General features: G+C 68.4%; 46 protein-coding genes (2 of these 46 cut by a window edge). 15 read left to right on the top strand and 31 right to left on the bottom strand.

Annotated elements, in window-relative coordinates; translation table 11 throughout:
• Nucleotides 1-1,960 carry the 5' portion of a DEAD/DEAH box helicase gene (locus tag OH802_RS03565; protein ID WP_406025170.1) on the bottom strand. It extends 740 nt beyond the left edge of the window, so the window shows 1,960 of its 2,700 coding nt (coding positions 1-1,960); it begins with the start codon at nucleotides 1,958-1,960; the stop codon falls past the left edge of the window.
• Between the two features lie 108 nt (nucleotides 1,961-2,068).
• On the opposite strand from OH802_RS03565, the gene OH802_RS03570 reads away from it, so the two are divergent.
• The 4 genes from OH802_RS03570 (at nucleotide 2,069) to OH802_RS03585 (ending at nucleotide 6,071) form a co-directional block, all read left to right on the top strand.
• Nucleotides 2,069-2,779 (top strand): molybdopterin-dependent oxidoreductase, encoded by a 711-nt coding sequence (locus tag OH802_RS03570; protein WP_406025172.1) that lies wholly within the window; start codon nucleotides 2,069-2,071, stop codon nucleotides 2,777-2,779.
• A gap of 55 nt (nucleotides 2,780-2,834) precedes the next feature.
• The gene (locus OH802_RS03575) at nucleotides 2,835-4,436 is read left to right on the top strand and encodes a DHA2 family efflux MFS transporter permease subunit (RefSeq protein ID WP_378679376.1); all 1,602 of its coding nucleotides are present in this window, start codon (nucleotides 2,835-2,837) and stop codon (nucleotides 4,434-4,436) included.
• Nucleotides 4,437-4,510: 74 nt separating this feature from the next.
• A complete protein-coding gene (locus tag OH802_RS03580; protein ID WP_406025174.1) occupies nucleotides 4,511-5,290 on the top strand; it encodes an endo alpha-1,4 polygalactosaminidase in 780 nt (259 codons plus the stop codon).
• A gap of 220 nt (nucleotides 5,291-5,510) precedes the next feature.
• Nucleotides 5,511-6,071: a hypothetical protein gene (locus OH802_RS03585; RefSeq protein ID WP_406025176.1), complete on the top strand. Its 561-nt coding sequence runs from the start codon at nucleotides 5,511-5,513 to the stop codon at nucleotides 6,069-6,071.
• 62 nt (nucleotides 6,072-6,133) lie between these two features.
• Here OH802_RS03585 and OH802_RS03590 read toward each other — a convergent pair whose 3' ends face one another.
• The 4 genes from OH802_RS03590 to OH802_RS03605 form a co-directional block, all read right to left on the bottom strand.
• Nucleotides 6,134-6,502: a hypothetical protein gene (locus OH802_RS03590; protein ID WP_406025178.1), complete on the bottom strand. Its 369-nt coding sequence runs from the start codon at nucleotides 6,500-6,502 to the stop codon at nucleotides 6,134-6,136.
• 533 nt (nucleotides 6,503-7,035) lie between these two features.
• Nucleotides 7,036-8,589 (bottom strand): hypothetical protein, encoded by a 1,554-nt coding sequence (locus OH802_RS03595; RefSeq protein WP_406025180.1) that lies wholly within the window; start codon nucleotides 8,587-8,589, stop codon nucleotides 7,036-7,038.
• Entirely contained in the window at nucleotides 8,589-9,038 is a 450-nt protein-coding gene (locus OH802_RS03600) for a hypothetical protein (protein ID WP_406025182.1), read from the bottom strand. Before OH802_RS03600 ends, OH802_RS03595 begins: the two co-directional genes overlap by 1 nt.
• Nucleotides 9,039-9,331: 293 nt before the next feature.
• A complete protein-coding gene (locus OH802_RS03605) occupies nucleotides 9,332-10,492 on the bottom strand; it encodes a hypothetical protein (RefSeq protein WP_406025184.1) in 1,161 nt (386 codons plus the stop codon).
• A gap of 317 nt (nucleotides 10,493-10,809) precedes the next feature.
• Between OH802_RS03605 and OH802_RS03610 the strand changes: the two genes are divergently transcribed.
• Nucleotides 10,810-11,421 (top strand): hypothetical protein, encoded by a 612-nt coding sequence (locus tag OH802_RS03610; protein WP_406025186.1) that lies wholly within the window; start codon nucleotides 10,810-10,812, stop codon nucleotides 11,419-11,421.
• 16 nt (nucleotides 11,422-11,437) lie between these two features.
• On the opposite strand, the gene OH802_RS03615 is transcribed toward OH802_RS03610, so the two are convergent.
• The 3 genes from OH802_RS03615 to OH802_RS03625 all read right to left on the bottom strand — a co-directional run bounded on the left by OH802_RS03615 (nucleotide 11,438) and on the right by OH802_RS03625 (nucleotide 13,471).
• Nucleotides 11,438-11,821 carry a hypothetical protein gene (locus OH802_RS03615; protein WP_406025188.1) on the bottom strand — a complete coding sequence of 128 codons (384 nt, stop codon included), beginning with the start codon at nucleotides 11,819-11,821 and terminating at the stop codon, nucleotides 11,438-11,440.
• A 68-nt stretch (nucleotides 11,822-11,889) separates the two neighbouring features.
• Entirely contained in the window at nucleotides 11,890-13,179 is a 1,290-nt protein-coding gene (locus OH802_RS03620; RefSeq protein ID WP_406025190.1) for a cytochrome P450, read from the bottom strand.
• A complete protein-coding gene (locus tag OH802_RS03625) occupies nucleotides 13,166-13,471 on the bottom strand; it encodes a hypothetical protein (protein WP_406025192.1) in 306 nt (101 codons plus the stop codon). The genes OH802_RS03620 and OH802_RS03625 overlap by 14 nt, the downstream gene beginning before the upstream one ends.
• A gap of 164 nt (nucleotides 13,472-13,635) precedes the next feature.
• Here OH802_RS03625 and OH802_RS03630 point away from each other — a divergent pair, with 164 nt between their 5' ends.
• Nucleotides 13,636-14,838, top strand: coding sequence for a sensor histidine kinase (locus OH802_RS03630; protein WP_406025194.1), 1,203 nt, complete (start codon nucleotides 13,636-13,638; stop codon nucleotides 14,836-14,838).
• Complete coding sequence (locus OH802_RS03635) at nucleotides 14,835-15,527, top strand: response regulator (protein WP_406025196.1); 693 nt, start codon at nucleotides 14,835-14,837, stop codon at nucleotides 15,525-15,527. Before OH802_RS03630 ends, OH802_RS03635 begins: the two co-directional genes overlap by 4 nt.
• Before the next feature lie 6 nt (nucleotides 15,528-15,533).
• On the opposite strand, the gene OH802_RS03640 is transcribed toward OH802_RS03635, so the two are convergent.
• From OH802_RS03640 to OH802_RS03665, 6 genes are all read right to left on the bottom strand, one after another.
• Nucleotides 15,534-17,618 carry a DEAD/DEAH box helicase gene (locus OH802_RS03640; protein WP_406025198.1) on the bottom strand — a complete coding sequence of 695 codons (2,085 nt, stop codon included), beginning with the start codon at nucleotides 17,616-17,618 and terminating at the stop codon, nucleotides 15,534-15,536.
• 13 nt (nucleotides 17,619-17,631) lie between these two features.
• Nucleotides 17,632-19,275 (bottom strand): ABC-F family ATP-binding cassette domain-containing protein, encoded by a 1,644-nt coding sequence (locus tag OH802_RS03645; protein WP_406025200.1) that lies wholly within the window; start codon nucleotides 19,273-19,275, stop codon nucleotides 17,632-17,634.
• A 517-nt stretch (nucleotides 19,276-19,792) separates the two neighbouring features.
• Entirely contained in the window at nucleotides 19,793-21,460 is a 1,668-nt protein-coding gene (locus OH802_RS03650) for a M4 family metallopeptidase (RefSeq protein WP_406025202.1), read from the bottom strand.
• Between the two features lie 164 nt (nucleotides 21,461-21,624).
• A complete protein-coding gene (locus tag OH802_RS03655; protein ID WP_406025204.1) occupies nucleotides 21,625-23,577 on the bottom strand; it encodes a M13 family metallopeptidase in 1,953 nt (650 codons plus the stop codon).
• A 50-nt stretch (nucleotides 23,578-23,627) separates the two neighbouring features.
• Nucleotides 23,628-24,848, bottom strand: coding sequence for a M15 family metallopeptidase (locus OH802_RS03660; RefSeq protein WP_406025205.1), 1,221 nt, complete (start codon nucleotides 24,846-24,848; stop codon nucleotides 23,628-23,630).
• A 61-nt stretch (nucleotides 24,849-24,909) separates the two neighbouring features.
• Nucleotides 24,910-25,503 carry a TetR family transcriptional regulator gene (locus tag OH802_RS03665; RefSeq protein WP_406025207.1) on the bottom strand — a complete coding sequence of 198 codons (594 nt, stop codon included), beginning with the start codon at nucleotides 25,501-25,503 and terminating at the stop codon, nucleotides 24,910-24,912.
• Nucleotides 25,504-25,607: 104 nt separating this feature from the next.
• Between OH802_RS03665 and OH802_RS03670 the strand changes: the two genes are divergently transcribed.
• Nucleotides 25,608-26,168 carry a TetR/AcrR family transcriptional regulator gene (locus OH802_RS03670; RefSeq protein ID WP_406025209.1) on the top strand — a complete coding sequence of 187 codons (561 nt, stop codon included), beginning with the start codon at nucleotides 25,608-25,610 and terminating at the stop codon, nucleotides 26,166-26,168.
• A gap of 25 nt (nucleotides 26,169-26,193) precedes the next feature.
• The gene (locus OH802_RS03675) at nucleotides 26,194-28,536 is read left to right on the top strand and encodes an MMPL family transporter (RefSeq protein ID WP_406025211.1); all 2,343 of its coding nucleotides are present in this window, start codon (nucleotides 26,194-26,196) and stop codon (nucleotides 28,534-28,536) included.
• Nucleotides 28,537-28,602: 66 nt separating this feature from the next.
• Here the strand turns inward: OH802_RS03675 and OH802_RS03680 are convergent, their stop codons facing one another.
• Nucleotides 28,603-30,021 (bottom strand): fatty acid desaturase, encoded by a 1,419-nt coding sequence (locus OH802_RS03680; RefSeq protein WP_406025213.1) that lies wholly within the window; start codon nucleotides 30,019-30,021, stop codon nucleotides 28,603-28,605.
• A gap of 77 nt (nucleotides 30,022-30,098) precedes the next feature.
• Here OH802_RS03680 and ppgK point away from each other — a divergent pair, with 77 nt between their 5' ends.
• On the top strand, nucleotides 30,099-30,854 hold the full coding sequence (ppgK, locus tag OH802_RS03685; protein ID WP_160025998.1) for a polyphosphate--glucose phosphotransferase: 756 nt from the start codon (nucleotides 30,099-30,101) through the stop codon (nucleotides 30,852-30,854).
• A gap of 2,169 nt (nucleotides 30,855-33,023) precedes the next feature.
• Here the strand turns inward: ppgK and OH802_RS03690 are convergent.
• From OH802_RS03690 to OH802_RS03710, 5 genes are all read right to left on the bottom strand, one after another.
• Nucleotides 33,024-33,638 carry a nitroreductase family protein gene (locus OH802_RS03690; RefSeq protein ID WP_406025216.1) on the bottom strand — a complete coding sequence of 205 codons (615 nt, stop codon included), beginning with the start codon at nucleotides 33,636-33,638 and terminating at the stop codon, nucleotides 33,024-33,026.
• A 53-nt stretch (nucleotides 33,639-33,691) separates the two neighbouring features.
• Nucleotides 33,692-34,327, bottom strand: coding sequence for a YitT family protein (locus OH802_RS03695; RefSeq protein ID WP_406025218.1), 636 nt, complete (start codon nucleotides 34,325-34,327; stop codon nucleotides 33,692-33,694).
• 85 nt (nucleotides 34,328-34,412) lie between these two features.
• Nucleotides 34,413-35,813, bottom strand: a complete 1,401-nt coding sequence (gene pntB / locus OH802_RS03700) for a Re/Si-specific NAD(P)(+) transhydrogenase subunit beta (protein WP_406025220.1) — start codon at nucleotides 35,811-35,813, stop codon at nucleotides 34,413-34,415.
• Between the two features lie 2 nt (nucleotides 35,814-35,815).
• Nucleotides 35,816-37,345 carry a Re/Si-specific NAD(P)(+) transhydrogenase subunit alpha gene (locus tag OH802_RS03705; RefSeq protein WP_406025222.1) on the bottom strand — a complete coding sequence of 510 codons (1,530 nt, stop codon included), beginning with the start codon at nucleotides 37,343-37,345 and terminating at the stop codon, nucleotides 35,816-35,818.
• Nucleotides 37,346-37,557: 212 nt separating this feature from the next.
• Nucleotides 37,558-38,547, bottom strand: a complete 990-nt coding sequence (locus OH802_RS03710) for an aldo/keto reductase (protein ID WP_406025224.1) — start codon at nucleotides 38,545-38,547, stop codon at nucleotides 37,558-37,560.
• A 102-nt stretch (nucleotides 38,548-38,649) separates the two neighbouring features.
• On the opposite strand from OH802_RS03710, the gene OH802_RS03715 reads away from it, so the two are divergent.
• Complete coding sequence (locus OH802_RS03715; RefSeq protein WP_406025226.1) at nucleotides 38,650-39,504, top strand: helix-turn-helix transcriptional regulator; 855 nt, start codon at nucleotides 38,650-38,652, stop codon at nucleotides 39,502-39,504.
• Here the strand turns inward: OH802_RS03715 and OH802_RS03720 are convergent.
• Together OH802_RS03720 and OH802_RS03725 are read right to left on the bottom strand one after the other, a co-directional pair.
• Nucleotides 39,476-40,675, bottom strand: coding sequence for a glycosyltransferase (locus OH802_RS03720; protein WP_406025228.1), 1,200 nt, complete (start codon nucleotides 40,673-40,675; stop codon nucleotides 39,476-39,478). The two genes, OH802_RS03715 and OH802_RS03720, sit on opposite strands and share 29 nt — an antisense overlap.
• Nucleotides 40,672-42,558 (bottom strand): ArnT family glycosyltransferase, encoded by a 1,887-nt coding sequence (locus tag OH802_RS03725; protein WP_406025230.1) that lies wholly within the window; start codon nucleotides 42,556-42,558, stop codon nucleotides 40,672-40,674. Before OH802_RS03725 ends, OH802_RS03720 begins: the two co-directional genes overlap by 4 nt.
• 529 nt (nucleotides 42,559-43,087) lie before the next feature.
• Here OH802_RS03725 and OH802_RS03730 point away from each other — a divergent pair.
• The 4 genes from OH802_RS03730 to OH802_RS03745 all read left to right on the top strand — a co-directional run bounded on the left by OH802_RS03730 (nucleotide 43,088) and on the right by OH802_RS03745 (nucleotide 48,513).
• Entirely contained in the window at nucleotides 43,088-44,362 is a 1,275-nt protein-coding gene (locus OH802_RS03730; RefSeq protein ID WP_406025232.1) for a DUF222 domain-containing protein, read from the top strand.
• Nucleotides 44,363-45,204: 842 nt separating this feature from the next.
• Nucleotides 45,205-46,554, top strand: a complete 1,350-nt coding sequence (locus tag OH802_RS03735) for an FAD-dependent oxidoreductase (protein ID WP_406025234.1) — start codon at nucleotides 45,205-45,207, stop codon at nucleotides 46,552-46,554.
• A 123-nt stretch (nucleotides 46,555-46,677) separates the two neighbouring features.
• Nucleotides 46,678-47,439 (top strand): Clp protease N-terminal domain-containing protein, encoded by a 762-nt coding sequence (locus OH802_RS03740; protein WP_406025236.1) that lies wholly within the window; start codon nucleotides 46,678-46,680, stop codon nucleotides 47,437-47,439.
• Between the two features lie 84 nt (nucleotides 47,440-47,523).
• The gene (locus OH802_RS03745; RefSeq protein ID WP_406025238.1) at nucleotides 47,524-48,513 is read left to right on the top strand and encodes a hypothetical protein; all 990 of its coding nucleotides are present in this window, start codon (nucleotides 47,524-47,526) and stop codon (nucleotides 48,511-48,513) included.
• Nucleotides 48,514-48,568: 55 nt separating this feature from the next.
• Here OH802_RS03745 and OH802_RS03750 read toward each other — a convergent pair whose 3' ends face one another.
• From OH802_RS03750 to OH802_RS03790, 9 genes are all read right to left on the bottom strand, one after another.
• The gene (locus OH802_RS03750; protein ID WP_406025240.1) at nucleotides 48,569-49,462 is read right to left on the bottom strand and encodes a dioxygenase; all 894 of its coding nucleotides are present in this window, start codon (nucleotides 49,460-49,462) and stop codon (nucleotides 48,569-48,571) included.
• Nucleotides 49,462-50,514, bottom strand: a complete 1,053-nt coding sequence (locus OH802_RS03755; RefSeq protein WP_406025242.1) for a maleylacetate reductase — start codon at nucleotides 50,512-50,514, stop codon at nucleotides 49,462-49,464. The genes OH802_RS03750 and OH802_RS03755 overlap by 1 nt, the downstream gene beginning before the upstream one ends.
• 29 nt (nucleotides 50,515-50,543) lie before the next feature.
• Nucleotides 50,544-52,334: an FAD-dependent oxidoreductase gene (locus OH802_RS03760; protein WP_406025244.1), complete on the bottom strand. Its 1,791-nt coding sequence runs from the start codon at nucleotides 52,332-52,334 to the stop codon at nucleotides 50,544-50,546.
• Between the two features lie 118 nt (nucleotides 52,335-52,452).
• Nucleotides 52,453-53,304, bottom strand: coding sequence for an alpha/beta fold hydrolase (locus tag OH802_RS03765; protein ID WP_406025246.1), 852 nt, complete (start codon nucleotides 53,302-53,304; stop codon nucleotides 52,453-52,455).
• Between the two features lie 43 nt (nucleotides 53,305-53,347).
• Entirely contained in the window at nucleotides 53,348-54,250 is a 903-nt protein-coding gene (locus OH802_RS03770) for a hypothetical protein (protein WP_406025248.1), read from the bottom strand.
• Between the two features lie 311 nt (nucleotides 54,251-54,561).
• A complete protein-coding gene (locus OH802_RS03775) occupies nucleotides 54,562-55,590 on the bottom strand; it encodes a branched-chain amino acid ABC transporter permease (RefSeq protein WP_406025250.1) in 1,029 nt (342 codons plus the stop codon).
• Complete coding sequence (locus OH802_RS03780; RefSeq protein ID WP_406025252.1) at nucleotides 55,587-56,453, bottom strand: branched-chain amino acid ABC transporter permease; 867 nt, start codon at nucleotides 56,451-56,453, stop codon at nucleotides 55,587-55,589. The genes OH802_RS03775 and OH802_RS03780 overlap by 4 nt, the downstream gene beginning before the upstream one ends.
• A complete protein-coding gene (locus tag OH802_RS03785) occupies nucleotides 56,453-57,172 on the bottom strand; it encodes an ABC transporter ATP-binding protein (protein ID WP_406025254.1) in 720 nt (239 codons plus the stop codon). The genes OH802_RS03780 and OH802_RS03785 overlap by 1 nt, the downstream gene beginning before the upstream one ends.
• A protein-coding gene (locus OH802_RS03790; protein WP_406025256.1) for an ABC transporter ATP-binding protein crosses the window boundary here: on the bottom strand, nucleotides 57,169-57,671 show its 3' portion. Its footprint extends 235 nt past the window's final position; 503 of the gene's 738 nt are visible here — the last part of the coding sequence; its start codon lies beyond the right edge, outside the window; the stop codon is at nucleotides 57,169-57,171. The genes OH802_RS03785 and OH802_RS03790 overlap by 4 nt, the downstream gene beginning before the upstream one ends.

Below are 57,671 nucleotides of genomic sequence, written 5' to 3' on the forward strand. Positions count from 1 at the left end.
ACAGCAGGTGGTCGGTCTCGGTCTTGGGTGGGAGCTCGGGAGCCACCCCTGGGTCCGACTTGCGGCGGCGCAGCATGAACGGGCCGACCAGCGAGGCGAACTCCTTCGCCTTCCCGACGTCGGCACCGGCCTCGATCTGGCTCGCCCAGGCGCGGCGGAAGGCCAGCCGGCTCCCCAGCAGACCCGGCACGCACCAGTCGAGCAGCGCCCACAGCTCGGTCAGGTTGTTCTCCACCGGGGTTCCGGTCAGCGCCACCCGGGCGTGGGAAGGGATCTCGCGGAGCGCCTTCGCGGTCGCGGAGGCAGCGTTCTTCACGTGCTGCGCCTCATCGGCGACGACGAGCCCCCACGGCACCGCCGAGAGCAGCTCGGTGTCGCGCCGCATCGTCCCGTACGTCGTCAGCACCACCCCGCTCGCGCCCTCGACGTCGCGCTCGGCGCCATGGTGGCGGCGCACCTCCACCTCGGGAGCGAACCGGGCGAGCTCGGCCTCCCAGTTGCCCAGCAGGCTCGCCGGGCAGACCACCAGGGTCGGCCCCGAATGCTCCTTCTGGCGATGGAGGTGGAGGGCGATCGTCATCAGGGTCTTCCCGAGCCCCATGTCGTCGGCCAGACAGCCTCCGAGCCCGAGCGAGGTGATCCCGGCCAACCAGGTGAGCCCCTCGACCTGGTAGCCACGCATGGTGGCCTGCAGCCCGGTGGGCACCTCGACAGCGGGCCCCGAGGTCGCCGCGATCACCTCGTCACGGAGGCGCGCGATCGAGGCCCCGATGATCACCTGCTCGCCCGGTGCCGCCTCGGCGACCTCCTTCGGCACCTGACCGGTCAGGGCGACGGCCAGCGCCTCCCCGCCGCTGATCCGCTTGAGCAGCCGCTTGCGCGCACGTCGGAGAACCGAAGGATGGACGACCGCCCATGCCCCTCTCAGGCGCAGCACCGGACCCGCGGCCGCGGCCAGGGAGTCCATCTCGGCGGCATCGAGCGGCTCGCCGCCGAGCGCCAGCTGCCACTGGAAGGCGAAGAGGCCCTTCTCCCCGAGCGGCGACTTGCGCATCAGATCCTCGCGCGCGTCGGTCGACGAGGACGCCACCCGGTCCACCGCCACCGACGTCGTCAGGTCCCGCGACAGCGAACGCGGCCAGAGCACGTCGACACCGCGCTCCTTGAGCCACTCGACCCCGTCCTCGAGCAGGTCGACGACCTCATCGCTGGCCAGGGTCAGGGACGAGGGCACCGGCAGGTCGAGCAGCCGGTCGAGCACGGGCCACGCCTCCGCGGCACCGCGGAGAGCGACCTGCGCATGCGTACGCGCCCGGGGACCGAACCCGTGGTCGTCGGCCTCGTCCCACAGCCGAGCGGCGTCGGCCACGTGCAGCGGGTCGGCCTCGTCGTGCACCTGCGGCACCAACGTCAGCGACCCGATGAGCAGGTCCTCCTCCGGCGCCTCGACCCGGAACGAGAGCCGCACCAACGAAGGCAACGAGGCCGTCACCGGCCCCTCATCGGTCCGATAGCGCGACAACCGGGTCTGCAGCGACTCCCGGAACGCACTCGACCCGGAGGCCTTCGGCGCCGAGGTCGGCACCGCGTCCGCGACCGCGGCCACGATCTCTCGCACCAGCAGCTCGGCCGCCTCGTCGTCCAGATCCTCATAGGCGCGCGAGGAGGCCAGCAGCCGCACCCGCTCCTCGTCCTCCGGGGTGTAGCGCACAGCCCAGGAGCCACCGTCGGGCTCCAGCTGTCCTGCGGCCACGAACCGGAGCCCGAGATGGGCTGCCGACGCGACCAGAGCGACCGAAGGATGCAGATCGGTGGCTGCGTACGCCTTCTTCAGGACCGGCAGCGCGGCCCGCATCGGCAACGACACCGACCGCCGGGAGTCCACGAACTCGATGGCCGAATCCCGCGGCGGTTGCGCCGGGCGGAAGACCGCGCGACCGGTGACGGGTACGAAGGACATGGACACGACCGTAGCCGCCACCGCCGACGGTTTCTCATCCTCGAGGATGAGGTGGTCGCCCCCCAAGGTTGAGGCGCGACATGCCGGGGCCCTGCCACGGTGGCTGACATGACCGAGACCACTCACCCACGGGCCGCCCTCCCACCTGGACAGCGGCGCATCGACTTCTTCCCGCGCTTCGGCCGACGTGTCGACCAAGCCCCACCGACGGCGCCCGAACATCCGACGGTGGTGTTCGGCGGAGCGCTCACGACGCCGATCGAGATTGCCGTGGAAGAGCTCGTCGGCAAGGATCGTCGCGACCTCCACGCCGACTTCCACTGCGTCGCCGGATGGTCGGTGACCGGCCTTCAGTGGGAGGGCGTCGCCTTCGCCGAGGTCTATCGGCGCTACGTCGCACCCGCCCTCGCACCAGGCACGATCGCCACCCACGTACGCGTGCGCGGCCTCGACGGCGAACACTTCGTGGCCGAGCTGGACGATCTCCTGGCCGACGACGTACTCCTCGCCGATCGACTCGGCGGCCGGCCGCTCGACGGCGATCACGGCGCCCCGCTGCGACTGGTCAACCCAGCGCAGTACGGGTACGCCAACATCAAGCACGTGTGCCGCATCGACGTGCTCACCGGCGCGCCGCAGGCGGGTTCACCGGCGCTGGTCGACCGGTTGCTGCAGTCCCACCCGCGGGCGCGGGTCTGGGAGGAGGAGCGCCACGGCACGGTGCCCGGTTGGCTGATCCGCCCGATCTACCGAGCGATCAAGACCGTCATGCTCGCCACGGCTCGCCGCAGAAGGACAGCGGGTGAGCCAGGTCACTAGTCAAAAGTAAATAATGGCTAGGGGACCTATCAACCCACACGTAGGCTGTCAACCCGTGACAGACATTTCTGCCAAGAAGGCACCGGACGATCACCTCGACAAGAGCGTGCTCATCGTCGCGGGCGTCGTCGTACTCGGATCGATCATGTCGATCCTCGACATCACCGTTGTCTCCGTCGCGCTGGAGACCTTCCAGCGCGAGTTCGACGCCACCTCTGCCGAGGTCGCCTGGACGATGACCGGCTACACCCTCGCCCTGGCGACGGTGATCCCGCTGACCGGTTGGGCCGCCGACCGGTTCGGCACCAAACGCCTCTACATGACCGCGATCGTGCTCTTCGCGCTCGGCTCGGCGCTGTGCGCGCTGGCCACCACGCTGCCGATGCTGGTCGGCTTCCGCGTCCTGCAGGGCCTCGGCGGCGGCATGCTGATGCCGCTCGGCATGACGATCCTGACCCGCGCCGCTGGCCCCGAGCGGGTCGGTCGCGTGATGGCGATCCTGGGCGTACCCATGCTCCTCGGCCCGATCCTCGGCCCCATCATCGGTGGCGCGCTGATCGACTCGGCGTCGTGGCACTGGATCTTCCTGATCAACATCCCGATCGGCGTCGTCGCCCTCGTGTACGCCTGGCGGGCGCTGCCCAAGGACCACGTCGAGCCGTCGCAGTCCTTCGACTTCCTCGGCATGGTGCTGCTGTCCCCGGGTCTGGCGCTGTTCCTCTACGGCGTCTCCTCGATCCCCGAGGCCGGCACGCTGCTGGACACCAAGGTGCTCTCGTTCATGGTCGCGGGCCTGGTGCTGATCGCCGCGTTCATCCCGTGGGCACTGTCGTCCCGCAACGACCACCCGCTGATCGACATCCGTCTCTTCGGCAACAAGGAGCTCACCGTCGCGGTGATCACCCTGTCGATCTTCGCGATGGCGTTCTTCGGTGCCTCGCTGCTCTTCCCGCTCTACTACCAGCAGGTACGCGGCGAGGACGCCCTCCACGCCGGTCTTCTGCTGGCTCCGCAGGGTCTGGGCGCGATGGTCACGATGCCGATCGCCGGCATGCTCGCGGACCGCACCGGCCCGGGCAAGGTCGTCCTCAGCGGTCTCACCACGATCGCAGTGGGCATGTTCATGTTCTCGCGGCTCGACGAGGCCACGCCCTACTGGTACCTCCTCCTGTCGCTGTTCATCATGGGCCTCGGCATGGGCGCGACGATGATGCCGACCTTCGCCGCCGCCCAGGCGACGCTGCGCGAGCACACCATCGCCCGAGGTACGACTCTGGTGAACATCGTCCAGCAGGTCGCTGCCTCCGCCGGCACCGCGCTCTTCTCGGTGCTGCTCACCAACGCGCTGACCAGCAAGGAGTCGATCTCCACGGCGGATGACCTCGCCGACAAGCTCGGGGTCTCGACCGGTGGTCTGGAGTCGTTCATGGCCGATCCGGCCAACCAGCAGAAGGTCGGTGAGGCTGCCGCTTCGCTGGGTCTCGACCCGGCCAAGCTGCCCGAGGTCTTCAAGGCCATCCCAGTCGAGATGGCCGAGGCGTTCTCGACCACCTTCGTGATCGCCGCGATCCTGGTGCTGGTCACGCTCATCCCGGCGTGGTTCCTGCCCAAGAGCAAGGCCGAGCACGGAGCCGCCGCTCCGACGGTCCTCCACTGATCCGCTCACGTACGCAGGGCCGGGCTGCCACTGGCAGCCCGGCCCTCGTTCTACTTGTCGGTCTGTTCACCCTGGTGGGTTGCGGCTCCCCTTCTGTCGCACTCCCACCGACCGAAGGCGCCTTCGACTACCAGCTCGGAGCTGCGGCCGATCAGCTGACCGACGGCACGCCTCTCGATGTGGTCGTACGCGACGCCACCGCCACCCCGCTCGAGGACGCCTACAACGTCTGTTACGTCAACGGCTTCCAGACCCAGCCCGGCTCCGACTGGTCCGATCGCCCGTCCGCGCTGCTGCGCAACTCCTCCGGCGATCCCGTACGCGACCCCGACTGGCCCGACGAGATCATCCTCGACCCCTCCACCGCCTCTGCTCGCGCCTCGATCCTCGAGGTGATCGAGCCGGTCATCGAGGGCTGCGCGGACGACGGCTTCGATGCCGTCGAGATCGACAACCTCGACACCTGGACCCGCTTCGATGCGATCTCGAAGGACGGCGCCCTCGCCCTGGCCTCCGCATATGTCACCGCCGCCCACGACCTCGGGATGGCGATCGCCCAGAAGAACGCCGCCGAAGCCGCCCGCCCTGCCCACGACGACCTCGGCTTCGACTTCGCCGTCGTCGAGGAGTGCGGCGCCTACTCCGAGTGCGCCGCCTACACCGACGTCTACGGCTCGCATGTGCTCCAGATCGAGTACCCCGACTCGCTAGCCGAAGCCGACCTCTCCTTCGCCGACGTCTGCGCCGATCCCACCCACGCCCCGCTCACCATCCTCCGCGACCGCGACCTCGTAGGACAGGACGACCCCGCGTACGTCTATGACGAGTGCCGAACGCCAACGCAGCACGGTTGACACAAACGGCCGCATACCAAATCAGACATGTTTACATGACTCTATGACAGCACCATCTCAGGCGTGGCGTCTTCGCCGCCGAACGGTTCGACCCCATCAGGCGCTTACCCGAGTTGAATGAGTTCGCACCGCGCTGCGAGCGTGTCGAGACAGACGCGTTCCCGTCCCCGACGAACGTGAGACGATGCCCGCGTTCACGGCAGTCACTCGAGGGGATGTCATGTCAGATCAACAGAGCATTGACCAAGCCAGCGTTCGGTCGCCAGCGAGCGCGATCGAGCGCCCGAAGACCCTCAGACTAGCCGTCATCGGGATGTGGATCGGCGCGGCACTGGCCGGGTTCAGCGTCCTCGTCGTGTATGTCGAGATGCTCGCGATAGTCGCGAGCAACGACGCGCGACTTGAGGAGAAGTACGGGGACAACTACGTCCGCATGGACAGCCTCTCAGAGGCCGGCATCTGGATGTCCGTTGGCATTGCCGCAGCCTGGGCGGTGGTCGAGATCGCGTTGTGGATCACAATGGCGTTCACCAACCGAAACGGCTTCGGATGGGCAAGAATCGCGGCGACCGCCATGGGAGCCATGGGCCTTGTTTTCGCAGTGGGCAACTTCGCACTATCGATAGCTCAGGAAAACCTCGTCGCAGTCTCCGTGGCTTACAACCTTGCGAATCAGACGTTGACCATCGTCATCGTCGTGCTGCTCTGGCTGCCGGCTTCGACCGCTTACTACAGCGCCAAGAAGTACGAGCGAGCAACCAAAGTGGTCGCCCAACGGTAACTTTGCCGGGGGCCGTCGGGTTCCACGGACCAGGTGCGTTGCGGAATGAGCGGCAATCGGCATCAAAGGCTGGGCTGCTGCTTCACACCTTCGAAGACCCCGTTAGAACTCTCTGGGGGGCAGCCAGGATTCATTTCCGTGTGCTTGGATGGATCGCTGGGGTTGACACAAATTCCGTAGGTATCCCCGCGCTGCATACTCTTGCGGTAGATGCTGGTCTTGCCATAGAACGTTTGCCCATCGAAGTCGTATCGGTAGACAACGATGTATGAGCTCCCCGCATCTGTTAACTCGAGCACTTCGGCGCTGCCTTGCTCAGTAAGTGCGCTTGCATCGTCTCCGTCGCGGGTGAAGAGAAACCACACAACTCCGACGAAAACAGCGACCACAGCGGCTAGGGAGCCGACCCCGATCAGGACCCATTTGAGCACACGCATCTCCTATCCGAGCAACTGCAGGCTGGACAACAACGATGAGGCTAGCCGACGACCAGTCTCGGTGTCTGTGACGGCGACATGGACGAGGTACGTCGCGGCGCTGCCCGATGCGGCCAGCACAGCGTTGTGCAATTGGACTCCTTCACGGATCCCGTCCACAGGCATCTTGAATGCTGCGACCGCCCCGGGCACGTCAACCGACTCTGGCCGAGGTCGTTCTCCATCGGCAGGATGTCGCAGAGGCGCGCCTATTCGATGGGTCTCTGCGAGAAGGCGGTGTCGTACCCCATCGACCGACTCCCACGCGTCCGGGCGGACAGCGACGACGAGGCTGATCAGGCTGTTCCCATTGCCGATCCACTGCCACATTTCACCGTAGGTTCCCCGAGTGTAGGTCGGCGGCCCGAGCGGCGCCACTAGAGCGACATCGCCGAGATCGACGGCCCTTGTCGACACCGACGCAGCGTCATCGGCGTGACCAGTGGTCACAGCCCCGGACTCCCGCCAACTCCGACCGGTCGCATCTCTCATGCGACGTCAACAAACTCGGTCGTGTTCGGCGGCCGAACCAGCGTGCGTTGCGTTGCTGTTTGCTTCGCACCGCCATCAACTGGCCCAATCTCCTGGTCTGTCTGCGTAACGGTTGTCGCTCGAACGACCACCTGCCCATGGTCAATGGCGATATCCGCGGCACGGGACATGTCGCCCGACTTCAGCGCTTCCTCCATCTCGCCCCACATGACGTTATCGCGACTCATCTTGAGTTCGACGTCCCCGCCTCCTCCCGATCCAAGGCCCGGGATATCGAGGCCCAACTTCTGGTTCGCGATCTCGCCCGTCAGCGCACCCGTTAGACTTACCTCTTGAGGAGCGCCACGTGAGTTGGTCTTCACTTCCCCTGAGAAATCGAAAGCTCCACCCGCTTTCACGCCTGCTTCCGGAATGCCACCCTTTACATCCAACGACCCCTCAACTCTGATGCCGTATTCACGCTTCTCCTCGTCGTACCAGCCTTCAGCACGGGCACTGGTGCTGCTGCCGACGTATGGTGTCTCGAACCCGATATCGCCCTTCGCGTATAGGCCGACCTTTCGACTGGTCACATTCTGATCATTGATGTACTCGGCGAGCCCGGTGGGCATCGGTCGACCGGCGCTCCAACTAACATCCTTCACAGCGTCGTCGAGGCCGGCGAGAAACCGTTCAGCTTCCTCTTTGGATTTGAAAGTGATCTCGAAGTCCGTGAAGCCTCCAACACCGGCACTGGCCTCGACCTCGCCCTCCACTCCGAGGCCGACCCCGGCGCCCATCTTGAGCGACATCTTCACTTCCCCGTTCTGCATGACCCGATACTGCGCGGATCCCTCGAAGTCGGCCGTGAGGAATTTGTAGACCGGAACGCTCCCTTCGAGATACGTCATGATCGTGTCGATGGCAATTTCGCCACCGAGCAATGCGGCGATCTCCTCTGGACTCATGCTGTCGAGCGACGGCGGCAGTTGGGATGCCGCCGCTTCGTTGATGGTCCCATCGCCTCCGCGGATCATTCCTGTGGTCACGTCCGCCATCGACTTGGCGAGGCCAACGTCGGCGACCTCAGCACGCTTGAGCGCCTTCTCGATTCGATCGGCGAGTTCCTTCGCTCGGATCGCCTGGTCCGCCAGCGCCTCCTCGTAGCGGCGCTCGTCCCCGAAATCGTAAGACGGTCCCATCGGATCTGGCCGCTCGAGCTTGGGCGGCTCGACCTCGCCAGTCTGATGGTTCACCTTGTAATCCTCGCCCGACGCGTCGTCGAGGACCGCGTGCAGGTCATCCTGCGCACCCTTGATCTCTTTGCCGGCTTCCTTCGCGGCGAGCGCAAGATCGGAGAGCTGAGCAGCGATGTCGTTGAGCTTTAGCCGCTTATCCTCGTAGGTCTTCATCGCTTCGGCGCGAGCAGGTGCAACCCAGGACTCAGGGGGCTTGGCATCGTTGATCTCGTCCTGAAGCCTCACCACGATCGTACGTTTGTCGTAGAAGTACTCGGCCAGGCTGTCGATGACGCTCGGCTTCCACGCCAGCACCTCAGCAATGGTGACCATCAGAGATCGCCGCCGTTCATACGCTTATCGAGGTAGGCGGTGCGGTCGCTGGGGGAATCACGCGGGTCGAAGACTGCCGGGCCACGGCCCACCGTGATCCCTGAGGAGCCATCCTGGAACCCGTGGCTGATAACGGACTCTTGCTTGCTGCCCTCATCTGCCGCTTGTTGATCGGCGGTCTCGTACTCTTTCGTCGCCTTACGCAAGGCCTCCCCCTGCTCGGTCGCGCCTTCGCACCAAGACTTGAACCGAACGTGAAGCTCATTCGTCAGTTTGGCCACCTGACGCGTTGCCGCACCGCCCGGCAAGGCTGTCGCCACCTCAGGGACGCGGTCGGCCGGGTTTGCGTTCTCGACTTGGTCGCTCGCGTCGTCCCACGCGGCCGCGGCACGCCGCATGTCCGACGGTGCCACTCTGATCGTCTCTGCCGGATTGCTGTCGATCAGCACGGCTTGCTCCCAGATGCCTCACCTGCAGCCTCAAAGCTGGCAACCGAGCCACCGGTCGGCTCAACCAACCTCGCCACGAACGTCGTTCTGGTATTGGTGCGCATAGAAACCCCCGAGATTTAGCCGCACTTGACACCTAGGTCTTACCCCGCGCCCGAAAGTCTAAACGTAAAATTTGGACATTGTCAGGGTCAGATTAGGCGCAGGCCGAGGAGCGTCGCCGCTGTCGACGCAGGCCGGCTATGGCATCCCCGAAGTAGTACTCGGAGCACTGTGTCAGCGGGACTCTGGTACTAGCTGCGGCGGCTCTTGTCGTCTCCGGTGTCATCAACCTGCGGAGCGTTCGGGACCCAGCCGCGGGATGCGTTGGGGTCCAGGACGTCGCTTGCGGTCTCGGTCCAGTCGTCCGTGTAGTCGGCTTCCCACTCTTGGTTCTGGCTGCCGTTCTGGTCCCGCTTCTTGGCGCCGCGGCCACCCGCTGCACCGGCTCCGCCTCGGCCACCAGCACCGCCCCGGCCGGCGCCACGCCCTCCAGCACCGGCGCCACGCGCGCCGGCTCCCGTGCCACGAGCACCAGCGCCGCGAGCGCCTGCACCAGCACCTGCGCCGGTGCCCGCGCGGGCACCGGCAGTACCGGCCCTGGCGGCTGCGGACCGGGCAGCGGCTGACCTCGACGCAGCACCGGTATTTGCTGCCTTCGCAGACGCACCAGCGGAGAGCTTGCTGGCGATCGCCTTGGCCACGCCGGCGCCGAGCAGGGCGCCGCCGCCAGCAATCGCGAGGGCGGACATCCCGCCCGTTCCGCCCGCGAGCGGTGCGAGGCCGTCTGCGGTTTCGACCATCGCGTACGAGGTCGCGGGAGCGGGGGTGCCGTCGGCGTTGATCCACTCAGTGCCGTTCCACTCGGGCTTGTTCTCGGCCTTGTGCGCCTCGATGTTGGCCTTCTCCTGAGCGATCAGCTCGTGGCCCCAGCCGTCGGGGTAGAGGGTGCCGGAGTTGTACTTCGCCATGCTCGCCTGTGCGGCCGCCACCTGACTCGCCGAGCCCGGCTGTGACGAGGTGCCAGGGGGCAGCGCGTTGGAGTCGCTGCCGTCGTCGTACAACGCGCGTACCTTTGGCTCGGCCTCCTCGACGGAGACATCGACGGCCTGAACCCTCTGCGCAGCTTCTCGCTCGGCGTCGGCGATCGCTGCCTCCGCCTTGGCGTAGTCCTGCTTGGCGTCGGCGTACTTCTGCTGGTTGGCCGTCGCCTCGGCGGCCGATGTGCCACCACCAGGTTTCGTATTGAAGGACGACTCCGGTGGCACTGGATCGTGAGCGGCCGGGAGCGTCGCTTCTAGCGCCTTGTGGGCTTCCTGAGCGTCTTTCATCCGGTCACGAACAATCCACAGCGCCGCGGTGGCCTCCTCGAGCACGTCGCGCTTCTTGTTGGTCTCCTTGCCCGACGTCTCCATGTCACGTCTTGCGGCGGCGCCCGACAACGACGTGTCCGAGAACCCGTCCTCAACCCGTGGAGCGTTGCTGATCATGGCGTTGCCCGCCGCATCAAACCGGTCGGTGGCACGTTCCCAACTTCTAACCATCGCCTCGATCGCCCCCGGATCGCTCCCCCGCACGTAGTCGCCGAGGCGTTGCATCCATGGACCCTTGACCGTCATCGTCCCTCCCGAGGACTCAGTTGGGGCGCCGAGCGGCCCCTTTACAAAGTAGACAATATGGGCGCACGCGGCGCCAGTCCCGCCCATTCGCTTGCTGCTCTAGAGTCTTCCCCATGACGACCTCTCGGACGCTCGCGGTCAGCGCGTTGATCCTGACTACTGCTCTCACCGGAACCAGTTGCGCGTCGTCCGCCGGAAGCGGCACGGAGTCTCCGAGCGCCCCAAGCGGTAGCGCCACTGCCAGCGAGTCACCGACGTCACCTTCCGTTCCGAGCGACTGGCAAGAGGTGTCGGTCGACCCGGCTCAACTCCACGTTCCGCCGGATTGGACCGTCGAGCCTGGCGGGGCCGAGACCGTCTCGATGGTCGCCCCTGAAGACGACCTCGGCTACTCGCCAGGGTTCGGCAACCTTCTCGCCAGCAATCTTGGGGGTGGTGGCGACATGGCGTCCAACGTCGAGACGATCGCAGGATATGAGAAGGATCGACTGACGACCGCTGGCGCCGCGAATCTCAAGCGCCTCCCTGACGTCACCATCAATGGTGCGCTCTTCTACCACTTCCAGTACGAAAAGGATCGGACCTGGAACGACAGCTACGCCACCGTGACCGAGGATGGCCAACAGCAGATCACGGTCAACTGGGACTTCAACAAGAGCGACATCGACCGGAAGGGCGCTGACGCCCTGATCACCAAGGTTCTGCCGACCTTCGAGCTGCTCTGAGATCTGACAATGGCGGTCAGACTGCCAGGTACTTCCCCGGCCCAGCCTTGTCGAAGATCACGAGTGGATTGCTCATCAGGGCAACCGCCGAAGCGAACTTCTGCGCAGTGACCGCCGCATCGACGTCCGCGCCCTCAAGCGCGACCATCGCTTCGTGAATGCCGTCGCTGGTCGACTTCAGACCTTCCGCGGTCTCGCCGAGCGATCGGTCGATGTTCTGATGGCCCTTCACAACAACACCAGCGAGCCACTCACCACGTGCTGACCCGCCGAACATTCCGGCAACCGGGTCGATGAGCGCCTTTCGCTCCGAGATCACGAGTTCGCGCTCGTCGTTCAAGGCCTTCCGAGCGTTGTCCAACCTGACCGCGTCAACACTTACCTGACCGTTGTCACCCATGGTCCGCCCTCCCGAGGCTTCCGTACGCACCCCCGGCGGGTGCCTCAGTAGGAGTAGTACACCACGGCTCACAGGGCGACGGGCAGGGATGCGTAACCGCGGAGGATGCGGGTGGGGCGGCGTACGGGTTCGGCTGTGACGTGCAGGGTGGGGAAGCGCTCGAACAGCATGCGGAGGCCTACGCGGGTCTCGAGGCGGGCGAGGCTGGCGCCTAGGCAGAAGTGGGCGCCGGCGGAGAAGGAGAGGTGCTGGTCGGCGTTGGGCCGGGTGATGTCGTACGTGTCGGGGTCCTCGAACACCGACGGATCGCGGTTGGCGCCGCCTAGGACGACGGCGACGGCGGTGCCCTTGGCGCCGTCCACGCCCGCCACGCTCGTCGCGGAGTAGGCCTCGCGGACGGTGGCCATGACGGGCGGGTCCCAGCGCAGGGTCTCCTCGATGACGCCGTCGATCAGCGACGGGTCCGCCAGGAGGAGAGAGCGCTGGGACGGGTGAGCATCCAAAGCGGCCACCGCGTTGCCGAGCAGGTTGACGGTGGTCTCGAAGCCGGCCGCCAGGAGCAGGAGACCGAGGGCGTGGAGCTCGATGTCGTCGAGGTCGCCGGCGATCACCAGGGCGCTGAGGAGGTCGTCGCCGGGGTCGGAGCGGAGGCGGCGTACGTGGTCCTCGAACCAGTGGTGCAGGGACCTCATCGCGGTCTCGACCTGGGCGTAGTCGCGCCACGACAACCCCGGATCGAGGATGGCGGCGGCCTGGTCGCCCCAGCGCAGGATGTCGGCACGGTCCGCGGCAGGCACCCCCAACAGCTCGGCGATGACGGCGATCGGGAGCTTCGCGGCGTACTCCTCGATGATGTCGACGCGCCCCTCGCGCGGGTCGATGTCATCGAGCAGGTCGCCGGCGACCGCGGTGACCATCTCGGCCATCGAGCTGATCCTGCGGGCGGTGAACGCCTTCGAGACGTGCTTGCGGTAGCGGGTGTGCAGCGGTGGGTCGACGGCGAGCATCGACGGCGGGTCGACCGGGCCCAGGGCGTCGGGGGCGCTCACCTTGCCGAGCAGCCACCGAAGCGGCACGGGCAGCTCGCCCTGCCCGTCACCGACGCCGAAGTCGCTGCTGCGCAGGATCTCGTTGGCGGCGACGTACGACACCGTGCCGGCCATGAACGGGTTGATGTGGATCGGCCCGCGTGCTCGCAGACGGCCGTAGTCCGGCACGTCCCGCGACCACATCAGCTCGGCGAGCGGGTCGCCACGCCTCGACGCGAAGCTCAGCACCGCTCGGTTGATGCCCTGGGAGAGAGCCCAGCGGGCGTACGACCTCGGCCTCTCGATCAGTGCCTGTTCAAGCCGAGGCATCGGCCAGCTCCTCGCGGAACTCGTGAGTGCCGATCCGGCCCATCAGCGGCGCGAGGCTGGCCAGCAGGTCGGCGAAGGTGGCCTCGTACTCCTCCTGCGACAGCGTCGGGTCGAGCTGCGCTTGGAACCGGATGCGCCACCGGTGCCGGAGTGCCTGAGCCAGACGCTCCGGGGTGCCGAAGGCCTCGGCATAGGCCGGTGACCACGGCAGCCGGCGCGCGAAGCCGGATCGCAGCTCCGCCTCGGCCTCGTTCAGCAGCCGGTAGCGCTCATGGGTCTGGTTCCACGTCATCGTCCTCACCGTCTCCGTCGTCGTAGCGATGGTTCGACGCTACGGATCGGCCACACCTCGGCGCATCGGCCGCTGGCAGGCACCTGCGTTCCTACCGTGGTAGGAGAGCGGCCGCCTGCCGTGGTCGGATGCGATGCGAGTCACGCGTTTCTAGACTGAACGGCATGAGTGTCCAGGACTCGGCTCGCGATGTGCGTGACTTCCTGGAACAGCGCTGCCGCAGCAAGAACCTCGACATCCCCTGGTGGGCGCCGCTGCTGTCGGCCTTCGGGCTCGTCGCGATGGTCACCGTGGCGGTGCTCCAGCGCGAGGCCGCCGGCGACATGGTCCTCGCCGGCCTGGTCATCGTCGTCCCGTCGCTGAGCATCTTCTTCATCCCGAACACCGGCGAGTGGCTCAAGAACCACATGTGGGCGGTCGACCTCGTGCCGACCCTGGCCGGGTCGGCCTGGCTGATGTCGCAGCCCGCCTCCGCATTCTGGGGACAGCACGACTTCGCGCCGGCGGTGCTGGTCCCGCTCACCCTCGAGATGGTCGTCCGGGAAGGCTTCCGGACCGGGACTCTCTACGCGATCGCCTCCGCCGTGGTGATGGGGGTCTTCGCCTCGGACACACCCAGCGGCATCGGGGTCCACTTCCTGCTGCTCTTCGTCGGCTGGATCCTCGGGCTGCTGATCCTCGCCCAGATGCGGGCGCTGCGGGCCGAACGGCAGGCGCGGTCGCAGGAGCACGCGCGTGCGACGGAGGCTGAGCGCACCCGGATCGCCCGCGAGATCCACGACCTGGTGGGGCACTCGCTCTCGATCACCCTGCTGCACCTGACCGCGGCGCGGCGCTCCGTCGCCGAGGGGGACGACCCGGACGAGGCGGTGTCGGCTCTCGCCGATGCGGAAGCCGTCGGGCGCCGGGCGATGGCGGAGATCCGGCGTACGATTGGCGGGCTGTCAGCCTCCGGAGCGGGGATGACACCGCTCCCCGGGGCACCCGACGTGATTCGGCTCGTCGAGGAGGGCCGCAGCGCCGGGCAGTCGATCACGTTCTCGACCGCCGGCAACCTCTCCGAGGTCGACGCAGGTGTGGGGCTGGGCGTCTACCGGATCCTTCAGGAGTCCCTCGCCAACGCCATCCGGCACGCTCCGGGCGCACCCGTCTCGGTCTCCTTGGCAGTCGACGAAGGCGTACGCCTCTCGGTCGAGAACCCGCTCGTCGACCCTCGGCGCGGGGTCGGCGAGGGGTCCGGGCTGGCCGGCATGGCGGCCCGCGCCGAGCAGCTCCGCGGCCGGTTGTCGGCGGGCGCCGAGGAGTCGATGTGGAAGGTTGACCTGGTGATCCCACCGCACTGTCTCGTACGCAAGGCCCTCGCATGACGCCGGTCAACCCCGCCGCCAGCAACACAGCCTCGCCGATCCGGGTGATCGTGGTCGACGACCAGGAGCTCGTACGCAGCGGCCTGCGCCGCATCCTGCGACGGCGCGACGGGCTGGAGATCGTCGCCGAGTGCGGGGACGGCTCGGAGGTGGTCGCGGCTCTCGAGGCCAACCCGGCCGATGTCGTGGTCATGGATCTCCGAATGCGGCGGGTCGACGGGATCACCGCCACCGGTCTGGTGCGGGCGCTGCCGTCGGCGCCGCCGGTACTGGTCCTGACCACGTTCGACGAGGACGAGCTCGTCTCCGGCGCCCTTCGTGCCGGCGCCGCCGGCTTCATCCTCAAGGACTCTCCCGCCGAGGAGCTGGTCATGGCCGTACGCTCCGTCGCTCTCGGCGACGCCTGGCTCGACCCCGCCATCACCGGCCGCGTCCTGGCCACCTACCGCTCAGCCGTCGCACCGGCGTCGAGTGCCGTCGAGGTCTCCGAGCTCACCGACCGCGAGCTCGAGGTCCTCCGCGGCCTCGCCTCCGGCTGGACCAATTCCGAGATCGCCGAACGGCTCGTCATCTCCGAGCTCACCGTCAAGTCCCACATCGGCCGCATCTTCGCCAAGCTCGACCTCCGCGACCGCGCCGCCGCCATCGTCTTCGCGTACGACCACGGCATCGTCCGGCCGGCGACCTGAGGGACCCTACGTCGTCGTCGCCAGCACCAGCGGACTCACCGAGCCAGCGCCGGCGTCGAGGATGGTTCGGGCGGCGAGGGTGACGGTCCAGCCGGTCGCGATGCGATCGTCGATGAGGAGTACGTCGGCACCGGGCGGGACATCGGCGTGGAGCGAGAAGCGGCGGCCGATGGCGGCGACGCGCTGGGCGGAGTTGGAGGCGCCCTGGCCGGGGCCGACGTCGGGGTCGACGATGGCCCACGAGCCGAGGACGGGGACGCGGAGATAGCGCGAGAGGCCTTCGGCGAAGTCGCGGGTCAGGGTGGGGCGGGTCGATGACTCGACGTAGACGATGCCGCCGACCCGAGGACGCCAGTCGCCGAGGACCTCGACGACCGCCTTCACCAGCGGCACCGGGACCGGGCCGTCCTGCGCGGGTTCGCGGAAGAGGTCGCGCAGCGCCTGGCCGTAGCCGAGGTCGGTCAGTCGCGCGACCGCGCGGCCCTCGAGAGGCCCGTCCTTGATCTTGCCCTTGAGCGAGATGCCGAGCCGGTCGAGGCCGGTGGGCCACATCTTCTTCGGCTCCACGACCACGCCGGGGCGCGACAGCCGGGCCGAGGCCTCCTCGACCGCACCTTCGGAGACCGACGATGTGACCGCGAAGCCACCGCAGTTGTCGCACCGACCACAGTCCACGGCACCGGGATCGTCGAGCTGCTCGCGCAGGAACCGCATCCGGCACTGGTCGGTCGAGATGTAGGCGAGCATCGCATCCTGCTCGCGGCGGCGAGCCTCGGCGACCCGGGCGTACCGCTCCGCGTCGTAGTCCCACGGGACACCGGTCGCCTCCCAGCCACCGCCGACCCGGCGGGCGGCGCCGTCGACGTCGAGCACCTTGAGCATCTGCTCCAGGCGCGACCGCGACAGGTCGACGTACGTCTCCAACGCCTGCGTCGACAGGGCTCGGCCGGCCTCCGACAGGACCCCGAGCGTCTGGCGCACCTGCTCCTCGCGAGGGAACGCCAACGAGGCGAAGTAGGCCCAGATGTCGCGGTCCTCGATGCCCGGGAGCAGCACGACGGAGGCATCCGAGGTGCCACGGCCGGCACGGCCGACCTGCTGGTAGTAGGAGACAGGCGAGGAGGGCGCGCCCATGTTGACCACGAACCCGAGGGTTGCGTCGAAGCCCATCCCGAGCGCCGAGGTCGCCACCAGCGCCTTGACCTTCCCGGCGGCCAGCGACTCCTCCAGATCGGCCCGCTCGGCCGCCTCCGTACGCCCCGAGTAGGCGGCCACGTCATGACCGCGCGAGCGCAGATAGTCGGCGATCTCCTCGGTCGCGGCCACGGTCAGGCAGTAGACGATGCCCGACCCGGGCTGCTCGGAGAGATGGTCGGAGAGCCAGGCCAGCCGCTGCTCGGGGGTCTTCAGATTGACCACCCCGAGCCGCAGCGACTCCCGGTCCAGCGAGCCGCGCAGCACCAGTACGCCCTCGCCCATCTGCTCGGCGACGTCCGAGGTCACCCGCTCGTTGGCGGTCGCGGTCGTCGCGAGCACGGGGATCCCGTCGGGAAGATCGGCCAGCAGCGTACGGATCCGGCGGTAGTCGGGCCGGAAGTCGTGCCCCCAGTCGGAGATGCAGTGGGCCTCGTCGACCACCAGCAGGCCGCACTCGGCAGCCAGCCGCGGCAGCACCGCGTCGCGGAACTTCGGGTTGTTGAGCCGCTCGGGGGAGACCAGCAGGACATCCACCTCGCCGGCGTGGATGGCCTCCTCGATCGAGATCCAGTCCTCGGGGTTGGTCGAGTTGATCGTCACCGCCCGGATCCCGGCCCGCTGCGCCGCCGCGATCTGGTTGCGCATCAGCGCGAGCAGCGGCGAGACGATCACGGTCGGCCCGAGACCGGCCTCACGCAGCAGCAGCGTCGCCACGAAGTAGACCGCCGACTTCCCCCAACCCGTCTTCTGCACGACCAGCGCCCGGCGACGCTCGACGGCGAGCGCCGAGATCGCCGACCACTGGTCCTCACGCAGCGTGGCGTCATCCCGGCCCACGAGGGCCTGCAGATGCGCCTCAGCACGAGAACGTACGTCACCAGCCGGATCAGTCATGACCACAGGTCTATCAGGCACCTCCGACAGAGTCGCCCAACGGCAGCCGGGGCCAGTCGGACAGGTCATCCAGCATCTGGCGGTCGTGCGTGGCCACCACGACCGCGGCGGGCGTCGCCCGCAGCGCGGCCGTCAGCTCGTCGACCAGCCCGGCCGAGAGATGGTTGGTGGGCTCGTCCAGGATCAGCAACTGCGGTAGCGAGGCAAGCCGCAGCGCCAGCTCGAGCCGTCGCTGCTGCCCTTGGGACAGCCGCGCGGCAGGCGTACGCCTCGCCTCGGCGTCCACCAGTCCGGTCGACCGGAGCGACGGGATCGCCCGCTCCGGCACCACCCCGGCGGCGACCAGCTGACCACAGTGCTGGGAGTAGACCTCCGCCGCCGTCAGACCCGGCGCCCACTCGGGCTCCTCCTGACCGACGAGCGCGACCCGCACCCCTGACGATGTCCACACCGACCCCTCGGACGGAGGAAGTACCCCGCCCAGAACCTGCAGCAACGTCGACTTGCCCGCCCCGTTCGGACCGGTGACGACGAGCCGCTCGCTGCCGTCGAGGGCGAACGAGACGGGTCCGGACAGCCGCCCGAGCACGCGTACGCCTTCACACCGCAGCAAAGTCCCTCCGACATCCGAGGGGAGCACTGGGAACCGCAACGACATCGGCGGCTCCGGCACGGAGATGCGGTGCGCCTCGAGCGCCGCGAGGTCACGGTTGAAGGAGCGGACCAAGCCGGGCGCCCGGGTCTGTCGCTGATGCTTGCCGGTGCCCTTCGGTGGGCGCCAGCCGGTGCTCAGCCGGTCCCGCGCCGCCGAGACCGAGTCCTGCAGCCGCCGGTGCTCCTCTTGCTGAGCCGCGTAGTCCTGCTCCCAGCGCTCCCGGTCGCGGCGACGGCCCTCCTGCCAGCCCTGGTAACCACCGGCGTACGTCCTCGGCCGGCCGTCCTCGCTCGGGTCCAGGTCGAGGAACTCCTCGCCGACCTCGCGCAGAAGCGCGCGGTCGTGAGAGACGAGCACGACACCGCCGGCATGAGCCCGGACGCGGTCGGTCAGGAACGCCAGCCCCGACGCGTCCAGGTGGTTGGTCGGCTCGTCGAGCACGAGGAGGTCGTGGTGCGCTCCGAGCAGACAGGCCAGCCGCACCCGGTAGCGCTGGCCGACCGACAGCGTCGCCAGCTCTCGTCCGTGATCGGTGCACGCACCGAGCGCCTCGAGAGCGATCTGGACCCGGCGGCCGGCGTCCCAGGCGTCGAGCGTGGTCGCGCGCTCCAGCGCGGCGGCGTACCTCCCGCCGGAGTCCGTCGGGTCGTCCGACAACGCAGCGGCAGCGTCGTCGAGTGCGCGCAGCGCGAGGTGGGACTCGGCCAGAGCGGCGGAGGTGAGCGTGCCGACGGTGTCCCCAGGACGTACGTCCAGGGCCTGCTGCGCGATCCCGAGACTGCCGTGCCGTTGCACATGGCCGGAGTCGGGATCAAGCAGCCCGGCGAGGACGTGGAGCAGCGTGGTCTTGCCCCGGCCGTTCTCGCCGACGATGGCCAATCGGGACCGGTTGGCGGCGGAGACGGTCAGGGAGACGTCGCGCAGGACGGGGCGACCGCCGCGGGTGACGGAGATGTCCTCGGCACGCAGGTGGGCAGAGGTGTGGTGGGTCTGTACAGACACGAAAGTGAACTTCCAGCTCGCATACGGGAGCCGGGAAAGCGAGAGCCGCTACCCGGCTAGGAGGCAGCTGAACGATCGCGCCGTCGCGAGCGTCGCGAGGCGAGTGCGCCGGCAAGGCGCCGGCGTGCCGCATCGCGGCGCGCAGCAGGCGGGATCGTTCGGCTGTTTCCGTAGGGCCGGACAGCGGCGTGAGTATGCCTCGCAGCGCCGCCGTCAGGCGGCGGGGCGCAGGCGCATGTAGGCGATACCGGAGTACATGCCTCCAGGGTAGACAGCGACGACCCGTCCACGCGAACAGTTATTTCACCGAGTGCACAAGCAAACGCCGAGCCGGCGCTGTTGGTCCTCCCCCACGGGGACCCGCAGAACCGGCCCGGCATCTCCAGTATGCGTCCAATCGCCGAACCGGCATAACCACACGCCCGAATTCGTACTTTAGTTACCCAAAGCGGTCGACGGCGCCGCCTCCAGAAGGAAAACGACGCCGTCGGACGACTCTGTTGTCAGTGTGGCGAGATCAGCTCACCGAGACCGCGGTCCAGGTCGCCTCGACCGCCGCGACCTCGGGGCTGGAGGCACCGTAGAGGTCCGAGGCCGCCTTCACCGTCGCGTCGCGTGCGCCGGCGTAGTCGGTGGTCGAGGTGAAGTAGGTCGAGTTGGCCCGGAACCAGATCTGCTCCGCCTTGTCGCGACCGATCCCGGCGATCGTCGAGCCGTCACAGGTCGTGCTCGAGTGCTCGACCCCACCGATCGTCTTCGTGCCCGAGCCCTCGGAGAGCAGGTAGAAGAAGTGGTTGCCGACACCGCTGGAGTAGTGGACGTCGAGGTCACCGGTCGAGGACGACCAGCAGTTGACCGAATTGCCGTCGAAGGACGGGTTGTCCATCCGGCGCAGCGGGTCGCCACCGTCGAGGATGAAGGACTCACCGATCAGGTAGTCGCCCTGGTCCTCGGCGCTGTCGGCGTAGAACTCGACCGCAGTGCCGAAGATGTCCGAGGTGGACTCGTTGAGCCCACCGGACTCACCGGAGTACTCCAGGCCCGAGGTGTTCTCGGTGACGCCGTGGGTCATCTCGTGGCCCGCGACGTCCAGCGAGACCAGCGGTCCGTAGCCGACACCGTCGCCGTCGCCGTACGTCATCTTCTCGCCGTCCCAGAAGGCGTTGACGTAGTCGTTGCCGTAGTGGACCCGGTTGTAGGAGCCCGAGCCGTCGCCGAAGATGCCGTCACGCGCGTGGACGTTCTTGAAGTAGTCCCAGGTGACGTTGGTGCCGTACTGCGCGTCGGCCGCCGCGGTCGCCCGGTCGTCGTTGGAGCCGTTGCCGAAGGTCGTGGTCGGGCTCGTGACCACCGTCCCGGCGGCGCAGCCGAACCCGAGGAGCTGGCACAGCAGGCTGTCCTCGGCGTTGTTCATGTCGGTCGTGTAGGTGCCGCCACGGGTCTCGTCACGCAGCTCGTACGTCGAGCCGTTCTGCTTCACCTGCAGCGGGACGGTCCCGGAGTAGAGGGTGTTGCCCTCGCCGTCGATGGTGTGGATGCCCTCGACCCGGCGCAGCACCTTGCCGGTCTCCGCGTCGACGTAGGTCGCCAGGCGCGAGGGGGTGCCGTCGGCCTGCTTGCCCTTGGTGGTCACCCGCCACGCCAGCGTCGGGGTGCCGTCGACCGCGTCGACGACGAGCTCGGGTGCGTACTTCTTGTCGGCCTGGAGCTTGGTGATCTTCTTGGTGACGGCGTCCAGGGTCAGCGCGGCCTTGGTGGCCACGGCCCCGGTCACGGCCGGCTTCACCGAGAGGTCGAGCACCTTGGTCAGCCCCTGGGAGACCGAGGTCAGGGTGCCGGCCTTGCTCTGGTGGGCGACCAGGTCACCGCCGACGACCTCGAGGCCCTCGTACGTCCGGTTCATCCGGACATGGGTGGCGCCGTTGGTGTCCTTCAGAGTCACCACGGGCTCGAGCTCCTGGCCCGCGCCGACCTTCCAGGTCGACGGCTTGCTCATCAGCGCGCCGATCGCCTTGTCCGCGATCGACTCGTCGTCGATGACCTTCTGGGCTGCCAGGGTCTCTGGCGTGATGGTGGAGGCGGAGCCGGCAGGGGTCGCGCCGGCTGGACTTCCGAAGGAGGCGATGAAGGCAGTTCCTGCAACAGCGGCAGCGGTGGCCGCTCCCGCTACTCGAGCAATACGCATCGTGGGGTTCTCCTCGATTGTGGGGACCAGGATGAACGGAATCCTTGCACCCGAATCGATACCGCGAAGAAACAATTTCCTGCAATGCGGATTTATGAAGACGCCTCCCCGCGTAACTCCTTTACGTTGTTATCGAATATTAACCAATACCCCTACCCGCAAGGTCACCAGATCCGCACGCGCTCCTCCGGATCGAGCCACAGTCCGTCGCCCGGAGCGGTGCCGAAAACCTCATGGAACTCGTCCAGGTTCCGCGCGATGTTGGCACGGAACTCCGGCGGGCTGTGCGGGTCGATCGTGAGGTACTGCTGCGCCTGCTCCTTGCGTCGCACCGTACGCCACACGTAGGCCCAGTTGAGGAAGAGCCGCTGCCGGTCGCCGACGCCCGCGGAACCATCGGTCGCGAGCATGTAGGCGGTGTGCGCGATCGTCAGGCCACCGAGGTCGCCGATGTTCTCGCCGACGGTCAGTGCGCCGTTGACGAACTCACCCGGCAGGTCCCGCGGCGAGAGCGCCGAATACTGCTCGATGAGCGCCTTGGTCTTCACCTCGAAGGCCGCCTTGTCCTCCGGCGACCACCAGTCCTGCATGTTGCCGTCGCCGTCGAACTGGGCGCCCTGGTCGTCGAAGCCGTGCCCGACCTCGTGACCGATCACCGCGCCGATGCCGCCGTAGTTCTCCGCCGGGTGCGCGTCCTTGTCGAAGAACGGGCGCTGCAGGATGCCGGCCGGGAAGCAGATCTCGTTGGTGCCGGGGTTGTAGTAGGCGTTGACCGTCTGCGGCAGCATGAACCACTCGTCGCGGTCCACCGGTCCGCCGAGCTTGCCGAGCTGCCGGTCGGTCTCGAAGACCGAGGCCGCCGACACGTTGCCGATCAGGTCGTCCTTGGAGATGGTCAGCGCCGAGTAGTCGCGCCACTTCGACGGGTAGCCGATCTTGGGCGTGAACTTGTCGAGTTTCTCGTACGCCTTCTCCTTGGTCTCCTCGCCCATCCAGTCGAGCTCGGAGATCGACTTGCGGTAGGCCTCGAGGAGGTTGTGGACCAGCTCGTCCATCTGCGCCTTCGCCTCGGGCGGGAAGTGACGCGCGGCGTACTCCTTGCCGACCGCCTCACCGATCGCGCCCTCCACGATCGCCACCCCGCGCTTCCAGCGTTCGCGCAGCTCAGGCGTGCCGTTGAGGGTGCGCCCGTAGAAGTCGAAGTTGGTCTCGACGAAGTCGTCGGTCAGGTAGGGAGCCGCCCAGCGGAGCACGTGGAAGTAGAGCCACAGCTTCCAGTCGTCGACGTCGACCTCGCCGAGCACGGTCGAGAGGTGGGAGAAGAACGACGGCTGCCGCACGACCACCTCACCGAGCACCGCCTCGGTGGTCAGCTTCGAGCCGGAGAGGTTGCGGACGTACGCATCCCAGTTGAAGTTGGGGGCCAGCTCGCGCAGCTCGGCGAGGGTCAGCAGGTTGTAGGTCTTCTGCTTGTCGCGGGTCTCCTCGCGCGCCCAGTGGCCCTCGGCCAGGCGGGTGTCGATCCGGATGATCGTCTCCGCGGCCGCACGCGGGTCGGGGTGCTCGGCGAGCTCGTAGAGGCGGGTCAGGTAGTCGGCGTACTTCCCCAGCACCTCGGCGAACTTCTCGTCGAAGTAGTAGTCCTTGTCAGGGAGCCCGAGGCCGCCCTGGAGCAGGTTGAAGATGTAGCGGTCGGACTGCTTGTCGTCGTTGTCGACGTAGGACCCGAACAGCCCGTGACCGCCGATCCGCTCGACCTCGCCCAGGAACGCCGCCAGGTCGTCCGCGTCGCGGAGCCCGTCCACGGCAGCCCTCAGACCATCCAGAGGACGTACGCCGCGCGCGGCCACCCCCTCCACATCCATGAAGCTCGCGAAGAGGTCGCCGATCTTCTGGGCGTCGCTGCCCGGCTCGCCACCCGAGGCCGCGAGCTCCTCGATGATCGCGCGCACGTCCTTCTCGGCCTGGTCGGCGAGCATCACGAACGGCCCCCAGCTCGACCGGTCGGACGGAATCTCGACCTCCCGTAGCCAGGTGCCGTTGACGAACCCGAACAGGTCGTCCTGCGGCCGAATGCTGTCATCCATGCCCGGACGGGCGTCATCGAGGATCGTCACGCACCCCAGCGTAGATGCGAGGTCCCAAGCAGGTCAGCAACAACCCCGGATCAGCCCGGTTTGACGATGCGGTTCATCTCGAAGTGCATGGGGTCGGTCCACTTCCAGTTGCCGCCCCAGGTGAAGCCCCAGCGCTCGAAGATGGAGACGACGGTGCGGTCCATCTCGCCGACGGTGCCGCGCTGGTTGCCGGCGGTGTTGAGGTCGACGGCGGTGCCGAAGGCGTGGTTGGAGAGCTGGGTGGTGTTGGCGATGAAGCGGGGGTAGTAGCAGCCGGCGTACTGCTTCGGGTCGATCGTCTTGGCCAGGCCGCGGTCGACGACCTCCTGCAGCGCGGCGCGCAGCTGCGGGATCATCACCTTGTTGCAGGTCACCGAGCCGAGGATCGGCACCTGGGCGGTCACGATGTGGGAGCTCACCCAGCTCGCGGCGGGGGTGATGGTGCCGTCGCCGTTGGCCCGGTAGGTGTAGTTGCCGACGGCCTCGGCGACGGTGCCGACGACGTACGCCTTCTGGGGAGCGTTGGGGTCGAGGCCCGCGCGGGCGACGACGTCGAGGCGCTGGACGGAGGCGTCCGAGCCGACGACCTTCTGGATCGGCTTGACGACCCGGTTGGGGGCGATGGCGGCGGTGGAGACGATGAGCGCGTTGCCCTTCTCCATCCCCATCTCCTCGCCCCACTTGTGGTTGACGACGGCCGCGGCGAGACCAGGCGGCTGGGGAGCGTAGGCACCGACATGGACAGAGGCCGCGTCCTTCTTGGAGCCGAGCCTCACGAACCCGTCCTTGTCGGCCGGGAGCTCGTCCTGGCGCTCGGGGTCGATCGCCACCTCTCCGCCGGCGACGCGCTGCCAGACCTCGTCGGAGTCGGCGCTCTGGAAGGGGGCGAAGTTGCGGTAGGTGGACGGGTCGACGGCGACCACCTTCACCAGCCGTCCCTCGACGCTGACCTGGGCCATCGAGATCTGCTCGACGCCGGAGACGCCGGAGAGACCGCGGATCTTCTTGACGTCGCCGGACGAGAGGGTGTCCTCGGAGAGGATCAGCAGGTCGGTGGAGTGCAGCGTGCCCTCGCGCTTGCCGGGAATGTCGACGGCGTGCGAGGGGTCGGCGACCGGACTCTCGTCCTTCGCGGCGCCGCTGGCGCTCGGACTGCCGCTGCCGCTGCCGCTCGGGGAGGCCGGCTTCGACGGCTCACCCGCACAGGCGGCCAGGGTCACCACGAGCACCGCGCCGATTGCCGCAGCCGCTCTCCACGAGACCTTACGCATCCATCTACCTCCCCGCAGGAAGGTTAGGCGAGGCCTGGTCAGCACCCAACTCGCTGGTAACTCAGCCGTTGAGGACCCGCGAGATCAGCCAGGCGATGTCGTCGGCGGTCTCGTCGGGTGACTTCGTGGGCTGCATGACATGGCTGAGGACCACCCGAACGGTCATCTCGATGGCGGTGTCCGCCTGGTCGTCGGTCAGCCCGTGCTCGAACTTCTCGACGTGCTCGTGGATGAGCTCGGTCGCGTAGCCCAGCAGTCCCTCGCTGTGGCTGGTGAGGTAGGGCAGCAGCTCGGTGTCGGCACCGTGGGTCGCCGAGACGACCGCGTGCAGCAGCTTGTTGTCCTGGGCACGGTCGAGGACACCGTACGTCGCCTGGCGGATCGCCCGGATGAAGTCGTCCTCCTGGTCGAAGGCCGTGCTCACGACCGCGAGGAACTGCTCGAGCTCACGCAGGATCAGCGACTTCGCCAGGGCCGGCTTGGCGCCGATGTCGTTGTAGACGGTCTGCCGGCTGACCCCGCATCGCTGGGCGATGCGCGACATCGTCACACTCGCCCACCCGGACTCGGTGGTCATCTCGACGGCGGCATCGAGGATCCGCTGTCGGGTGGTTTCAGGTGCGCCGGCCGCCATGAAGGCAAAGTCTACGGCCATGCCTCCCCGCGGATGACGGGACGGGTGAACTGTCCCACATGGTTTTGCACTCAATACCCCCAGGGTGCAACACTGCACTCTATGAGTGAAAGTGCAATCGGATGATGCGACGGGATCGCACCGCGGCCGCCATCCATCGCGCCGCGCTCCAGATGACCGATGAGTTCGGCTTCGACGGCTGGACCATGGACCATCTCGCCGAGCGGGTCGGCGTCTCGCGACGTACGTTGTTCAACCACGTTCCGAGCAAGATGGATGCCGTCCTCGGCCCTGACCACGAGCCCGATCCCGAGCTGGGCGCGACCTTCGTCGGAGGCGGCCCCACCGGACACGTCGGCCGCGACCTCGGCGTCCTCGTGCGCACGGTGCTCGAGGCCGAGAAGATGGACCACGACGACCTCGTCCTCATCCGTCGCGTCCTGAAGACCGACAAGCAGGTGCTCGACGCCGCGCACGCGCGCTTCGAGAAGGCGACGGCTCACTTCGCCGAGGTGATCTCGCAACGCGAAGGCGACCAGATGACCCCGGAGCTCGCCGGCGTCGCCCTGCGCCTGGTGATCGTCGTCTTCGACGCCGCGCTCGACGCCTACCTCGCCAATCCTTCGGCCGGCACCGTCGCCGACCACTTCACCCGGATCTTCGACGACCTCGTCGATCTGTTCTGAACCACTGACCAGGGGGACCCCCGAAATGGCCAAGCTGCTCTATCGACTCGGAAAGACCGCCTACCGGCGGTGGCCGGTCTTCGTCGCCGTCTGGATGATCGTGATCATCGGGATCGGCGCCGTGGCGACCACGATGTCCAAGCCGATGTCCACGACCTTCACCATGCCCGGCCTCGAGTCGGTCGAGGCCGCCGAGGAGCTGCCCGAGATCATGGGCAGCGAGGAGGGCTCGGTGCTCGACGCCGCCTCCATCGAGGTCGTCGTCGCCGCGCCCGAGGGCGAGACCCTCACGAGCTCCGACAACCAGGCCGCCGTGGCCGAGCTCGTCACGAACCTCGCGGCGCTCGACGACGTACCAGACCAGATCTCCTACATCTGGACCCCGGAGATGGCCGAGGCGGCCGCTCCGGCGACGGCCCAGGCGATGTCCGCGCAGAGCGGTCAGCAGGTGAGCGAGAAGCAGGCGCTGCAGATGCTGCTCGGCCAGCTCGAGGCCCAGCCGACGCTGTCCGACGACGGCCGGATCGGCCTGATCTCGACCCAGTTCGAGGACGTCGACGTCTCCGAGGTGACCCCGGAGATGCAGCAGGAGGTCACCGACGTCGTCGAGGAGGCCGACGCGGCCTCCGGCCTCCAGGTCGAGGTACGCGGCCAGGGCATGCAGGTCCAGGAGATCGGCGGCGCCAGCGCCGAGCTGGTCGGCATCGTGCTCGCCCTGCTCATCCTGCTGCTGACCTTCGGCTCGTTCGTGGCCGCCGGGCTCCCGATCCTCACCGCCGGCATCGGCGTCGGCATCGGCACCATGGGGATCACGGCTCTCACCGCGTTCACCGACGTCTCCTCGACCACCCCGATGCTCGCCACGATGATCGGCCTCGCGGTGGGGATCGACTACGCGCTGTTCATCCTGGCGCGCTACCGCAGCGAGCTCGACCACACCGACGACCGTGAGGAGGCGATCGGCGTCGCGGTCGGCACCGCCGGCTCCGCGGTGGTCTTCGCCGGCCTCACCGTCGTCATCGCTCTCTCCGCGCTCAGCGTCGTCGGCATCCCGTTCCTGACCTACATGGGCCTGGGCGCCGCAGCCACGGTCGTGGTCGCAGTCCTGGTCGCGCTGACCCTGCTCCCCGCCCTGCTGGGTGTGTTCAAGTCGAAGGCCTTCGGCCTGTCCGTACGCCACTACAACCCCAAGCGCGAGGCCAACGGCCGCGTGCTCAACAACGGTGTCCGCTGGGCCCGGTTCATCGGCAAGGCGCCCATCGCCTGGGTGCTGATCGTGGTCATCGGCCTGGGCGCCCTGGCCATCCCGTTCAAGGACCTGCACCTCGGAATGCCCGGCGACAGCACGGCCCCCGCGGACAGCTCGCGCCGTCAGGCGGTCGAGCTGGTCGAGGAGGGCTTCGGGCCGGGCCGCCTCGACCCGATGATGCTGGTGGTCGATGCCCGCGAGACACCCGGCGACGCAGCGGCCAAGCAGGCCACGTACGCCCGGGTCGCGGAGTGGGCCGGCTCGCTGGAGGGGGTCGCCAAGGTGGTGCCCCCGTCGGGCAACGAGAACGGCGCGGTGATCCTGATCGAGCCGGAGACCGCCCCGGAGGACGAGGCGACCGAGAACCTGCTGGCGGAGCTGCGCGAGGGCGAAGGTGCCCTCGAGGAGGAGACCGGCGCGGACCTCGCGGTCACCGGCACCTCCGCGATCATGTCCGACATCTCCGAGAAGCTCAACGACGCACTGTTGCCCTACCTCGCGATCGTGATCGGGTTGGCGTTCCTCCTGCTGATGCTCGTCTTCCGCTCGATCCTGGTGCCGCTGACCGCGACGCTCGGCTTCCTGCTGTCGGTCCTGGCCACCCTCGGCGTCACTGTCGCGGTCTTCCAGGAAGGTGCCTTCGGGATCTTCGACGGCCAGCCGATCGTCAGCTTCATGCCGATCTTCCTGATCGGGCTGGTCTTCGGCCTGGCGATGGACTACCAGGTCTTCCTGGTCACCCGGATCCGTGAGGCCCACGTCCACGGTGCCTCCTACAAGGAGGCCGTGGTCGACGGGTTCCGCAACTCGGCCCGGGTGGTCACGGCCGCCGCGCTGATCATGACCGCCGTCTTCTCGGGCTTCATCCTGATGGACGACCCCATCATCAAGTCCATGGGCTTCGCGCTCGCCGCGGCCGTCGTCTTCGACGCCTTCATCGTGCGGATGCTCCTCATCCCGACGCTGATGTACCTGATGAGGGAGAAGGCCTGGTGGCTGCCGAAGTGGCTCGACCGGATCCTCCCGAACGTCGACGTCGAGGGCGAGAGCCTGGAGCGGCACTACCTCGCCGACCACTACGCCGAGGAGCCGCGGGAACCCGAGCTCGCGAAGCGCTGACCGTCGCCGGCAGCAGACAGCCCCCGATCTCGTACGAGGTCGGGGGCTGTCGCCGTCCGAGGACGGCTACGAGACGGAGTCCGAGGCGAGAGGTACGAAGTCGACCTTCTCGCGCACGCCACAGTCCGGGCAGCACCAGTCGTCCGGCACGTCCCCCCACGATGTGCCGGCGGCGAACCCTTCTGCCTCGTTGCCCTCCTCCACTCGGTAGGTGTACCCGCACCCGGGACAGCGGGCGGCCAGCACCTCCTGGCCGATGACCTGCGCGACGGTGTCGTCGCCGGTCTCGGCACGATCTGCGACCGGCGCCGGATATTTCGCCAGGATCCTGTCCCGCTTTCGGGGCAGGATGTTGGCCCGCGACATGTCGCCGTCGAAGTGCGCCAGCACCCTGGGGTCCATCACCTGGCGCCAGACCGGCGGCACGATCGCGAGCAGGATCATCCCGGCATAGCCGGTGGGCAGCACCGGAGACTCCTTGTAGTCGCGCAGGGTCTGGTAGCGGCGTACGGGGTTGGCGTGGTGGTCGCTGTGGCGCTGCAGGTGGTAGAGCAGCACGTTGGTGGCGATGTTGTTGGAGTTCCAGGAGTGGCTGGGGTCGACGCGCTCGTAGCGCCGGCCGACGCGTTGGCGCAGCATGCCGTAGTGCTCCATGTAGTTGATCACCTCGAGCAGCGAGAACCCGACGACGGCCTGGACCAGCAGGAACGGGATCACCACGGGCCCGAGCCACACGATCAGCCCGCCCCACAGCACCGCCGACATCAGCCAGGCGTTGAGTACGTCGTTGCCGATCCGGAACGGGTGCTGGTCGCGACGCGCGTACCTCTTCTTCTCCAGCCTCCAGGCGCTCTTCAGCGACCCCGAGACCGTGCGGGGCCAGAAGGTGTAGAAGGACTCGCCGACCTTGGCCGAGGCCGGGTCCTCGGGGGTCGCGACGCGGACGTGGTGGCCGCGGTTGTGCTCGATGTAGAAGTGGCCGTAGAAGCTCTGCGCGAGCGCGACCTTGGAGAGCCAGCGTTCGACGTCCTCGCGCTTGTGGCCGAGCTCGTGGGCGGTGTTGATGCCGATGCCGCCGATGCAGCCGACCGAGATCGCCAGCCCGACCCGGTCGATCACGCTCAGCGTGTGGCCGTCCAGTGCGCCGTGAGCGGCGAGCGCCATGCCGCCGATGAAGACGGCGTACTGCAGCGGGAGGTAGGAGTAGACGATCCAGCGGTAGTACCTGTCGTTCTCCAGCGCCTCGATCATGTCGTCAGGCGGGTTGGACTTGTCGAGCCCAGCGAACAGGTCGATGGCCGGGACCACGATCAGGATGATGATCGGTCCGGTCCACAGGAACGCGCCGATGTCGGTCAGGTGCCAGCCGCTGATCGCGATGAACCCGAGGAGCGGCACCACCAGGCCGAGCAACCACAGATAGCGTTTCTTGTCGCGCCACTGTTCGGTCGAGCCGTCGGGCACCGTGCTGTTGGCGATCTCCATCGTTGGCCCCTTTGACAAATCAGGATGATCTGTCAAGTGTCGTACGTCACGTCGGTGCTTGTAAATAGGATGGGCTCATGACGACGAGCCTGCCCTTCGGCATCGACTTCGGCGGCACGGGCATCAAGGGTGCCCCGATCGATCTCGCGACCGGCGAGTTCGCCGAGGAACGCGTACGCATCCCGACACCCGAACGCTCCACCCCCGACGCCATCGCCGAGATCTTCGTGGACCTGCTCTCCCAGTTCCCGGACTACGACGGGAAGGTCGGCGTGACCGTCCCCGGCGTCGTACGTCACGGGGTGGTGCACTCCGCGGCCAACATCGACAAGTCCTGGATCGGCGCCGACGCGGACGCGATCTTCACCGCGGCCACCGGCCGGGACGTGCACGTGGTCAACGACGCCGACGCCGCCGGCCTGGCCGAGGTCCGCTACGGCGCCGCGAAGGGTCGCCGCGGGCTGGTCATCATGACGACGCTCGGCACCGGCATCGGGTCGGCGCTCCTCTACGACGGCGTGCTCGTGCCCAACTCCGAGCTCGGTCACCTCGAGCTCGACGGCCACGACGCCGAGACCCGCGCCTCCAACATCGCCCGCAAGCGCGAGGATCTCTCCTGGAAGCACTGGGCCAAGCGGCTGCAGCGGTACTACCAGCACCTGGAGATGCTGTTCTCCCCCGACCTATTCCTTGTCGGCGGAGGGGTCTCGAAGGAGGCGGCGGAATTCCTGCCGCTGCTCGACCTGGACACCGAGATCATCCCGGCGAAGCTCCTCAACACCGCGGGGGCCGTCGGGGCCGCGCTGTACGCCGAAGAGCTCGCCACCGACTGACGGCGGTCCGTGCGGCCCCGGAGGCCACGGCGGTCCCGGGGGTCCCGGCGGCTGCGCCGGCGGCACGGGCGGCATCGGCGGCCAGGCAGGTCGAGAATCCCACGGCGCCCCCGCCTTCCTCGTCTTCTTCGCCTGCACGAGGAAGGCCCTGCGCTCGGCCCGCCGGCGTCGCGCCGACGGGTTCCAGAACACCCGGTACGCCGCGTACGCCGCGCAAGCGAGCACGAGCAGCGCGACCAGTCCGACGATCAGTGCCCAGTCGGCCCGGGCGCGTACCCCGGCCGCGGTGGCCGAGGCGTCCTCGAGATAGCCGTTGTTCAGGTCGGCTCGCGCACTGGCCGCGCCCACGTCGAGGAACAGCACCAGCTCGCCGAGCTCGGTCAGCGGGTTCTGCATGCCCTCGACGTCGGCGGTCGCCTCACCGACCTCGGTGATCACCTCGGCGGTGCGGGGCAGCGTGGCGGCGAGCTCGCGATACCGGTCGTCCTCGTTGGCGCCCTCGTAGGCCTCCTTCGCCGCGGCCGGCACCGGCAGATCGGCCTTCTCGGCCGCCTCCTGGACCGCAGCGGCATCGGCGTTCGCCTCACCGATCAGGCCGACGACACCGTCCACGTCCTCGAAGCCCCACTCGGCCATGACGTCGCGGAGACCCAGCGGCGGTAGCCACTCGCCGTTGACGCGGTCGATCTCGGCGTACGTCTTGCGGGCCTCGGCCCTCGGCTCGAGCTGCTTCGCCTCGGCGCGGGTGAGCACCCAGTTCTTCAGCGGCTTCTCCGGGGAGGCATCGGTGTCGTACCTCTGCACGATGTCGAGGAAGAGGCGCCAGTCGACCGGGCCGCTGGTGATCTCGTCATCGGCGGCGTCGTAACCACTGCGGCCGTCGTAGACGTCGTCGACCACATGGGTCAGCTCCTCGTCGGAGAGGTCCGCGAGCATGGCCGAGACGGCTGTGTAGGCAGCCGGGTAGCCGTACGCGTCCTTCTCCTGGCTCCAGCCGGCGGCATCCCAGGTCAGGAGGGGGAACGCGGCCTTGCTGCGACGCTTCACCTTGCCGTACTTCTGCCCCTTGGCACCGACCTTCTCCGTCGCGTGCTGGGCGACGAGCTCGGTCAGGCCCTCGCTCAGCCAGCGGCCCTCGACGATGTCGGGGTTGATCCAGGCGTGGGTCATCTCGTGGTAGAGGATCGCCGTGTCCAGGTCCTCGGAGACGACGATCTCGTCGGCGTCGGAGTCGAACCAGGCATAGCCGACCGCCTCCGCCGAGCCGTCCTCACGAATCGTCTCGAGCCCACCGGGCCACTCGTTGCCGGTCAGCTCCTCCAGCACCGGCATGCCCTCGGTGACCCGCTTCTCGGCGAAGTCGATCCACTCCTTGTCCTTGGGAAAGCTCTGCAGCGACAGCTTCGTGTCGCCGACCTTGATCTTCTTCTCGTCGAAGGCCTTCGGGTCGCGGGCGGAGACGCCGGCGTCGACGAAGTCGCCCTCGGAGTGCCAGGTCGTCGTCTTGCCCTTGGTGCGCTTGCTGAATTCGCCCGAGGAGGCGGTGAACGTCATCGACTTCGGCAGCACGACGTCGACGGTCACCTGCCCGTCGTCACCGAGGCCGATCACGGGGAAGACGGCGTACCCCTCGCCGATCCGGGTGTGGTTCTTCTTCGCCCGGATCGGGGCGCCCTTCAGCTCGTACGTCCAGGTGATCGTGCGCGACTTGCCGTAGTAGAGGTTCGGGAAGGACACGGTCACCACCGCGAGACCGGTGCCCTTGATCTTCTCGGTGCTCACCGGCAGGTTCGCGCCGTTGCTGGTCGCCCTGACCTTCGTCGCCCCTGCTGGGATCGGGATCGCGTGACCGGTCAGGAAGTAGTAGGTCGTGGCCGTGCTCGGCTGCTGGTTGGTGATCGTGACCTCGGCCTTCACCTTGACGGTCTTGGCCTTCTCGTCGAGCACGTAGCGGGTGCGCGAGGACTCGCCGACACTGTCGTTGGGCGCCGCGACGGCCGCTGGCGCGGTCGTCACCAGCCCAGCACCCAGCACCCCCAGCACGAATACACCTGCCACGACGCGCCGGAGTCGACCTGCTCCCTGACCGTTCTCCACCCAGGAACCTTAGACCGATGCCCCGATGGGTACGTCCCTTTTAAAGCCTTCTGGGACGCACGCCCCGGGGCATCAGGCCCAGGGCGTGCCCCATTTGTCGGCGAAGGCGATCTCCTCGAGCGGCCGCCGGACGCGCTCGCGCTCCTCGCGCTCCGCGTCGCGCGGGTCGACCTGCGCGGGGTCGCCGTGGAGGCCGACCGCGATCCCGGTCATCACCTTCCACCAGTCGGGTACGCCGAAGGCCGCTGCCACGGCATCGTGGTCGAACCCGGCGAACTGGTGGGAGGAGAGGCCGAGGGAGGCGGCCTGGACGGTGAGATGCGCGGCCGCCTGACCGAGGTCGTAGTGGGAGTAGTCCGACCACTTCGGACCATTGCCGTCCGGGCCCACGCCGACCTGGGAGATCGCGACGAACACGGCCGATGCCCGCGGCACCCAGCCGGAGTTGCCTCGCGAGAGGTGGCTCACGAACGTCTGGTGCCCGGCCGATCCGCGGGGCAGCACCAGAAACGACCACGGCTGGCTGTTGCCCGCGCTCGGCGCCCACCGGGCCGCCTCGAGGAGCAGCCTGATCTCGGCGTCGGAGAGCTCGTGGGCCGGGTCGAACACACTCACCGACCAGCGGTCACGCAGGTGCTCGGTCAGGTCCTCGGCGCCGGCCTGGGGCGCGCGCTTCGCGGCAGTCATGCCTCTATTCTGCAATGTCTACCGACTTGGAAGACAAACGTCTCAGGACGACGTCAGGCGAGGTACCGGCCGGGCCGGTGGTTGAAGGCCAGGATGATGTTGAGGACGACCGCGCCGAGGGCGGAGAGGAGGACGGTCGCGGGCGAGACGACGAAGAGCGCGAGGAGGACGACGCTGACGTCGAGGCCCATCTGGACGTACCCGGCCCGGAGGTTGAGCCGCTCCTGCAGGAGCAGTGCGAGCACGTTGAACCCGCCCAGCGAGGCACCGTGGCGGAAGATCACCAGGAGCCCGAGGCCGACGAGCAGGTTGCCGGCCACGACCCCGTAGACGGTGTCGAGGCCGTCGAGCGGAAGCAGGTCGGCGTGGACCCGGGTCATCGCCGAGACCGCGATGACGCAGCCCAGCGACCGGAGGGTGAACCCGATGCCCTTCTTGGAGAGCGCGAGCCCGAAGAAGGGCAGGTTGACCAGGACGAACAGCACCTCGAACGGCAGCCCGGTCCAGTAGCTCACCAGCAGGCTCAGGCCGGCGGTGCCGCCGGTCACCGCGCCGACCGACTGGATCAGGTAGAGCCCCAGCGAGGTCACCACGATGCTGGTCACGTAGCCGAGCGCGTCCTCCAGCAACGTATGGGGGACACGGATCGACTCGAGGGAGTCTGTAAACGGCTCGGACACGACACTCATTCTGGGTGTCGTGCCCGAGCCGTGCAGAATTCACCAGGGCGAGACTTGCGTCACGTTTCCGCTGGTCAGATGCTGTTTGTCCAGGTCAGGCCGGCACCCGGGCGAGGGCGTTGACGATCTCGTCGACCTTGGCCTTGGCGTCGCCGAAGAGCATCTGCGTGTTCTCCCGGAAGAAGAGCGGGTTCTGCACACCGGCATAGCCCGCGGCCATCGACCGCTTGAAGACGACCACGTTCTTGGCCTCCCAGACCCGCAGGACGGGCATGCCGGCGATCGGGCTGGTGGGGTCCTCGGCGGCGGCCGGGTTCACGGTGTCGTTGGCACCGATGACCAGGACGACGTCGGTCTCGGCCAGGTCGTCGTTGACCTCGTCCATCTCCAGGACGATGTCGTAGGGCACCTTGGCCTCGGCCAGCAGCACGTTCATGTGGCCCGGGAGACGGCCGGCGACGGGGTGGATGCCGAAACGTACGTCCACGCCCTTGTCCCGCAGGATGCGGGTGAGCTCGGCGACCGGGTACTGCGCCTGGGCGACGGCCATGCCGTAGCCCGGGGTGATCACGACCGAGGAGGCGCCGGCGAGGAGCTCGGCGGTGTCCTCGGCGTTGATCTCGCGGTGCTCGCCGTAGTCGACGTCACCCGACGGCCCGGCCTCGATGCCGAACCCGCCGGCGATGACCGAGATGAACGAGCGGTTCATCGCCTTGCACATGATGTAGGAGAGGTACGCACCCGAGGAACCGACCAGGGCACCGGTGACGATCAGCAGGTCGTTGCCGAGCAGGAAGCCCGAGGCGGCCGCGGCCCAGCCGGAGTAGCTGTTGAGCATCGAGACCACGACCGGCATGTCACCGCCGCCGATGGAGGCGACCAGGTGCCAGCCGAGCGCCAGCGCCACCACGGTGACCGCGATCAGCAGCGGGAGCGTCGGGTTGATGACGTAGACGACCGTCAGGATCACGAAGACGACCAGGGCGCCGATGTTGATGACGTTCTTGCCCGGCAGCATCAGCGGGGCCGACTTCATCCGCGCGGAGAGCTTGAGGAAGGCGACGATCGAGCCGGTGAAGGTCACCGCACCGATGAAGACACCGATGAAGACCTCGGCAGAGTGGATGGCGCCACCGTGGATGTGGCCCGCAGCGGCCTCGAGGTGGCCGTTCCAGCCGATCAGGACGGCCGCCAGACCGACGAAGGAGTGCAGCAGCGCGATCAGCTCGGGCATGCCGGTCATCTCTACGACCTTGGCACGCCACAGGCCGATGACCGCACCGACGGCGACAGCGACGACCAGGACGATCACTGCGGTGGTGGTGCCGCCGTCGACGACCTGGATGACGGTCGCGACCAGCGCCAGCGTCATACCGGCGACGCCGTAGAGCCAGCCCTGCGAGGCGGTCTCGTGCTTGGACAGCCCTGCCAGCGACAGGATGAAAAGGAGGGCGGCGACGAGGTAGGCCGCACCAGCGATCGAGAAGATATCCATGATCAGGCCTTCCGGAACATCGAGAGCATGCGGCGGGTCACGGCGAAGCCACCGAAGATGTTGATGCTCGCCAGCAGCGTGGCGATGCCCGCGAGCACCATCACCACGTTGTCAGCGACGGTGAGCTGCAGCAGGGCGCCCACGACGACGATGCCGGAGATCGCGTTGGTCACCGACATCAGCGGGGTGTGCAGCGCGTGGTGCACATGGCCGATCACGTAGAACCCGATCACCACCGACAGCGTCAGCACGGTGAAGTGCCGGGTGATCTCCGCCGGAGCGACCGCGTTGAGCAGGAAGAGAGCGAGCGCACCGGTGCCGACCAGGGCGAGCTTGGCGGAGGCGGAGAGCGGCTTCTGAGTCTCCTTGACCGCGACCTCGGCGGGGGCGACCGCGGCCGGAGCCGCGGAGACCTGAACCGGCGGGGGCGGCCAGAGCACGCCGCCGTCGTGCACGACGGTCAGACCGCGCTGGACCTGGTCCTCGAGATCGAGGGCGAGTACGCCGTCCTTCTCGGGCGTCACCAGCTTCATCAGGTTCACCAGGTTGGTGCCGTAGAGCTGGCTGGACTGCGCGGGAAGACGCGCGGGCAGGTCGGTGTAGCCGATGATCGTGACGCCGTTGGGCGTGGTGACGACCTCGTCCTTCACCGTGCCCTCGACGTTGCCACCCATCGCGGCCGCCATGTCGACGATGACCGAGCCGGACTTCATGCTCGCCACGTCGGCCGCCGTGATCAGCTTCGGCGCCGGGCGCCCCGGGATCAGCGCGGTCGTCACGATGATGTCGACGTCCTCGGCCTGCTCGGAGTAGATCTCCGCGGCGCGCTGGTCGTAGGCCTCCGAGGTCGCCTTGGCGTAGCCGTCGGTCGACTTCTCGACCTCGACCTCCACCTTCAGGTATTCACCGCCGAGCGACTTGACCTGGTCGGCGACCTCCGGACGAGGGTCGGTGGCGCGCACGATCGCACCCAGCGAGCTCGCCGCGCCGATCGCGGCCAGACCGGCCACACCGGCACCGGCCACGAGCACCTTCGCTGGGGGCACCTTGCCCGCCGCGGTCACCTGGCCGGTGAAGAAGCGGCCGAAGTGGTGGGCGGCCTCGACCACGGCGCGGTAACCCGCGATGTTGGCCTGGCTGGAGAGGATGTCCATGGACTGGGCCCGCGAGATACGCGGCACCGCGTCCATCGCGAAGGCGTCGACCTTGCGGGCGGCCAGGGCGTCGAGCAGCTCAGCACTCTGCGCCGGCGCCAGCGGGGCGACCAGGGTGGCGCCGCTCTTCAGCAGCTCGACCTCGCCGACGGAAGGCGCGTTGACCCGGAAGACCAGGTCGGCACCCCACGCGTCGGCGGCCGTGCCGATGCGGGCGCCGGCCTCGGCGTACGCCTCGTCCTTGAAGCTGGACGCCTCTCCGGCTCCACCCTCGATGACGACGTCATAGCCCAGACCGGTCAGTTGTTTGACCGTCGCGGGGGTGGCCGCTACCCGGGTCTCCCCGGGCTTCGTCTCTCGGGTCACTCCGATGAGCATCCTCGACTCCTTGGGTCTAGCTGCGCAGTGTCTTCAGTCTCCAGCATGGTGGGATCCCGGTCAGCCGATCAGCGCGTGACCGATTAATGACCGGCGGGGGTCCGGAACCCCACCGTGCTGGTTACTGGCCGGTAACGGTAGGGCAGATCAGCAGGTGGACACCAGGGTTGTCCGGTTGTATCGGTCCAATACCTGTGGTCTTCCTCACGTCCTCACAGCTCGCTGTCGAGCTGCGCCATGAACTGGGTCGGGTAGCGGTCACCGCGGGCTGCGCCGACGGGCACGGCGGCGTCGATGCGAGCGAGGTCGGCGTCGTCGAGGGTGACCTCGCTCGCACCTGCCATCGACTCGACCTGGCTGACCCGGCGCGAGCCGATGACGGGGACGATGTGCTCGCCGCGGGCGGCAACCCAGGCGATCGCGAGCTGGGCCAGGGTGACGCCCTTGGCCGCAGCGATCTCCTCCAGGGTGGCGAGCAGCGAGCGGTTGTGGTCGAGGTTGTCGCCCTGGAAGCGCGGCATATGGGCGAGCGAGCCGCCGAGGGCGCCGCTACCGCCGATCAGGCCGCGGCCGAGGACGCTGTACGCGGTGATGCCGATGCCCAGCTCGCTGCAGGTGTCGAGGATGCCGTTGGTCTCGATCCCCCTGCTGAGCAGGGAGTACTCGATCTGCAGGTCGCTGATCGGGGCCACCGCGGCGGCCCGCCGGATCGTGTCGGCGCTGACCTCGCTGAGCCCGACGTGGCGTACGTATCCCGCCTCGACCAGCTCCTGGACCGCGCCCACGGTCTCCTCGATCGGCACCTGCGGGTCGAGACGTGCGGGGCGGTAGATGTCGACGTGGTCGGTGCCGAGCCGCTGGAGGGAGTAGGTCAGGGAGGACTTGACCGCCTCGGGCCGGCTATCGAAGCCGGCCGGCATCCCGACCGGGGTGAGCAGTGCGCCGAACTTCACCGAGAGCACCACGTCGTCGCGATCACGCTCGCGCAGCGCCCCGGCGATCAGCATCTCGTTGTGGCCGGCGCCGTAGAAGTCGCCGGTGTCGATCAGGGTGCCGCCGGCGTCGAGGTAGGCGTGGATGACGCGTACGCCCTCCTCGTCCTCGACCGCGCCGTAGACGCCGGAGAGGCTCATCCCGCCCAAGGCGGGGGAGGTGACCGTGGGACCGTTCTTGCCGAGCTGCCGGCTGATGAATGTCGTCATGACGTCCAGCCTGCGACGGTCGGAGACGCTCCGGCAGGCACGGCACATCCAGGGACGAGCCGTCCCTGGATAACCGGACGCCACCGACGGAGGATGAGGAACGTGACCGACCGCCGTGAGCTCGCCGACTTCCTCCGCCGTCGCCGGGAGCTGCTCCGGCCCTCCGACGTCGGCCTCCCGGACGGGTTGCGGCGGCGTACGCCTGGACTTCGGCGGGAGGAGGTCGCCTCGCTCGCCGGGGTCTCGACCGACCACTACACGCGGCTGGAGCAGGCGCGCGGGTCGGCGCCGTCGGAGTCGGTGCTCTCCGCGATCGCGCGGGCGCTGCAGTGCGATCTCGACGAGCGCGACCACCTCTTCTACCTCGCCGGGATGACGCCGCCGCCGCGGCGGGCGGGCAATTACGTACGTCCCGGCCTGATCGCCCTCGCCCGGCGGCTGACCGACATCCCCGTCGTGATCTGCACCGACACCGGCGAGATCGCCTGGCTCAACCCGCTCGCCACCACGCTGCTGCCGCCGCTGCCCGAGGGGCCCGGCCGGGGCCGCAACATGATGTGGCGCTGGTTCATCGAGCCCGACCGCCGGCCGGCGCCGCGCGAGGACTGGGACCGGATGTCGGCGAGCCATGTGATGGACCTGCGGGCGACGTACGCCCGGCGGGCCGGCGACTCAGACATCACCTCGCTGGTGCACGACCTCCTCGCCGCGAGCGAGGAGTTTCGCGGGCTGTGGGAGCGGCACCAGGTCGGCGTGCGGCGTGCGGATCTGAAGACGTTCATCCATCCGGAGGTCGGCCCGGTCGCCGTACGTTGCGAGGTCCTGCTCACCGAGGAGGCCGACGTGAAGCTGCTCGCCTACTTCCCGGCCGAGGGCACCGATGCCGCGGAGAAGCTCGAGCTGCTCCGCGTCATCGGCACCCAGCGGCTCACGAGCGCGGACTCATCACCCACCTGAGGGCGATGAAGCGGATCAGCGTGGCCGCGGCGTTGGCGGCCACGAGCACGACGATCTCGATGGCTCGCGCGGGTGTCGGCGCGGCCAGGTGGAGGAGCGCGAGCGATCCCGAGGTCAGGGTCAGCCCGACGCCGAAGGCGGCCAGCCCGGCGACGTGATGCTTCACCGCGCCCTGCCGCGCGGTGATCCCAAAGGTCAGCCGGCGGTTGGCCGCGGTGTTGGCGACCGCGGTCACCAGGAGCGCGATCAGGTTCGCCGCCTGCGCTCCGACGGCGGTGCGGAGGAGGACGTAGAGGAACAGGTACGCCAGTGTGCTCATCACCCCGATGGCCCCGAAGCGGATCACCTGAGCCGCCAGGCTCGGGCTGCGCACGGGCCCGGGATGACGTACGCCACTCAGGTCGATCCGGCCGCTGACCAGCCCGAACAGCAGACGGCGGATCCCAACGAGATCCTCCTTGATCGTCTTGATGATGTCGACGCGCGAGTCGGGGTCGTCGACCCAGTCGACCGGCACCTCGTGCACGCGCAGGCCAGCCTCGGAGGCGAGGACGAGCAGCTCGGTGTCGAAGAACCAGCTGTCGTCCTCGATCAGCGGAAGCAGCTTCTCGGCGACGTCGCGACGGAGCGCCTTGAAGCCGCACTGGGCGTCGGTGAACTCCGCGGAGAGGATCCCGCGCAGCAGCAGGTTGTAGCCCTTGGACAGGAAGTCCCGCTTCGGGCCACGCTCGATCCGGCTGCCGCGGGCCAGCCGGGACCCGATCGCGACGTCGGAGTGGCCGGAGAGCAGCGGGGCGAGCAGGGGCGGCAGGGCCCGCAGGTCGGTGGAGAGGTCGACGTCCATGTAGCCGACCACCTCCGCTCGTGACGTGGACCAGGCCGCTTTGAGTGCCCTGCCCCGGCCCTTCTCCTCGAGGTGGATCGCGCGGACCCGGGTGATCTCGGTCGCGAGCCGCTCCGCGATCTCCCAGGTGCCGTCGGTGCTGGCGTTGTCGGCGATCGTGATCGTCGTGGAGTAGGGCAGGGTGCGCAGGTAGCCGTCGAGGTGGCGTACGGACTCCTCTAGGCCCTTCTCCTCGTTGTGGACCGGGATCACCAAGTCGATCGCGGTCAGCAGCCGCTTCTCGTCGACTGCCCACAGGCCGTTGGAGAGAGTCGTGGCCGCGGTCATGCGGCCCCCTCGGTCAGGTCGTAGACCGTTGAGCTGCCGATCGTGGTCTGGGTGAAGTTCTCCTCCACCCAGGCGCTGATCTGGGAGGCGCTGGAGGTCTCGTCGCTGCTGCCTCCTGCGCCTCGCATGCCGCCCATCCCGCCGCCGGCGATGAAGTAGTGGATCTCGTCGTTGGCGACGTACTCCTGGAACTGCTCGAGCGTGATGCTGTTCGAGGTGCCGTTGAAGCCACCGATCGCCATCACGGCCTCGCCGGACTCGAGCTGAAGGCCGGCCGCGGTCTGGGAACCGATCGTCGCGGCCACCCAGGTGAAGTTGCCGGCGTTGGTGCTCACCGCCTCGGCGAGCTCCTCGTCGACCGCGCCGCCGCCCATCATTCCGCCGCCGCGCATCCCGCCGGGATTGCCGCCGGGCATTTGCGGCATCTGGCCGGTCGGTGGGGTGCCGTTCTGGGTCTGACCGCCGGGGCCACCGCCTGCACCAGCCGGGCGACCACCGCCCATCCCGCCCATGCCGCCGCCCTCGTACGGACCGGCCGTCACGATCGAGCCGGTGTGAGCGGTGCCGATCGTCTGGATCGCGTACGCCGCGGGCCCGAGGCCCACGGTCACGGCTGCCGCCGCGAGGACCGCCGCGGCTGCCCGGCGGGTGAGCCTGTCCGCGAAGACGAACGCGGCAGCGACCCCGAGACCGATGATCAGGACGGGCCAGCGCAGTGCGTCGTACGGCTGCTCGCCCGACTGCCCGAGGAGCACCCAGCCCCACACGGAGCTGCCGGCCATCGCGACCGCCAGGGTGATCCGGGCGAAGAGGTCGTCGCGGTCGCGCCACATGATCACAGCGCCGACGACCGCGGTGATCGCGATCCACGGGGCCAGCGCGACCACGTAGTAGTCGTGGTAGATGCCCTCCATGAAGGAGAACACCAGGCCGGTGACGAGCATCGTTGCGCCACTGAGCATCAGCGCGGCACGGGTCAGGTCGGTACGCGGCGACCTGCGCAGCGCGACGAGCCCGGTGACGAGGAGGAGCAGAGCCGCCGGGAGCAGCCAGGAGACCATCCCGCCGGAGACGCCCTGGAAGAGCCGCAGGATCCCGGCCGCGCTGGAGAAGCCCGCGTTGCCGAGGCCGCCGTAGTCGCCGCCGTTGAGCCGGCCGACGCCGTTGTAGCCCAGCGTCAGTTCGAGGAGCGAGTTGCCGGTCGAGCCGTCGATGTAGGGGCGCCAGGACTCGGGGATGAGCTCGACGATCGCGATGTACCAGCCGGCGCTCGCGACCATGGCGACGAAGCAGGCGATGCCGTGGGTCATCCTCCTGCCGAACGAGCCCTTGCCCGCGATCAGGTAGACGACCGCGATCGCCGGGATGATCAGGAACGCCTGCAGCATCTTGGTCAGGAAGCCGAAGCCGAGCAGCACCCCGGCCAGCACCATCCACCTGCCCTTGCCCGTCTCGATCGCCTTGAGCGTCGAGAACCCGGCACCGACCAGCAGCAGGAGCAGCAGCGCGTCCGGGTTGTTGAACCGGAACATCAGCGCCGCCGCCGGGGTCAGCGCGGTCAACGCCCCCGCCGCGATCGCCGCCTGCCACGGCGCGACCTTCTTCACCATGGCGAAGACGAGCCCGACGGTGCCGACGCCCATCAGCGCCTGCGGCACCAGGATGCTCCACGAGGACAGCCCGAAGAGGCGTACGGACAGGCCCATCACCCACAGCGACGCCGGCGGCTTGTCGACCGTGATCGAGCTGCTCGCGTCGAGCGCCCCGAAGAACCACGCCTTCCAGCTCTCGCCGCCGGCTTGTGCGGCGGCGGAGTAGTACTGATTGGCGTATCCGGACTCCGACAGCGTCCACAGGTACGCGGCTGCTGTCAGGGTCAGCAAGATGGTGAGCGCCGCTCGCTCGGGGGTTGGGCGCCAGCTTCTTGTCTTCGTCGGCGATGTTGCCGTTGGTGGGTCGAGGAGTTGGGTCATGGCGACCACGCTTGGGGGTGGGGCTGTGGTGGTCGTTTTTTGTGGCTGTGAGGGGCCTATGGGCTGCTGTTTCTTCTTGGTTGGTGTGGGCCGCCGACCCGTTCTTGGAGGGTCTTCTCGATCCGATCCGGCGTCAAGGACGCCCTTCGGGCGCCGGCTTCGCCGGCCGCTTCGCGGTCCTGGACTCCGGACCAGATCGAGAAAAGATTTGGCTGGCTATCGGGGCGGCGGCCCGGGTGTGGCGCAGCGGATTCTTGTTTGGGACAGGTCAGGTTTCTGGGGCGTGAGGGTGGCCCTTCGGGCCACTTACCATCCACAGATGCTAGGTCGTTCGCTCACCGCGAAAACGATGGTTGACCTGGGAAAATAGATGGCCATGAAAGGGCTGGGGGCGTAGAATCAGACCCATCACAGCACACCTCTGAAGGAGTGGATGGCGATGAGTCTCGGCCGCTCGATCGACCACTGGGGCACCAACCCCGGCGATGCGATCGACGCTGCCTTGAAGGCCATCGAGACCGCCCTCCAAGAGCTCCTCTCCACGGACCCTGCCTACTGGCGCACCGGACAGAAGAAAGACCTGCTGGAACGACTGGAGAAGCTCCAGGCCCAACAGGCCGCGTTGAAACTCCGGGTGCTCGCATCTGCCGGCGACATCGCCGAAGAGACCGGCGCCAAGGATGCGTCGGGGTGGATGCGGGCCGAGTTGCTGGTCGACAAGGCCGTGGCCCGCTCCCAGATCAAGCTCGCGGCCAGTGTCGCCAAGTACGACCTCGTCGCCACCGGTCTCGCCGAGGGTGTCGTCTCCCAGGACAAGGCCCGGGTGATCACCCGGGCGCTCGACAAGATCGAGACCAACCCCGTCGCGAGCAGCGAGGACCTGGTGTTGGCCGAGAAGCTGCTGGTCGACTACGCCACCCGGCTGACCGCCAACGAACTACGCATCGTCGGGAAACGCATCCTGGCCGAGATCGACCCGGCCCGGTTCGAAGACGCCGAAGCCAAAGCACTCCTCGCCGAGGAAGAACGCGCCCACCAGAAGACCGCCCTACGGGTGTGGGACAACCACGACGGCACCATCGGCTTCGAGGGTGTGTTGCCGGTCTCGATGGGGATGCGGTTCAAGCGGCTGGTCGAGGCCTACGCCCAACCCCGCAAACAACAACTCGTCGCCAAGGGCGCCCCGTTGCCTCCCTGGGAGCGGCTGATGGGCCAAGGCTTCGCCCGGCTCCTGGAGACCGTCGACCCGGCCGCCCTGCCCCGCCACGGCGGCGACGCGACCACCATCAACGTGGTGATCAGCCTCGAGGAGCTCCGCAAGGACCTCGGCATCGCCACCCTGGGCTACGACGAGACCAACGGGACCACGATCACCGCGGCCGAGGCCCGGAGGATGGCGTGCAACGCGACGATCATCCCCTGGGTCCTCGGCGGCGACAGTGAGGTCCTCGATGCCGGTCGGGGCAGCAGGTTCTTCCAACCGATCCAGCGCAAGGCGATGCGGTTGCAGCAGAAGTGCTGCCAGGCCGAGGGGTGTGACATGCCACCGGAATGGTGCGACGCCCACCACCTCGAACCCTGGGCTGCCGGTGGGAAGACGGACCTGAAGGACGGGGCGCTGTTGTGTCCGCATCATCACCGTCTGGCGCACAACCCTGCCTACGTCCATGAGCGACTACCCGACGGCACCATCCGGTTCACCCGCCGCCCCTAACCGCCGGGTGAGGAATCCACTCCACCAGGACCCGCCAGACCTGACGATTCCAATCGTCGATCGTTCTCAGCTCTCGCTGAAGCCGTCCGTCCCGGTGCCCCACGAGCGTTCCGGCCGATCCCTCGACTCCACACTGGCCGTTTTCCCCTTGGCGGGGACATTCCCCACGGCAGTGAATGTTCCCCACGCTCCAGAGGATGGGGAACCTCCGCGCCCGTGGGGAACTCTCCGGGTCAGTGGGGAACTGATGACGCTGCCGGCACCGATCCCGACCCGGCCAAAGCGACGGCTCCCTTGTGAACGGTTCACAAGGTGTCGTCCACTGTCATAGGCGCCCACGGGGCACCGGGCGGTCCGTGCACGGCCAGCCCACGGCCCCAAGCCCGCACCCAACCTGAATCCGCTGCGCCACACCCTCGCCGCCGACCCGATACAGGCCAAATCTTTCTCGATCGGGTGTCGAGTCAAGGATGGCCGAAGGCCACCGCGAAGCGGCGGGCGAAGCCCGTCCTTGACGCGGCGCCCGATCGAGAAACAATCGAACCAAGGGTCGGCGGCGAAACACTGAAACGCAGCCACGGTCACCTCCGGCGTGGCGAACCGGTACCAAACCAGGACTCAACAGAGCTCGACCACCGAAACCAGCACCCAAAGAACCACGACCCGACGCGCCGTACGTGTCCGAGATCACGTTCCCAGACATACCCAAAACAAGAACACGTTCTAGGATTGAGCGTGAAACCCACGCAGGACCTCGTAACCACCTGGTGGAACGGATTCGGAGGGTTACACGACCCCCTTTAGGCTTGCCTTAGTACATCCACGGAAGGTTGAACTCCCTTATGCGTGACATCCGCGTTGCGATCGTCGGTGCCGGCCCGGCCGGCATCTACGCTGCCGACATCCTCACGAAGGAGCACCCTGGTGCGCGCGTCGACGTCATCGAGCGTCTGCCTGCTCCCTATGGCCTGGTTCGCTACGGTGTGGCTCCTGACCACCCGCGAATCAAGGAGATCATCAAGGCGCTCAAGCGCGTCCTGAACCAGGACAGCATCCGCTTCATCGGCAACGTCGACTTCGGCACCGACCTCAAGCTCGACGACCTGCACCGGTTCTACGACGCCGTCATCTTCGCCACCGGCGCGATGGCCGACCGCGAGCTCGACATCCCGGGGATCGACCTGCCGCAGTCCTACGGCGCGGCCGACTTCGTCAGCTGGTACGCCGGGCACCCCGACGTCTCTCGCGAGTGGCCCCTCGACGCCGAGGAGGTCGCCGTTCTCGGCGCCGGTAACGTCGCGCTCGACGTCGCCCGCATGCTGGCCAAGCCTGCCGACGAGCAGCTGGTCACCGAGATCTCCGACAACGTCTACCAGGGCCTGAAGAAGAACCCGGCCAAGACGGTCCACGTCTACGCCCGCCGCGGCCCGGCGCACATCAAGTTCAGCCCGATGGAGCTGCGCGAGCTCTCCCACTCCCCCTCGGTCGACGTCGTCGTCGAGGAGGAGGGTTTCGAGATCGACGAGGCCGGCGAGAAGGCGATCCAGAGCCACAAGGCGACCAAGCTGGTGGCCGACATCCTCCTGAAGTACATGGAGGCGCCCGCCGGCGACAAGCCCCACAAGATCGTCATCCACATGATGCAGAACCCCGTCGAGATCCTCGGCGAGGACGGTCAGGTGGTCGCGCTGCGCAGCGAGAAGACCGAATACAACGGCGACGGCACCGTCACCGGCACCGGCGAGTTCACCGACACCCCAGTCCAGGCCGTCTACCGCGCCGTCGGCTACCTCTCCGAGGCCCTCCCCGACGTGCCCTTCGACAGCGAGAACGGCGTCATCCCCAACGCCGGCGGCCGGGTCCTCGACCTCGACGGCGAGCACCTCGGCGGTACGTACGTCACCGGGTGGGTCAAGCGCGGACCGGTCGGCCTCATCGGCCACACCAAGTCCGACGCCAAGGAGACCATCGACAACCTCCTCCAGGACCTCGACAAGCTCAAGCCCGCCGAGCACGGCTCGCCGGCGGCGGTCCTCGAGCACCTCTCCGGCAAGGGCGTCGAGTTCACGACCATCGAAGGTTGGGAGAAGCTCGACAACCACGAGCGGTCCCTCGGCGAGGCCCAGGGCCGCGAGCGGATCAAGGTCGTCCCCCGCGACGAGATGATCCAGATCTCCAACCACTGCCACTGACACACCTACGAAGCGGGTCGGTCATCCACACGGATGACCGACCCGCTTCCTGTTGTGCCACGACCCCGAATCACGCGTCAACCAGAGGTTGACGCAATGTCATCGTCAACCTAGAGTTGACGCATGACGACTCCCCGCGATGCAGACCCTGCCCTCAAGGCCGTGCGCCTCGACACCCTGATCGACTCGATCAAGAAGGCTCGGACCGAGCCCCTGGACCAGCTGGCCGATGCGATGGTGGTCGGCGAGCACCTGGGCGAGGTGGCCGACCATCTGATCGGGCACTTCGTGGACCAGGCCCGTCGCTCCGGCGCTTCCTGGACCGAGATCGGGACCCGGATGGGGGTGACGAAGCAGGCGGCCCAGAAGAAGTACGTCCCCAAGGCCGGCGAGACGGCGCTCGACCCGAACGCCGGGTTCGCGAAGTTCACCCCGCGTGCTCGCACCGTCGTCGTCGCCGCCCAGGGGGAGGCTCGGAAGGCCGCGAACGCGGAGACCGGCGTACCTCACCTCGTGCTCGGTCTCCTCGCCGAGCCGGAGGGCGTCGCGGGCCACGCGATCAGGGCCCAGGACGTCACCCTCGACGCCGTGCGCGCCGCAGCGACCGCCGCCACTCCGGAGCCCTACGGCGAGGTCGGCGAGATGATCCCGTTCACCGCCGACGCCAAGAAGGTGCTCGAGCTGACCTTCCGCGAGGCCCTGCGGCTCGAGCACTCCTACGTCGGCACCGAGCACATCCTGCTCGCCCTGCTGGAGTACGAGGACGGCGCCGGGATCCTCCACGAGGCCGGGATCGAGAAGGCGCCTACCGAGCAGACCATCGCCTCGATCCTGGAATCGCTGCAGGTCGACTTCGCCGCGGCCGACAGCGCCGCCCAGGAATAGCCCGGGCCAGGAGGGGCTACCTGATCTGAGGGACCGCCGGTACGTGCGAGCAGCGCGTACCGGCGGTCCCGATACGTTCCGAAGATGTCCCGCTGCTTCGCCCGACTCGTCCTCGGCATCGTCCTGGCCGTCGCGGTCCTCAACGTTCCCGCCGCTGTGACGGCACCGTCGGCGGAGGCGGCCTGTCGCCCGGCACTCAAGTCGCTGACCCTCGCCAGGAGCACGGTGACCGGAGGCACGTCGACCACCGCCACGATCAGGCTCACCTGCCGTACCCCCAGGCGCGCCAAGGTGCAGCTGTGGGCCAGCACCGGCATCCGGGTCCCGGCGTACGTCTATGTCGCCGGCGGCCGGAGCACGCGCGCCGTCACCGTCCGGACCTCACCCACGACCGTCCGCAGCAGCGGCAGGGTCAAGGCGGTCTACCGGCAGGTGGTACGCCGCGCGACACTCGTCCGCACGGTGACCCCGTGCTACCCGACGCCGGTGCCCACCGCGGTGGCGTTGCCGACTTACGTCCACGCCGGCCAGAAGGCCTCCGGGACGGTCACGCTCGACTGCGTCGCCAAGACATCCCTGGCGGTGAGCCTGACGTCGAGCTCGTCCTGGGTCACGGTCCCGGGCACGCTCACGGTCCAGGCCGGGCGGCGTACGGCGTCGTTCACGGCGGTCACGAAGGCGCCGAACACAGGGTCCCTTCCCGCGTTCAACGTGACGATCAGGGCGACCCGGAACCAGAAGAGCGCGGCACGGACGATGCAGGTCCGACCGGAGATCCGGGCCTTCCGGGCCGGCGACCGGTTCACCGTCAACGAGCCGGTCCTGACGCCCGAGGGGACCGATGGCTGGGTGCGGGGAACGCTCCGGATCACGCTGGACCATCCGGCGCCGCCGGGCGGGCTCGACGTCAACGGCTTGTTCATTCCCGAGGGCGGGACCTGGACCGAGGCCAGGATCGACCACAACCCGTATCCGCCCGACTCCCGCGTGACCGACCACATCAGGATCACCGACTCGACCGGCAATGTCCTGCTCAACGAGGAGTTCACCTACACCGTCCATCCGGCACCCTGAGGGTCCCTGGCGTGCCGGGGCAACACCCCTGCGCCCGCAGCACGCCAGGGACGTTTCAGGCGCCGGCGGGCGCGAGGACGATGTCGAACCGCACCTTCGACCAGGTGCCGTCGACGTCCCGACCGTCCGGGGTCGGCGTCCCGGCGGCCTGCCGCTCGAACCTCTTGATCAACGACTCCTTGACCCCGAAGACGGTGTCCTTCCAGCCGATCGGATCCCCCTCGGGAAAGATGTGGGTGACCAGCGTGCGGCAGCCCTCATGGGTGACCATGAAGTGCAGGTGCGAGGCGCGCAGCGGCGAGCGCCCGACCGCGGCCAGCATCTTGCCGACGGGGCCGTCGTCCGGGATCGGGTACGGCGTGGGCGTCAGCCCCCAGAACCGGTAGCCGCCCTCGGTGTCGGTGAACAGGTGCGCCCGAGCAGCCCGCGCGCCGGCGTCGCGCTGGACGTCGTAGAGCCCGTCCTCGTCCGCCTCCCAGACCTCGATCCTGGCTCCGACCAGCGGTTTTCCGTCTGTCCCAGTGACCGTGCCCGTGACCCAGCACGGCTCTCCCGGGGCACCGAAGGCCATGTCTCCGCCCAGCTCGATCGCCGGGGAGTCCTCTACGAAGAACGGCCCGAAGACCGTGGCCTCGGTCGCGTCGGCGTACGCCTGGTTGTTGATGTTGATGGTCTGCATCGAGGCGCCGAGGGTGTCGGAGAGGAGGATGAACTCCTGGCGCACGTCGTCGGTGATGTGGCCGGCCTTGGTCAGGAACTCGATGGCCGCGGCCCACTCGTCCTCGGTGAGGCGTACGTCGCGGATGAAGGCGTGCAGGTGACGCGTCAGCGAGACCATGACCTCCTTCAGGCGCGGGTCGTCGCAGGCGTCGAAGGACGCGACGACGGTGTCGACAAGGGTCTGCTCGACCGCCTGCTGCTCCGGCGATACGCCAGCTACGTCGCTCATCAGCTCTCCTCTCCCGCCCACGCCGCGGTCAGCAGCGCGGTCAGGTTCTCCTCGGTGACCGGGGTCGGGTTGTTGTCGGGGATGGCGGCCATGATCGGCGCGACCGCCTTGGCGATGCCGTCCTCGGGCATGCCGTAGTCCTTGAGCGCCTTCGGCGCCGAGAGCGTCGTACGCAGGGCGCCGAGCCCCGCCACGGCGCTCGGCGCCCCGAAGGCCGCCGCGATCCGCGCCTCCGCCTCGGGGGCGGACGGCGCGTTGAAGGCGAGCACGTGCGGGAGCACGACGGCGTGGGTCTGGGCGTGCGGCAGGTTGAACATGCCGCCGAGCACGTGGCAGATCTTGTGGTGCATCCCGGATCCGGCGGATGTGAACGAGACCGCCGCCAGGTAGGCGCCGTAGAGGGTCTGCTCGATCCCCTCGATGCTCTCTGAGTTCGCGGCGACCAGCGGCAGTCCGGTTGCGAGCCCGCGGATCCCCTCGGCGGCGTTGACCCGGTCGATGGGATCCACCCGCGGACCCCACATCGCGTCGACGCAGTGCGCGAGCGCGTTCAGGCCGCTGGCGACGGTCATCTCGCCGGGCAGCGTCGTCAGCAACGAGGCGTCGTAGACGACCGACCGCGGCAGGACGCGGGCGTCGATGCCGGTGGTCTTGGTCTCGCCCGAGGTCAGGCCCCAGACGTTGGTCGCCTCGGACCCTGCGTACGTCGTCGGGACCGCCACGATCGGCAGCCCCGTGGTGAGCGCGACTGCCTTGGCCAGGCCGGTGGTCGAGCCACCGCCGATGCACACCAGCGCATCGACGGCGGACTCGGCCGCCCGCTCACGAGCCCGCTCGGCGACCTCGACCGGCACGTGCATCACGACCTCGTCGTGGTGCAGCGCGACCGGTACGTCGGCCGTCACCCGGGCGGCGAGCTCGGCCTCGCGCGCGCCGGCGATGACCATCACCCGCCGCGCGCCCAGCTCGTCGATCTCTGCTGCCACCGCAGCGGGCGCCTCGCCGGTGGCGAAGCGGACCCGCTGCGGCAGCGACTCATGCGTGAACTTCATCGAATCCCCCCCCCGCTCGACCGGAACGATCAGGCCTTGCCCAGCAGCGTCGCGACCGCCTCGCCCAGCGCGGCGCCGGGGTCGTCGGGAAGCGACATGGAGCGCCAGGCGATGTGCTTGTCGGGACGTACCAGGAGGGCACCCGACTCCTCGACCTCGCGGAGCTTGGCCCAGTCGAAGTAGAGGTCGGTGACCGGCCGGCCCGGGCCGATGACGACGGTCTGGAGCGGGATCCCGAACTTCGTCCGGGCAGCCTCCGCCGCGTCCTCCCACGCCTCGCCGGCGACGCCGGTGATCAGCGTCCACTTCGTGTAGGGGGCGAGGTCGAGCATCGCGTGCTTCTCGACGTTGTCCCCGACCCAGGCGTGCGGCAGGTGAGCACCCGGAGAGGTCGACATCCGGTGGTAGAGGTCCTCGTCGTCGGTCGGCGCCGGCCGGGTGCCGTCGGAGACGATCGCGTTGGACTCGTAGAACTGGCCGAGCTCGACGCCGTGGGCGTTGAACTCGTAGTTCTTGCGCTCCATCGCGGTGACCAGCGCGGCGCGCTTGGCGGCACCCTCGGGAGTGTTGGCCTTGCGCTCCTCGATGGCCTTGGCCATCTCCTCGCCCTCGAGGCCGACCACGCCGAGCGCCTCGAAGAGCTCACCGAACTCACGCGCGGACTGGTTGGCGCGGGTGACGATCCGCTTGGCGACCGGGGCGCGCTCGGCGGAGTAGGACTCCAGCAGCGAGGTCTCCGCATAGCCCTGGAGCACCGCGGCGAGCTTCCAGGCCAGGTTGTAGGAGTCCTGGATCGAGGTGTTCGAGCCGAGACCGTTCGACGGCGGGTGCCGGTGGATGGCGTCGCCGGCGCAGAAGACGCGGCCCTTCTGGGCGTGGGTCGCGTACATCTCGTTCACGCCCCACAGCGAGTAGCCGGTCACGTCCGGCTCCAGGTCGGGCATCCCGAGCAGGTCGCGGATGACCTTGACCGCGTACTCCTCGGTCAGCTCCGGCGGCGGCTGGTTGATGTCGTAGCCCCACACGATCAGCCACTCGTCCCAGGGGCGGACCATGCGGACCAGGCCGGTGCCGATGCCGCCGACGTTCGAGCCCGGCTGGATGACCCAGTAGAGGACCGACGGGCGGTGGTCGACGAGCTCGGCGAGGTCGGCCTTGAAGGTGATGTTCATCGACCCGGCGATGTCCATCGCACCCTCGAGCGGCAGGTCGATGTCGGCGCCGACCTGGGTGCGGGCGCCGTCGGCGCCGATGAGGAACTTCGACCGGATCTTGTACTCGTGGCCGGTCAGCCGGTCGCGGGCGATCGTGGTGACGCCCTCGTCGTCCTGGGTGTGGCTGAGGTATTCGGTGGAGAACCGGGTCTGGCTGCCGCGCTCGGTCGCGTTGCGGACCAGGATCGGTTCGAGGTACGTCTGCGGGATGTCGACCGTCAGGCACGGCGAGGCGAGCTGGTAGTCGGCCTCGCGGTCGGGGCGGGTGCCCCAGGTGCGGATGCGGCCGATCTCCTCGCCGGCGATGCTCGTGCAGAAGACGGTGTCACCGACGAGCTCGTGCGGCGTCGCGTCGGCCAGCACCTGCTCCTCGATGCCCAGGTCGCGGAAGATCTCCATCGCGCGCTGGTTGGTGATGTGCGCCCGCGGGGTGTTCGCGGTCCAGCGGTACTTCGTGATCATGATGTTGTCGACACCGAGCTCGCTCAGGAAGAGCGCGGCGGACGCGCCGGCCGGGCCGGATCCCACGACAAGGACGTCGGTGGTCACGACATCCTCGGTCTCGGGGACCTCGGTCTCTTTCTGGCCGTCGTCGAAGACTGGCATGTTCCTCACCTTTCCGAGGCCGCGGCGGGGTGTGGGATCGCAGCCTCAGGGCGAGTCTTGCGGCCCGCTCGGGCCGCATCAAAGGTGGGGTCGCTGGTTGGCGGAAATGCGTACGCGACTAGTGCGCGAGCCACTCCTGGACAGCGGCGATCGTCGAGTCCGGCTTGCGGGCCCACTTGAAGTGGTCGATGCCGGGCTCGTCCAGGTGAACCCGCGCGACGTCGAGGCCGGGCATCCGGCGCTGGATCTCGTCGACCGTCGCGCTCGGGGCCAGCCAGTCGCCCTCGATGGAGACGATCAGCGCGGGCTTTTCGAGTGCGCGCATGGCCGCGGTGACGTCGCGGGCCGGGCTGCCGAAGCGGAGCCGGCCGGTGCGGGCGTACCTGGCCCATTCCTTCATCAGGGTGCGGGCCTCGCGCCCGGCGAACTTGAGCTGCTTGCCGGGGAAGTGGCCGACGACGCGGCCGACGAGGCCCATCGCCTGGCTTGCGACCAGGAAACCCGGGCCGTAGTTGCGCCAGTAGGGCGTCTGCGAGGCGACGTAGACCAGGCCGGCGACCCGGTCGGGGTGCAGCGCGGCGTAGGCGCTGGCGGCTTGGCCGCCGAGGCTGTGCCCGAGGACGTACGCCGCACCGGCCGAGGCCGGGATCAGCTCGCCGAGGCGATCGACGGCGGCGGCGATGTCGTCGACAAGGTCGGCGTAGCCGAAGTCGTAGGACCAGCCGGCGACGCGCCCGCCGAGCTCCTCGTGGCCACGCTGCTCCATCCGGCCGACGTTGATCCCCGCCTCCGCGAAGGCCACGATCAGCTTGTCGTAGTAGCCGGCCGGCATGCCCATCGCGGGCACGACCAGCACGGTCGGCGCCTCGGGATCCGCCGCACGGACCACCGTCAGCGTGAAGCTGGTGCCCTCGGCACGCTCGATTCCGTACGCCTCGGGAGTGGTCGTGGGGGTGGAAGTCTCGGTCACCCGACCAATGTTACTTGTGAGTAGCAACGTCCGGTAGTCGGGCTCAGGCCGCCCACCGATGGCTCAGCAGACGGCGGCGGTCATCATTCGAGAGTGCTCGTCGCTCGACCACCGTCACGGATGGGGTCCACCACGCAGGCGGATCCAGTGTCCAGCGCCTCGGCCCCGCCACTGCTCGTGCCCGCTTCCGCGCGGCCAGGGTGCGGGCCTTGAATCCGGACGGATCGCGCAGGTCGGCGGAGACCATGGTGACGTACTCCAGACCGACACCGCGCAGATCTCCCTCACGCCTGATGTCCTTGGCACGCTGTTTGCCCTCGAGGTGCAAGGAGCCGTCGTACTCGCCGACGACACCGGCTTCCAGGTCGAGCACGTCAGGCGTGCCGACATGTCGGCCGGCGAGGTCGAACACCGGGTGGTTGCACACGACATCTCGGATGCCGAGCTCCTCCCATGCGAGCCGGAGATCGACTTCAGGCGGCGACCATGCATTCTCATCGAGGAAGGGGAGCGCATCCCGGACTCTCGCGATTCCGGTCCAGCCGCGGTGCGCATCCGCCCATTCGGAGACCTCGGCAATGGAGACCAGGTCATGGAGCGCGACCATGTCGTGGGCCCGCACGGCCGCGCGCCGATCGCGGGCATAGCGCATCTCGAAGGTCACCGACCGCACCGGGATCGTGACCCTCACGCCGTCGACCACCTGGACGTCGGAGCGGAGGAGTCGCTCGCCGCATACGGCGAGGCCTGGACGTGACACCAGCGAGTGAGCAGTGGCCGCCACCGTCACCGGTCTCGGACGACCGGAGAGGTCGTAGCCGTCGAACCATTTGCATCGCATCCACGCCAACGCTGCCCACCCGGTCACCGCCGCATGCGCGGGGAGCAGCACAGCTGCCTCGAGCACTCGCTGCATCGGCACTTCGGCATCGACGTCGGCCGGCACGTAGAAACCGTGGCTGCTCCGCCGCCACCCACGCCCCCGTGCCTGACGCGGGGTCGGGCCGATCTCCCCACTCGGGTCGAGGTGCACCGGCCGCACCACAGAAGGCCGCGCAGCGGAGTATTCCGGCGGTCGGAAGTGAGGAGATCGGGCAGCCACAACGACAGCATCGGCCAGACGTACGAATCCCGCACCCGGGGATCCACAACAATCCCCCACCTGTGCACAACCCTGTGGATAACTCTGGAGAGCGGTGGATGGTCGGGGATCAATCGGTCGGTTACTCGCAAGTAGAGCGACCGTTTGATCCCCGACTATCGGCTGCGGACCGTGTGGCCGACCGGGAAGACCTCGTAGCGGCCCCGCGCCGCCAGCCCCCACAAGCCGCGCGGAGCCAGCAGAACCACCGCGATCGCGACTGCGCCGAGCGCGACGAGGTACCAGGTGCCGTAGGAGTCCAGCAGTTGCTGGAGCGCGAAGAAGATCACCGCGCCCAGGATCGGGCCCTCGATCGTCCCCAGCCCGCCGATGACCACGATGAAGATCATGAAGGCGGTGTACTGGACCGAGAACATCGAGTCGGGCGAGACCCGCAGCCCGTTGACCGCGATCAGCGCTCCCGCCAGGCCGGCGCCACCGGAGGCGGCGACGTAGACGAGACGCTGCGAGCGCCGCACCGCGACCCCGAGCGAGGCCGCCGCCACCGAGTCGTCACGGATCGCGGTCAGGCCGAGCCCGACGCGCGAGCGCATCAGGACGTACGTCGCGAGCACGACGAGCACGGCCAGCACGAGCGCCAGGTAGTAGACGGTCGCGATCCGGGTCACCCGATCGACGCCCTGGAAGGCGGTGAGCGAGAGGCCGGAGCCGCCGCCGAAGCCCGGGAGCTCCTGGGTGACCAGCTTGAAGACCTCGGCCACCACCCAGGTGCCGATCGCGAAATAGCCTCCGACCAGCCGGAACAGCAGGAACGAGGTGGGGATGGCCAGGGCAGCGCAGACCACGCCGGCCGCCACGACGGCCACCGGTATCGGCAGCCCGACGACGTCGGCGAGCTTGATCACGCCGTAGCCGCCGGCACCGATGTAGGCCTGCTGCCCGATCGAGACGAGCCCGCCGTAGCCGGCCATCAGGTTCCAGGTCGTGCCGAGGATGATCAGCGCGAAGAGCGTGACCAGGTTGGTCACGTCGCCCGGGCTGAAGACGAACCACGGCGCCGCCGCCAGGAACACCACGATCGCGGCGAGGACGCCGACGCCTGCGAGCGAGGGCCAGCCGCCGCGTACGACCTTCAGGTCTTTGCTGGCGAGGTCTTGGCCGGCGAGGGTTGTCGTTGGGCTCATGCGACGACCGCCTTCGGGAGCAGGCCCTGGGGCCGGAACAGGAGTACGACCAGGAAGACCAGGTGACCGGCGAGGACGCCGTAGGCCGGGTCGATCTGGGCGCCGACGGTCTGCGCGACGCCGAGGACGAGGCCGCCGAGAAGCGTGCCCCACAGCGAGCCGAGGCCGCCGATGATGACCGCCTCGAAGGCGAAGATCAGGACCAGATCCCCGTACGTCGGGCTGAACTGCGTCGACATGCCGAGGAAGACACCGGCCAGGGCGACCGTGCCGATCGCGATCGCGGTGGCCAGGGCGTACATGTGCCTCTCGTCGATCCCCATGAGCGTGGCCGCCTCGGGGTCGTCCTTGGTCGCGCGCATCGCGCGGCCGATGCGGGTGTTGGAGAGGTAGAGCTGCAGGCCGACGATGACGCCGACCGCCACCACGAGCGTGATCAGCGAGAAGACGCCGAGTCGCAGGCCGCCGAGCTCGACGGAAGCGGTCGACAGGGTGCCGATCGAGATCTTGCGGGAGTCGGCGGTGAAGATCTCCTGGAGCAGGTTGGCGCCGATGACGGCCAGACCGAACGAGACCAGCAGCGGCGACAGCTCGCCGTGGCGCAGCGCCGGGTTGAAGAGACCGCGCTGGATCGCGTAGCCGACCGCGGCGAGCACCGGGATCACGATGACGATGGTGAGGAACGCCGGCATCCCGGTCTGCTGGACGAGCCAGTAGGCGAGGTAGGCCGAGGCGACGGCGAGGACACCGTGGGCGAGGTTGACGATGCGCATCACGCCGAAGATGAGGCTCAGACCGCAGGCGAGGAGTGCGTACTGCCCGCCGAGCAGGACTCCCTGGAGGACCGCGTTGATCCAGTCCATCAGCCGACCTCCTGCTCGTCGATCCCGAAGTACGCCGCCTGGACCTGCTCTCGCGTGACGTCGGCCGCCGCGCCCTCGAGGACGGTGCGGCCCTCGAGGAGGCACTGCACCCGGTCGGCGACGGTGAGTGCCTGGGTGAGGTCCTGCTCGACCACGAGCACGGTCGTCCCCTTCGCGGCGATCGTGGGGAGCGCCTTGTAGATGTCGGCGATCACGACCGGGGCGAGGCCGAGCGAGACCTCGTCGAGCAGGAGCAGCTTCGGGTTGGACATCAGCGCACGGCCGATGGCGGTGGCCTGCTGCTCGCCACCGGAGAGGTGGGCTCCGCGGCGCGTTCTCTTCTCCGCGAGCAGCGGGAACGCGTCGTAGACGGTCTGGAGGTTCCAGGGGCCGGGCCGGCGTCCGTGCGCGCCGACCTTGAGGTTCTCCTCGACGGTGAGCGAGGCGAAGATCCGGCGTCCCTCCGGCGTGAGCGCGATGCCCTCGCGAACCCGCCGATGGGCCGGGGTGTGGGAGACGTTGTGGCCGTTGAAGCGGATCTGACCGGCGGTCGGGCGGAGCAGGCCGGCGATCGTCTTCAGCAGCGTCGACTTGCCGGCACCGTTGGCGCCGATCACGGCCAGCGTCTCGCCCTCGGCGACCCGGACCGTGATGCCGTGCAGGGCGCGGAAGTCGCCGTAGGCGACGTCGATCGCGTCGACCTCGAGCAGGGTGGTCACGGGGTGTCGCCTTCCAGGTCGGGGGAGCCGAGATAGACGGCGGCGACCGCGTCCGAGGCCATCACCTCGCGCGGGTCGCCGGTGGCGACGACGTCGCCCTGGGCCAGGCACATCAACCGGTCCACGACCTGCAGCAACGCATGCACGATGTGCTCGATCCAGACGACGCCGGTGCCGCTGTCGCGGATCGCCGAGATGGTCTCGATCAGCGCGGGCAGCTCGTGCTCGGTGAGGCCGCCGGCGATCTCGTCGAGGAGCAGCAGCCGCGGTTGGGTGGCCAGCGCGCGGGCGAGCTCGAGCCGCTTGCGGTCGAGCAGCCGCAGCGAGCCGGCGGGGGTGTTGGCCAGGTGGGTCAGGTCGGCGGTCTCCAGCGCCTCCCAGGCCAGCGCGTCGGCCTCGCGACGGCGCGTGCCCGCACCGAAGGTCGACCCGACCAGCACGTTCTCGAAGACAGTGAGCCCCTCGAAGGGGCGGGGGACCTGGAACGTACGCCCGATCC

The sequence above is a fragment of the Nocardioides sp. NBC_00850 genome (assembly GCF_045207335.1).
Taxonomy (GTDB): Bacteria; Actinomycetota; Actinomycetes; order Propionibacteriales; family Nocardioidaceae; genus Nocardioides.

Bases quoted from the DNA above. Each gene is read 5' to 3' on its own strand.
- OH802_RS03570 (WP_406025172.1), top strand. From the start codon at position 2,069: ATGACCGAGACCACTCACCCACGGGCCGCCCTCCCACCTGGACAGCGG.
- OH802_RS03585 (WP_406025176.1), top strand. From the start codon at position 5,511: ATGTCAGATCAACAGAGCATTGACCAAGCCAGCGTTCGGTCGCCAGCG.
- OH802_RS03595 (WP_406025180.1), bottom strand. From the start codon at position 8,589: ATGGTCACCATTGCTGAGGTGCTGGCGTGGAAGCCGAGCGTCATCGAC.
- OH802_RS03605 (WP_406025184.1), bottom strand. From the start codon at position 10,492: ATGGAGACGTCGGGCAAGGAGACCAACAAGAAGCGCGACGTGCTCGAG.
- OH802_RS03610 (WP_406025186.1), top strand. From the start codon at position 10,810: ATGACGACCTCTCGGACGCTCGCGGTCAGCGCGTTGATCCTGACTACT.
- OH802_RS03615 (WP_406025188.1), bottom strand. From the start codon at position 11,821: ATGGGTGACAACGGTCAGGTAAGTGTTGACGCGGTCAGGTTGGACAAC.
- OH802_RS03620 (WP_406025190.1), bottom strand. From the start codon at position 13,179: ATGCCTCGGCTTGAACAGGCACTGATCGAGAGGCCGAGGTCGTACGCC.
- OH802_RS03625 (WP_406025192.1), bottom strand. From the start codon at position 13,471: ATGACGTGGAACCAGACCCATGAGCGCTACCGGCTGCTGAACGAGGCC.
- OH802_RS03630 (WP_406025194.1), top strand. From the start codon at position 13,636: ATGAGTGTCCAGGACTCGGCTCGCGATGTGCGTGACTTCCTGGAACAG.
- OH802_RS03635 (WP_406025196.1), top strand. From the start codon at position 14,835: ATGACGCCGGTCAACCCCGCCGCCAGCAACACAGCCTCGCCGATCCGG.
- OH802_RS03640 (WP_406025198.1), bottom strand. From the start codon at position 17,618: ATGACTGATCCGGCTGGTGACGTACGTTCTCGTGCTGAGGCGCATCTG.
- OH802_RS03650 (WP_406025202.1), bottom strand. From the start codon at position 21,460: ATGCGTATTGCTCGAGTAGCGGGAGCGGCCACCGCTGCCGCTGTTGCA.
- OH802_RS03660 (WP_406025205.1), bottom strand. From the start codon at position 24,848: ATGCGTAAGGTCTCGTGGAGAGCGGCTGCGGCAATCGGCGCGGTGCTC.
- OH802_RS03665 (WP_406025207.1), bottom strand. From the start codon at position 25,503: ATGGCCGTAGACTTTGCCTTCATGGCGGCCGGCGCACCTGAAACCACC.
- OH802_RS03670 (WP_406025209.1), top strand. From the start codon at position 25,608: ATGCGACGGGATCGCACCGCGGCCGCCATCCATCGCGCCGCGCTCCAG.
- OH802_RS03675 (WP_406025211.1), top strand. From the start codon at position 26,194: ATGGCCAAGCTGCTCTATCGACTCGGAAAGACCGCCTACCGGCGGTGG.
- OH802_RS03680 (WP_406025213.1), bottom strand. From the start codon at position 30,021: ATGGAGATCGCCAACAGCACGGTGCCCGACGGCTCGACCGAACAGTGG.
- ppgK (WP_160025998.1), top strand. From the start codon at position 30,099: ATGACGACGAGCCTGCCCTTCGGCATCGACTTCGGCGGCACGGGCATC.
- OH802_RS03690 (WP_406025216.1), bottom strand. From the start codon at position 33,638: ATGACTGCCGCGAAGCGCGCGCCCCAGGCCGGCGCCGAGGACCTGACC.
- OH802_RS03695 (WP_406025218.1), bottom strand. From the start codon at position 34,327: ATGAGTGTCGTGTCCGAGCCGTTTACAGACTCCCTCGAGTCGATCCGT.
- pntB (WP_406025220.1), bottom strand. From the start codon at position 35,813: ATGGATATCTTCTCGATCGCTGGTGCGGCCTACCTCGTCGCCGCCCTC.
- OH802_RS03705 (WP_406025222.1), bottom strand. From the start codon at position 37,345: ATGCTCATCGGAGTGACCCGAGAGACGAAGCCCGGGGAGACCCGGGTA.
- OH802_RS03710 (WP_406025224.1), bottom strand. From the start codon at position 38,547: ATGACGACATTCATCAGCCGGCAGCTCGGCAAGAACGGTCCCACGGTC.
- OH802_RS03720 (WP_406025228.1), bottom strand. From the start codon at position 40,675: ATGACCGCGGCCACGACTCTCTCCAACGGCCTGTGGGCAGTCGACGAG.
- OH802_RS03730 (WP_406025232.1), top strand. From the start codon at position 43,088: ATGAGTCTCGGCCGCTCGATCGACCACTGGGGCACCAACCCCGGCGAT.
- OH802_RS03735 (WP_406025234.1), top strand. From the start codon at position 45,205: ATGCGTGACATCCGCGTTGCGATCGTCGGTGCCGGCCCGGCCGGCATC.
- OH802_RS03740 (WP_406025236.1), top strand. From the start codon at position 46,678: ATGACGACTCCCCGCGATGCAGACCCTGCCCTCAAGGCCGTGCGCCTC.
- OH802_RS03745 (WP_406025238.1), top strand. From the start codon at position 47,524: ATGTCCCGCTGCTTCGCCCGACTCGTCCTCGGCATCGTCCTGGCCGTC.
- OH802_RS03750 (WP_406025240.1), bottom strand. From the start codon at position 49,462: ATGAGCGACGTAGCTGGCGTATCGCCGGAGCAGCAGGCGGTCGAGCAG.
- OH802_RS03755 (WP_406025242.1), bottom strand. From the start codon at position 50,514: ATGAAGTTCACGCATGAGTCGCTGCCGCAGCGGGTCCGCTTCGCCACC.
- OH802_RS03760 (WP_406025244.1), bottom strand. From the start codon at position 52,334: ATGCCAGTCTTCGACGACGGCCAGAAAGAGACCGAGGTCCCCGAGACC.
- OH802_RS03775 (WP_406025250.1), bottom strand. From the start codon at position 55,590: ATGAGCCCAACGACAACCCTCGCCGGCCAAGACCTCGCCAGCAAAGAC.
- OH802_RS03780 (WP_406025252.1), bottom strand. From the start codon at position 56,453: ATGGACTGGATCAACGCGGTCCTCCAGGGAGTCCTGCTCGGCGGGCAG.